Source organism: Psychrobacter sp. UBA3068 (genome assembly GCF_002366815.1).
Taxonomy (GTDB): domain Bacteria; phylum Pseudomonadota; class Gammaproteobacteria; order Pseudomonadales; family Moraxellaceae; genus Psychrobacter; species Psychrobacter namhaensis.
On sequence record NZ_DFBY01000019.1, the window covers coordinates 1 to 57,671 of the forward strand.

At 46.0% G+C, this 57,671-nt stretch carries 48 protein-coding genes (1 of these 48 running past the window's edge); 30 read left to right on the forward strand and 18 right to left on the reverse strand.

Going from position 1 to position 57,671, the window contains the following annotated elements; all coding sequences use genetic code 11:
- The 9 genes from B2P60_RS04215 to B2P60_RS04255 form a co-directional block, all read left to right on the forward strand.
- Positions 1-3,069 (forward strand): hypothetical protein (locus tag B2P60_RS04215; protein ID WP_286739615.1); only part of this gene is annotated, 3,069 nt, incomplete at its 5' end.
- A gap of 927 nt (positions 3,070-3,996) precedes the next feature.
- Positions 3,997-4,611 (forward strand): hypothetical protein, encoded by a 615-nt coding sequence (locus B2P60_RS04220; RefSeq protein WP_286739616.1) that lies wholly within the window; start codon positions 3,997-3,999, stop codon positions 4,609-4,611.
- Positions 4,612-5,240: 629 nt separating this feature from the next.
- On the forward strand, positions 5,241-5,564 hold the full coding sequence (locus tag B2P60_RS04225) for an H-NS family nucleoid-associated regulatory protein (protein WP_193004717.1): 324 nt from the start codon (positions 5,241-5,243) through the stop codon (positions 5,562-5,564).
- 240 nt (positions 5,565-5,804) lie between these two features.
- Positions 5,805-6,629 (forward strand): type II secretion system protein N, encoded by an 825-nt coding sequence (gspN, locus tag B2P60_RS04230; RefSeq protein ID WP_286739618.1) that lies wholly within the window; start codon positions 5,805-5,807, stop codon positions 6,627-6,629.
- Positions 6,630-7,526 carry a type II secretion system protein N gene (locus B2P60_RS04235; protein WP_286739620.1) on the forward strand — a complete coding sequence of 299 codons (897 nt, stop codon included), beginning with the start codon at positions 6,630-6,632 and terminating at the stop codon, positions 7,524-7,526.
- A 141-nt stretch (positions 7,527-7,667) separates the two neighbouring features.
- Complete coding sequence (gene gspD, locus B2P60_RS04240; protein ID WP_286739621.1) at positions 7,668-9,911, forward strand: type II secretion system secretin GspD; 2,244 nt, start codon at positions 7,668-7,670, stop codon at positions 9,909-9,911.
- 516 nt (positions 9,912-10,427) lie between these two features.
- Entirely contained in the window at positions 10,428-11,414 is a 987-nt protein-coding gene (locus B2P60_RS04245; RefSeq protein ID WP_286739623.1) for a TatD family hydrolase, read from the forward strand.
- A gap of 217 nt (positions 11,415-11,631) precedes the next feature.
- Positions 11,632-12,438, forward strand: coding sequence for a tRNA threonylcarbamoyladenosine dehydratase (locus B2P60_RS04250; protein WP_286739717.1), 807 nt, complete (start codon positions 11,632-11,634; stop codon positions 12,436-12,438).
- Positions 12,439-12,479: 41 nt separating this feature from the next.
- Positions 12,480-14,279, forward strand: a complete 1,800-nt coding sequence (locus tag B2P60_RS04255; RefSeq protein ID WP_286739625.1) for a GAF domain-containing hybrid sensor histidine kinase/response regulator — start codon at positions 12,480-12,482, stop codon at positions 14,277-14,279.
- Between the two features lie 145 nt (positions 14,280-14,424).
- Here the strand turns inward: B2P60_RS04255 and efp are convergent, their stop codons facing one another.
- Positions 14,425-14,997: an elongation factor P gene (efp, locus tag B2P60_RS04260; protein ID WP_193005443.1), complete on the reverse strand. Its 573-nt coding sequence runs from the start codon at positions 14,995-14,997 to the stop codon at positions 14,425-14,427.
- 157 nt (positions 14,998-15,154) lie between these two features.
- Between efp and epmB the strand changes: the two genes are divergently transcribed.
- The 9 genes from epmB to B2P60_RS04305 all read left to right on the forward strand — a co-directional run bounded on the left by epmB (position 15,155) and on the right by B2P60_RS04305 (position 26,487).
- On the forward strand, positions 15,155-16,162 hold the full coding sequence (epmB, locus tag B2P60_RS04265; protein ID WP_193005442.1) for an EF-P beta-lysylation protein EpmB: 1,008 nt from the start codon (positions 15,155-15,157) through the stop codon (positions 16,160-16,162).
- A 193-nt stretch (positions 16,163-16,355) separates the two neighbouring features.
- The gene (locus tag B2P60_RS04270) at positions 16,356-18,182 is read left to right on the forward strand and encodes a hypothetical protein (protein ID WP_286739627.1); all 1,827 of its coding nucleotides are present in this window, start codon (positions 16,356-16,358) and stop codon (positions 18,180-18,182) included.
- Between the two features lie 320 nt (positions 18,183-18,502).
- Positions 18,503-20,590, forward strand: coding sequence for an EAL domain-containing protein (locus B2P60_RS04275; RefSeq protein ID WP_286739629.1), 2,088 nt, complete (start codon positions 18,503-18,505; stop codon positions 20,588-20,590).
- A gap of 223 nt (positions 20,591-20,813) precedes the next feature.
- Entirely contained in the window at positions 20,814-21,272 is a 459-nt protein-coding gene (locus B2P60_RS04280) for a c-type cytochrome (RefSeq protein WP_193005439.1), read from the forward strand.
- 51 nt (positions 21,273-21,323) lie between these two features.
- Positions 21,324-22,283: an AAA family ATPase gene (locus tag B2P60_RS04285; protein WP_286739718.1), complete on the forward strand. Its 960-nt coding sequence runs from the start codon at positions 21,324-21,326 to the stop codon at positions 22,281-22,283.
- An 86-nt stretch (positions 22,284-22,369) separates the two neighbouring features.
- Positions 22,370-23,407 (forward strand): DUF58 domain-containing protein, encoded by a 1,038-nt coding sequence (locus tag B2P60_RS04290; protein WP_286739631.1) that lies wholly within the window; start codon positions 22,370-22,372, stop codon positions 23,405-23,407.
- 23 nt (positions 23,408-23,430) lie between these two features.
- Positions 23,431-25,668 carry a DUF3488 and transglutaminase-like domain-containing protein gene (locus B2P60_RS04295; RefSeq protein ID WP_286739632.1) on the forward strand — a complete coding sequence of 746 codons (2,238 nt, stop codon included), beginning with the start codon at positions 23,431-23,433 and terminating at the stop codon, positions 25,666-25,668.
- Between the two features lie 90 nt (positions 25,669-25,758).
- Positions 25,759-26,178 carry a PACE efflux transporter gene (locus B2P60_RS04300; RefSeq protein ID WP_230710712.1) on the forward strand — a complete coding sequence of 140 codons (420 nt, stop codon included), beginning with the start codon at positions 25,759-25,761 and terminating at the stop codon, positions 26,176-26,178.
- Between the two features lie 45 nt (positions 26,179-26,223).
- On the forward strand, positions 26,224-26,487 hold the full coding sequence (locus B2P60_RS04305; protein WP_286739634.1) for a DUF4031 domain-containing protein: 264 nt from the start codon (positions 26,224-26,226) through the stop codon (positions 26,485-26,487).
- Positions 26,488-26,611: 124 nt separating this feature from the next.
- Here B2P60_RS04305 and B2P60_RS04310 read toward each other — a convergent pair whose 3' ends face one another.
- Complete coding sequence (locus B2P60_RS04310) at positions 26,612-27,502, reverse strand: LysR family transcriptional regulator (protein WP_286739636.1); 891 nt, start codon at positions 27,500-27,502, stop codon at positions 26,612-26,614.
- 249 nt (positions 27,503-27,751) lie between these two features.
- On the opposite strand from B2P60_RS04310, the gene B2P60_RS04315 reads away from it, so the two are divergent.
- Positions 27,752-28,882 carry an S-(hydroxymethyl)glutathione dehydrogenase/class III alcohol dehydrogenase gene (locus B2P60_RS04315; protein ID WP_226949422.1) on the forward strand — a complete coding sequence of 377 codons (1,131 nt, stop codon included), beginning with the start codon at positions 27,752-27,754 and terminating at the stop codon, positions 28,880-28,882.
- Between the two features lie 155 nt (positions 28,883-29,037).
- Here the strand turns inward: B2P60_RS04315 and B2P60_RS04320 are convergent, their stop codons facing one another.
- Both B2P60_RS04320 and B2P60_RS04325 read right to left on the reverse strand, forming a co-directional pair.
- A complete protein-coding gene (locus B2P60_RS04320; protein ID WP_198333937.1) occupies positions 29,038-29,748 on the reverse strand; it encodes a haloacid dehalogenase type II in 711 nt (236 codons plus the stop codon).
- 29 nt (positions 29,749-29,777) lie between these two features.
- On the reverse strand, positions 29,778-30,431 hold the full coding sequence (locus tag B2P60_RS04325; RefSeq protein ID WP_286739637.1) for a DsbA family oxidoreductase: 654 nt from the start codon (positions 30,429-30,431) through the stop codon (positions 29,778-29,780).
- A gap of 438 nt (positions 30,432-30,869) precedes the next feature.
- Here B2P60_RS04325 and B2P60_RS04330 point away from each other — a divergent pair, with 438 nt between their 5' ends.
- The 6 genes from B2P60_RS04330 (at position 30,870) to B2P60_RS04355 (ending at position 37,699) form a co-directional block, all read left to right on the forward strand.
- Positions 30,870-31,523, forward strand: a complete 654-nt coding sequence (locus B2P60_RS04330) for a 2Fe-2S iron-sulfur cluster-binding protein (RefSeq protein ID WP_286739639.1) — start codon at positions 30,870-30,872, stop codon at positions 31,521-31,523.
- A complete protein-coding gene (locus B2P60_RS04335; RefSeq protein ID WP_286739641.1) occupies positions 31,520-32,512 on the forward strand; it encodes an FAD binding domain-containing protein in 993 nt (330 codons plus the stop codon). The genes B2P60_RS04330 and B2P60_RS04335 overlap by 4 nt, the downstream gene beginning before the upstream one ends.
- Positions 32,513-32,514: 2 nt before the next feature.
- On the forward strand, positions 32,515-34,935 hold the full coding sequence (locus B2P60_RS04340; protein ID WP_286739643.1) for a xanthine dehydrogenase family protein molybdopterin-binding subunit: 2,421 nt from the start codon (positions 32,515-32,517) through the stop codon (positions 34,933-34,935).
- Positions 34,936-35,027: 92 nt separating this feature from the next.
- Positions 35,028-36,386 (forward strand): XdhC family protein, encoded by a 1,359-nt coding sequence (locus B2P60_RS04345; protein ID WP_286739645.1) that lies wholly within the window; start codon positions 35,028-35,030, stop codon positions 36,384-36,386.
- A complete protein-coding gene (locus B2P60_RS04350) occupies positions 36,383-37,120 on the forward strand; it encodes a nucleotidyltransferase family protein (RefSeq protein WP_286739646.1) in 738 nt (245 codons plus the stop codon). The genes B2P60_RS04345 and B2P60_RS04350 overlap by 4 nt, the downstream gene beginning before the upstream one ends.
- A 9-nt stretch (positions 37,121-37,129) precedes the next feature.
- On the forward strand, positions 37,130-37,699 hold the full coding sequence (locus B2P60_RS04355) for a GNAT family N-acetyltransferase (RefSeq protein ID WP_286739647.1): 570 nt from the start codon (positions 37,130-37,132) through the stop codon (positions 37,697-37,699).
- A gap of 28 nt (positions 37,700-37,727) precedes the next feature.
- Here B2P60_RS04355 and B2P60_RS04360 read toward each other — a convergent pair whose 3' ends face one another.
- From B2P60_RS04360 to B2P60_RS04385, 6 genes are all read right to left on the reverse strand, one after another.
- Positions 37,728-38,399, reverse strand: a complete 672-nt coding sequence (locus tag B2P60_RS04360; protein WP_198333945.1) for a class I SAM-dependent methyltransferase — start codon at positions 38,397-38,399, stop codon at positions 37,728-37,730.
- 353 nt (positions 38,400-38,752) lie between these two features.
- Complete coding sequence (locus B2P60_RS04365; RefSeq protein ID WP_193005424.1) at positions 38,753-39,367, reverse strand: hypothetical protein; 615 nt, start codon at positions 39,365-39,367, stop codon at positions 38,753-38,755.
- Between the two features lie 41 nt (positions 39,368-39,408).
- Entirely contained in the window at positions 39,409-40,026 is a 618-nt protein-coding gene (locus tag B2P60_RS04370) for a hypothetical protein (protein ID WP_230710696.1), read from the reverse strand.
- 115 nt (positions 40,027-40,141) lie between these two features.
- Positions 40,142-40,891: a PhnD/SsuA/transferrin family substrate-binding protein gene (locus B2P60_RS04375; protein WP_230710695.1), complete on the reverse strand. Its 750-nt coding sequence runs from the start codon at positions 40,889-40,891 to the stop codon at positions 40,142-40,144.
- A gap of 3 nt (positions 40,892-40,894) precedes the next feature.
- Positions 40,895-41,389: a PAS domain-containing protein gene (locus B2P60_RS04380; protein ID WP_286739648.1), complete on the reverse strand. Its 495-nt coding sequence runs from the start codon at positions 41,387-41,389 to the stop codon at positions 40,895-40,897.
- 272 nt (positions 41,390-41,661) lie between these two features.
- Positions 41,662-42,024, reverse strand: coding sequence for a roadblock/LC7 domain-containing protein (locus tag B2P60_RS04385; protein ID WP_179797756.1), 363 nt, complete (start codon positions 42,022-42,024; stop codon positions 41,662-41,664).
- Positions 42,025-42,494: 470 nt separating this feature from the next.
- Here B2P60_RS04385 and gdhA point away from each other — a divergent pair, with 470 nt between their 5' ends.
- Complete coding sequence (gene gdhA / locus B2P60_RS04390) at positions 42,495-43,841, forward strand: NADP-specific glutamate dehydrogenase (RefSeq protein ID WP_286739649.1); 1,347 nt, start codon at positions 42,495-42,497, stop codon at positions 43,839-43,841.
- A 326-nt stretch (positions 43,842-44,167) separates the two neighbouring features.
- On the opposite strand, the gene hutI is transcribed toward gdhA, so the two are convergent.
- From hutI to hutU, 5 genes are all read right to left on the reverse strand, one after another.
- On the reverse strand, positions 44,168-45,490 hold the full coding sequence (hutI, locus tag B2P60_RS04395; RefSeq protein ID WP_414706624.1) for an imidazolonepropionase: 1,323 nt from the start codon (positions 45,488-45,490) through the stop codon (positions 44,168-44,170).
- A gap of 51 nt (positions 45,491-45,541) precedes the next feature.
- Positions 45,542-46,600: a formimidoylglutamase gene (gene hutG, locus B2P60_RS04400; RefSeq protein ID WP_286739650.1), complete on the reverse strand. Its 1,059-nt coding sequence runs from the start codon at positions 46,598-46,600 to the stop codon at positions 45,542-45,544.
- Between the two features lie 33 nt (positions 46,601-46,633).
- Positions 46,634-48,196, reverse strand: a complete 1,563-nt coding sequence (gene hutH, locus B2P60_RS04405) for a histidine ammonia-lyase (RefSeq protein WP_286739652.1) — start codon at positions 48,194-48,196, stop codon at positions 46,634-46,636.
- A 97-nt stretch (positions 48,197-48,293) separates the two neighbouring features.
- Complete coding sequence (locus B2P60_RS04410) at positions 48,294-49,658, reverse strand: YjiH family protein (RefSeq protein WP_286739653.1); 1,365 nt, start codon at positions 49,656-49,658, stop codon at positions 48,294-48,296.
- Between the two features lie 32 nt (positions 49,659-49,690).
- A complete protein-coding gene (gene hutU / locus B2P60_RS04415) occupies positions 49,691-51,391 on the reverse strand; it encodes a urocanate hydratase (RefSeq protein ID WP_286739721.1) in 1,701 nt (566 codons plus the stop codon).
- Between the two features lie 276 nt (positions 51,392-51,667).
- On the opposite strand from hutU, the gene B2P60_RS04420 reads away from it, so the two are divergent.
- From B2P60_RS04420 to B2P60_RS04435, 4 genes are all read left to right on the forward strand, one after another.
- Positions 51,668-52,405, forward strand: coding sequence for a UTRA domain-containing protein (locus tag B2P60_RS04420; RefSeq protein WP_286739654.1), 738 nt, complete (start codon positions 51,668-51,670; stop codon positions 52,403-52,405).
- 372 nt (positions 52,406-52,777) lie between these two features.
- The gene (locus tag B2P60_RS04425) at positions 52,778-53,611 is read left to right on the forward strand and encodes an amino acid ABC transporter substrate-binding protein (protein ID WP_286739655.1); all 834 of its coding nucleotides are present in this window, start codon (positions 52,778-52,780) and stop codon (positions 53,609-53,611) included.
- A 74-nt stretch (positions 53,612-53,685) separates the two neighbouring features.
- The gene (locus B2P60_RS04430) at positions 53,686-54,369 is read left to right on the forward strand and encodes an amino acid ABC transporter permease (RefSeq protein WP_230710734.1); all 684 of its coding nucleotides are present in this window, start codon (positions 53,686-53,688) and stop codon (positions 54,367-54,369) included.
- Between the two features lie 70 nt (positions 54,370-54,439).
- A complete protein-coding gene (locus tag B2P60_RS04435) occupies positions 54,440-55,183 on the forward strand; it encodes an amino acid ABC transporter ATP-binding protein (RefSeq protein WP_198333953.1) in 744 nt (247 codons plus the stop codon).
- 160 nt (positions 55,184-55,343) lie between these two features.
- Here B2P60_RS04435 and B2P60_RS04440 read toward each other — a convergent pair whose 3' ends face one another.
- The 3 genes from B2P60_RS04440 to B2P60_RS04450 form a co-directional block, all read right to left on the reverse strand.
- Positions 55,344-56,291, reverse strand: coding sequence for a DMT family transporter (locus B2P60_RS04440; RefSeq protein ID WP_286739659.1), 948 nt, complete (start codon positions 56,289-56,291; stop codon positions 55,344-55,346).
- 274 nt (positions 56,292-56,565) lie between these two features.
- Positions 56,566-57,213, reverse strand: a complete 648-nt coding sequence (locus B2P60_RS04445; protein WP_286739661.1) for an anthranilate synthase component II — start codon at positions 57,211-57,213, stop codon at positions 56,566-56,568.
- Positions 57,214-57,246: 33 nt separating this feature from the next.
- On the reverse strand, positions 57,247-57,671 hold the final stretch of the coding sequence (locus B2P60_RS04450) for an anthranilate synthase component I family protein (protein WP_286739663.1). It continues 994 nt past the right edge of the window; the window shows 425 of its 1,419 coding nt (coding positions 995-1,419); the start codon falls outside the window, past its right edge; its stop codon occupies positions 57,247-57,249.

The following is a 57,671-nucleotide window of genomic DNA, read 5'->3' on the forward strand; positions in this document are numbered from 1 at the left end:
GGATTTGACGGCAGGGGTCAAACTTGTCAAAGGCCAAATCCATATCCTCGTTTTGCTGGACTGATTAAGCAAGTTGATAAGCATGACATGCTAACTTCTTTATTTCTGACTCCTTATGGTCAAGGGTGGGAAGCACTTTTTGATTTTATTTATTCAGTGAGAAATGACTTAAGTAAAGCAACTCGTAAGCATATTACGGAAGTAATCAAAGAATGGTGCGGTATTATTAATATGTTTGATGACTTACCTGAAGCTGCAAAAACAGTTGGGTTATTAGCTATGTGGTTGCTAGAACCTTTAAAAAATAGTTATCGAGATAAAGAGCAACGCAAAGAGATAATTAGCGCATTATTGAAAGTTGTACCAGCAATTCAAACAGAATTTAATGAGCTAATTTTGCAAGACGTTCTTGTTGTCAAGAATAATCCCATAAGATTGCCATATGTTGATGAATTAGTAGGTTTAGCTCTTAATGGATTGAATACTCCCATTCTATGTAAGTACTGTCCTGACCTTGTGATCAAGTTAGCCATGCATGAGTGGTTATTAGAGGAGGTGGAGGAACAAGACCTTTCAATATTTGGATTATCTAGAAATATTGATGTGGAAGAGTCTTTTGGAATTGATGAGATGAGGGAGCTATCACCTGCAAGTGGTGCAAAAGGGCCATTCAAGTATTTATTTCAAAACCATCCTATGAAAGCACTAGCTTTCTTAATCGAGCTATGTAACATCACAGCGCAGAAATATGCTGAATCTGATCTATCGTCATCTTCTATTAATAGTCAGGAAGAAAGCTTTATTAGTGATTTCTTCAGTACAGAACTTACAGTAAAAGAGGTAGAATTAATTCTAAATGATGGGTCTGTGGTGAAGCAATACGCTTCTCCTCATCTTTGGAAAGGATATCGAGGGCATTCAACATTACCTGACGTACTTCAATGTGCTCTCATGGCTTTAGAGAACTGGTTAATAGGTTACCTAGAGGTGTGTAGTGATGATAATCAGATAGAGTTTATTTATGATTATTTATTGCGGAATAGTAATTCTATAATGCCTACTTCCGTTCTGTCATCAGTAGCAACAGGATTTCTTAAAAAAGTAGGTAAATCTTCGTTACCTTTATTAAGAACTGCTGATTTATATGGTTTAGATTTGAACCGGAAGTGTCAAGAAGGAGGAGCTAACGAGTTACATTTCTTTATGTCGCAAGAGCCTATGACGAAATTATATATTGCGGAACGAAGAGACGCAGCACTCAAACCGTGGAGGCAGAAAAGTTTAGAGACACTTTTATTTGAAATGCAGTTTGATAATGATTTGAGAGATGATGCCATAGAAGTTGTTGAAAAATTAACAAATGAAGCAGTGAGCCGAGAGGAAAAGTCTCTTCGATATATGATTCGTCGTGTTGATACACGTATGATGCAAGCCGTTCAAGATAAAGAAAATAATATAATTAGGTTTCAAAATACTACTGAGCTTCCATTAGAAATGAGACAAGAGCAAAGGGAGCTTAGCGATCGTTTAGATAAAAGTAATAAAATTAGTGCGTTACAATTATGGTCAGATAGTTTATTTAAAGAAGATGTTTTTAAAGAAAAATATTACTCTACATATCAAGAGGCGTTGATAGAAGCAAAGTTACTGCTTGAGTCTTTTCAAAATCGTGAGGTTTATGGTTTAGAAAGAATAGCTATTGAAGCAATAGCAACGACTGCCGCAGTTTGTGTTCGTGATAATTTAGACTCGTTGCATGATGAAGACAAAGAGTGGTGTACTAATATTATTATTGATTCAATATCTATCAATGCAGATGATATAGGAAATAGTAGTAACGTCGTTTCACTCGGCGCAGGGGCTTGTGCATACTCTCTATCAAAGCTATTTACTTTAGACCTCGTTGATAGTCAGAGAGAGAAGATAGAATTAGCTTTAGCAAAAATGTTGACTCATATAAATTCTGGAGTTAAAAGTTATGCAGCTAAAGGAGTTCGAGATTTCTTGTGGTCAATAGATCCGAAGCTAGCTGCTAACTGCTTAGCTGGAGTCGTTGAGTATGCAAAGTTTTATAAAGAAACTATTTCTTTACGAAGACTCCATCACTTAAGAGAGCCTGAAAGAATAGCTGCACTTAGCAGTTGGAAAGATTTAATTGAAGAATTTCGAGTTAAGTTAATCAGTGGTAGATTCGAGATTAATGTTGATAACATTAATCTAACTACCCATAGTTCTTCACTCATATATCTTCCAATGCTTATGATTCCCTTAAAAGATGATAATCCTAATTATATAAAGTTAATAAACAAGATTGTTGGCTTTGCATTTGAATCAGAACATAATCGTGAAAGTCTACCTAAGGATCAAATAATAAATCAAAAAGAAGAGATACGTAAGTGCTTAACTGAACACCTTATTTCTTCAAGAGCGGATGGTTTTGAAAATTTCAAAGACTTGTTGATCGCAGGATGTACTAAAGCACCAAGCTTTATGTACTTTGTGAAGCTATTATTTGAAGCAGAAATGGACAAGCAAGAAGATTTTGTTTCAATATGGGTGTTTTGGTCTATATTGGCTCAAGGCGTCCATGATATAGCGTTAAATGATATAGATGATCCTTACATAGGGCATCAAAATGACCTAAATAACTTGCTACGTAGTATGGTGTTTCTTGGATATACGTGGAACGGAGTTGAGAAAGATATAAGTTTCATGAAAGTTGGTGCTAAAAATCTACTGGAATTTGCGAGTAAATATAATAATAACAGTAATGTATTTAAAGGTTTGTCGGCCTTAATTTATGATTTTTATGACGTTTTCTTCAGTGAAGGTATCTATATACTAGCTGAGAATCTCTCTAATAGTCCTCAACTCATCAATAGGCAAGGAGATACAGCCTTCTACTTAGAAATGATATTAGGACGATACCTTCAATTTGAGGAAAGAGGTGTGTTGAGTCGTAAAATGTATGATGTTTGCTTGTTTCTACTTACTAGTCTCGTTGAGACTGGATCTGCAAGAGCATATTACCTTCGTGAGAATTTGGTTAGATCAAGAAAAGTTAGGTAGGTTAAATAAGTTTACTTTCCAATGAATATAGTAAGCTATTACACTTTACATTTTTTGTCAGAAACTAAGTGATACTACTACCAAAATAGTGGTTATATAAAAGGAAAGTTTACAAAATTTGCGACATGATGTTCTAATGATATACGTAGTATGGGGTATGCATATTTTTATAAGAACTACCTTTTTGAGGAATACGTAATCCAATAGTGTTGATTAAGCTAGATAGGGCCTATGTGAATAGGCTCTTTTTTTATATCTAAAGATCAGGTCTTAAAATAAACGTAAAAGGTAAACCAGGAGCGTCACGTTGAGAAAAGCAATTGTATTTAATTAATAGAGTGTCTTATCAATAAAAATAAAACCTTTGTTTATTTTTAATTTAACGATCTTTTATTTATTATCAATAATTTGTCATAAATTTATTCTTAAACAGTTTAGTCAGTATAAAAAACTAGTAAACATTAATTCGAAAAATCACAGCTATCACACGTCTATTGATACTATCTGGTCAAGTTGAATAGAAAATCTATAGTCATTACAGTGAGTTATTGACCTAGATTTTCTGTGTATGCTTTACAACTGTGACCCATCAGAGACTGTGTAGATCCTGTCCCCGCAGCCCTATATTTTTTTATGTTAGTTAGCATTTTTTATATTGAAATTTATAAAAACTACCACTCATATCCTATATCAACCGTTCATTCTATTGGTAATGATTAATGCTAACAGTCCCTTAAAAGAGATTGATATACTCCCTTCAAATTAATGGCTCAAACAATATTAAAGGTTGAACTGCCAGTTAAAACCACTTTCTATTACGAATAGAAAGTCAGATTTTGACCATCAAACGGCTTAAAACATAAAAAATATTTGGTCGGCAGCTGACGATAAAGGTGCCTACTTTACGGTTAGGGTTGGGTATAAAGCATGAATGACAGTGATGTGTTTCGAAAAACGGATCTAGGTAGAAAGGAAGTGAAATCTCAAAGTCTAGGGATACTACCGCGAGACGCCAGAACATTACTCATTATGATTGATGGCAAACGGAGTTATCGCAGTTACCTTGATACGCTTGATAGCAGCAAGATGTTTGCGAGCTTTGGGGGCGTGACGCCAATTTTTGAGCTGCTTTTAGAGCTTGAGTACATTGAAGTTGCTGGCGCTGATAGTGCTGCTACCCAAATGCCGATAGCCTCTCAGTCTCAATTATCGCCACAACCTACTACTACAGACGTTGACACGGAGATTGATCACACTTTCCGGAGTAAAGCTGCAAGCAAAATGTCAGCGATAGGCAGAAAATCAATTGGTAGCCTCTTCAAAAATAAGATGCCGTATGCCAGTTATGAGACGATAAAGTCAGATTTGGCTGCCTATATCGAAAGACATGCGCCTCCTGTAGAGGCGTGGGGTTATTTACTTATGTTAGAGCAGTGCGAGGGTAGCCGGCAATTATTGGTTTTGGTACAAGAGATACAGAGTACCAGTAGTGGAGAGCTGGCGCACGGTATGAATGAGTTTACCCAAAGAATTCAGTATTAATGGTGAGACGATCATAAGTAAACAGGTGTGACTCATTAAAGGGATTTTTCTCTTGATAAGTGGTGCGATCGGTTTAGGAGCTTTTCTAGAGTGGCCACTTTTTATTAAATGCAGTAAAAAACGATTATAAGTAATGCAATGGCTGATCTATAAACGTTACATTTCTGGACTGTTTTTTAGTTTGATGGAAGCGTCATTGGTCTTTGTTTTAACAGAGTAAGGCTCGCTAACAGAGTTATAATTTTTAACCTTTCATGGATTTATGTTTATTTATAGATAAGTCGTACTGATTTAAGCGTCACTCCAAAAACAATGTTTTTTGAATTTAAAACTATCAGTACGTTTTTATAAAAAGTCTTAAATAAAAAACGGCTTCTTACTTAAGTTTACTTTCTACTAATAGTCAGTGTAAAACTATAATAATTTACTATTGTTTTAATATCTGTTTTTGTTTATATTGTCTGCGCTTACGAATAATGGGATTGATCCTATTTTCACCCACAAAAAAGACATTCATTCACAAAATCTATAATACTGTTTAATGAATGATGAATGAGCAATTCTTAGTTCTTAATAGTTAACAATATGCCTATTAAGGTTATCTCTCTTATTTTACAGTTGGATTCACTATGAGCAAAAATAACGCAATTGATTTAGACAGTCTAAACGTTGATGAGCTACGCGCCATCACCGAAAATGCCCAGCAGCTTATCGCTCAAAAACAACATCAGCGCTTGTATGATGCTTACATGCAGTTTGAACAAATTGCCGAAGACAGCAATGCGACTATCGAAGAGATTTTAAAAGCTGGTGAAAAGCTAGAGAAAAAACGCAGTATTAAATATCGTAATACCAGTAATAACGAAGAGACGTGGACTGGCCGTGGTCGCAAGCCAACGTGGTTGGTTGACGCTCTAGCAGCCGGTCGTGATCTTGAAGATTTTGCTGTCTAACACGTCTTATTTAGACATGCCAAATTGCACATGCTGCGTTGTTTTTTAGGCTGATATCTAGGGATTTATTTAAAAGTATTAAGCGGTATTGTAATCAGCCCCAGCGCTTATCAGTAGACAGAAGCCAGTATCTTTATTACCAGTATTTTGGTAAAAAGATACTGGCTTTTTTGCTGTCATCTATAGGCCATTGTTTGTTATGATAATGACGTTTTTGTCTTATATAAGAGTTGTGCCATCGTGCCTCAAATATCTGCGTCGTCTCATAAGCGCCCTCGTAAGCTTTGGTGGCTAGTCGGGTTTGTATTGTTTGCGCTGTTTGTCGTGTTGCAGATGCCAGCGGTGTGGCTCCTTGAGAAGTATGCGCCAAATACGCCTTATGTACAGCACGTGTCTGGTAATGTGTGGCAAGGCTCAGTCATTTGGCAGCTCCCTTTATCAGCGACAGCGCTTACAGGTACGGCTGAGTGGTCGTGGCAGCCATGGCAGCTGTTATTAGGTAAGCTGGGGGCAAAGGTCGATATCCACTCAGGACAAACCCGCCTCAATGGCCAAGTAAAAATAGGGTTTAATTCGTGGCAAGTAGATGACATGAGCGGGAAAATTGCCCCTGAGACGTTAGCCCGTGTGGTCGATTGGCAATTGCCGAATACGCCGATTCAGGTCAATAACGTTGTGCTAAAACGCCAGACAGGCTCAAATGCAGCAAACAACGACTCAGACAAAAAAATCGCTGGATTTAGTCAAGCGGATGGTCAGTTGACATGGGTTGGCGGTGAAATGGGGTATCCTAGCGGTAATAAGGTCTTTTATATCACGATGCCTACGATGCGTGCTGAGCTGAGTGTGGAACAAAAGAACCATAAAAACCTGTTGCACATCAATCTGTTAAACAACCAAGATAAGCGCTTAGGGGACTTATATATCGATGGCGACAATATGCTAGATGTCAGTTTGACGCAGCGTTTGTTAGAAAATATGCCTGAGTATAAAGGACAAGCGCCGCAAGATACGCCAGTCGTTAGTGTCCGGCAGCCGCTACTAAGTGGGTTGGGGACACGCTAGATGAGGAATGTTGCCACCAGTGTAAAACCCCTGATTAATATCCTTAACCGCTGCTCAGGCTGGTTGCTGTTATTAGCCATTGCTTGGTTATGCTGGACCGCCGCGCGATTGTTATGGTTATTGTTGGCCGCGCCATTAGCCCCCGCATTGCCATTAGCGCCTTTACAAAACAGCTCTGCCTCTGACAAAGACTACAGTGGCTTGTTCGCTATTTTTTCTGATCCCGATCCTGTCACGGCGGCCGTGCAGCCGCCGCCTAACGTGGGTTTAAAAGGGGTGTTATTGGCCATACCAGAGAGTCTGTCTTCAGCATTATTAGACGTCAATGGTGAGGTAAAAAATTATCGCATCGGTGATGGCTTAAAAGACAGTCACTATACGCTTGTCGCTGTCGATTGGAATTCGGTTATTATCGCTGATGCGAACGATAAGCAAACCGTCATTAGCATGCCAGAAGCCATGCCACTAGACCAAAGTGCGATGCTAGCAGGCGCAGTGAGTAACCAGCGTTTGCCCGATACCAGTATGCTACCGACCGCTCCTCAGCCCGCGCAAGATATTGGCGCTGAATCGACCGAGAGAGGTAGTGAAAGCAATCCGCAATCGGCCATTGAAGAGGCGGTCACGGCATTGCAAGAAAATCCAGCCAGTTATCTGAGTAGAATGGGGGTGATGGCTGCAGGGGAAAGTTATCAAGTCACGGCGGCCATGCCCTCTAAACTGCGTAACCGCCTAGGGCTTGAGCCCGGTGATAAGGTACTAACCGTAAATGGGCAGAGTGTGGGTAACAACCCTGCACAGGATGCTGGGGTACTACAACAGGTACAGCAAGCAGGTGAAGCGCAAATAGAAGTGCAACGTGGCGAGCAAGTTATTACCATTCGTCAGCAGTTTTAGACCCCATAAACTGCAGACAGCTCTTATGTTAAATAAATAAACAGTGGTTTCGTGCTGCGGCAAGCGGGCGAGCGCTTAGTCATTTCAGCACACAATAAACTCAGTACATACGAAGCATCATCACGGTAGGTAATCATCCATATGGTCAGTTTTCATAATTTTTCAGTCACGCCTTTGCACCATGTTTTGCAGCGTCTGATGCGGCTGTGTCGTCCTCTTTGCCTAGCCGTGCCATTATGGGCCGCCAGTATAGGGCTTGCGAGTGCTGAGAGTTGGAAGGTGAACTTACAAGACGCTGATATCAAAGCCTTTATCAATGAGGTGGCCACCATTACTGACCAAAACTTTGTCCTTGATCCACGTATCAATGGCAATGTCACGGTGATCTCTAATAAAGCCTTGTCCCGTGATGAGATTTACCAGCTGTTTTTGAGTGTGATGCAAGTGAACGGGGTGGCCGCAATCGAGTCGGGAACCACCATTAAACTGGTACCAGACAATATTGCTAAGCAATCAGGCGTCGCTGTAGATTTGCGCGGTGACAGTGTCGGGGAGGCTCTGGCAACCCGCGTTATTTATTTGACCAATACCCAAGCCGCTGAAGTGTTGGGTGTTATCAGGCCACTGATGCCGCAGTCCGCTCATGCCGCTGCGGTGCCGGGAGTCAATGCACTGGTATTATCCGATCGTGCAGACAGTCTTAATCAGCTGACGGCACTTATTCGGGATCTAGACAGTAATGTTAATGATAGCTTGCGTGTGATACCACTGCGTCATGTCGATGCTGAGCGTATGATGGATCTGATCAGCTCACTGGTAGCAAGTGCTGCTGGTGGTCAGGCACAAGGCGGTAATCAGCTAAAGGTGATTGCTGATACGGCCAGTGATAGGCTGTTGGTTAAAGGCAGTCCTGAGATGATTGCTAAAGTCCAAGAAATGGTCAACCAGTTAGATACCACGCCCACAAGACGGTTAAGTGGTCTGCGCGTCTTTCGATTAAAATATGCCAGTGCCGGTCATATTGCAGAAATGCTACGTGGATTGCTTGCCAATCAGTCAATTAATAGCAAGGGTGCCACCTCTTCGTTAGAGTCGGCGTCACTGAACGATGCGAGTAGTACAGGAGCGGCTTTAGCTAATGATGCTAGTACCCTTAATAGTAGTGCTACGACCTCAGCGACATCCAGCACAAGCGCAAATAGTACGGGTACAGGGGTGGGTGGCCGTCCCTTTAGTATTATCGCTGATGAAACGCAAAACGCCATCATCGTCAATGCGGCACCTGAGCTGATGTTTGAGATTGAAGAGGCGGTCAATCAGTTAGACAATCGCCGAGCGCAAGTATTGATTCAAGCCGCTATCGTCGAAGTCTCAGGTGATGATGCCACCCAGCTTGGCGTGCAATGGGCGCTAGGCAATGCCAATAGTGGCTATGGGGTGATAAACTTTAACAATGTGGGGGCAAGTGCCGCCTCCCTTGCCGCCGCTGCCTTATCAGGTGGAGGTACAGCCGGCATCAGCGCAGCAGCAGGCTCGATAGCTGGGGCGTTAATTGGTATCGGTGATAGCAGCAAAGACAGCCAAGGGAATACCCAGTTTTATGGGGCTATCTTGCAGGCGCTTGATTCTTCTACCAGTGCAAACCTGTTGTCTATGCCATCGATTTTGACGTTGGACAACGAAAAAGCCAGTATTTTGGTTGGGCAAAACGTGCCTTTTGTTACTGGCTCTTTTACCACCAGTGGCAACAATTCAAATAACCCGTTTCAGACCATTGACCGTCAAGACATTGGTATTAACCTAAATGTCATACCGCACATTGGTGACAATGGCACAGTTCGTTTGGAGGTCTCGCAAGAAGTCTCGTCGGTTGTCCCAGGCAGTACGGGTAACGCGAGTGGTTTGATCACCAATAAAAGCCTTATTAACACAACGATTTTAGCCGATGATCAGCAGACCATTGCGCTCGGGGGGTTGATGCGTGACAACACCACCACACGTCAACAAAAAGTTCCGGGCTTGGGTAATGTACCCCTCATTGGTCGCCTGTTTCGCTCTGACAATGATACGACGCAAAAAAGCAACTTAATCATCTTTTTACAGCCAACCATCCTTCGTGATGGCGGGGCGGTCGCTAGTGTCACTGAGCGCAAGTTCAATCAGATGCGCGTACTGCAGTTGGTCATTGATAAAAACGGTACGATCAAACAACTGCCATTGAGTGGTACAGAAGGCTGGGATGGTAAGGTCAGTGCGGATTATGAATTGATGCCGCTTAACCCGCTTATTCCTAAGCGCGATCAGACACCAAAAGCCGCCCCTCAGGGCTTCACGAAAGTGGATAGCCCGAGTAGTGGCATAACCACTTATCCTTTGAATCGTTAATACCTCAACAAATGGCTGTTTCATGCTACCTTAATTAAATGACCGTCTCTTCTTGCCACCACCTTTGAAAGTACGGAGTAATGTGACAAGGCGCCTTGAACGTAAGTGATATCGCGTCTTGATTTGCGTATTGATAACACAGATAAACACAGTACTTTTTATTTCCCCGTATACTAGCTACTAGTTAGGCATTGATGATGAACACTTGCTGATAAATCCTATAGATAATGATATAAAGGTAGAGGTGAAGACGTTGACAAGCCATCCTAATACAAAAAAGTGGTTGATTTTAGGGGTGATTGCCACAGGTTTATTGGTGATTCCTCGGCGTAGCAGCCAAAAAGCTGATATCAACTTATCTGACAAAAACACTGTAAAAACCAAAAGTAACATCATTAATAGTGAGCAAAGAACAGCTAAATAGCGGCGTAGAAAAAACGCCTTTAGTGACCGTGACGGTTTTGTGGTTCACATAACGCCTCACCTTGTGAAAAAATATTAATTTGGAGTCTAACCATGACCCCTAACGACTTATCTACCGTGTCTACACAGACGCCGCCTGATATTTATCCTCTCATCGACACCCATACTCATTTTGATATCCCAGTGTTTAACGATGATAGAGAGCAACTCATACAGCAGGCCTATAAGCAGGGTGTGCGACACCTTGTATTGGTCGGTTATTTATACCGGCATTTTGAGCGTATGTACGATACGAAGCAATTACTGAATAAGCGCTTGCCATCTTCTACACTAGAAGCTAACGGACAAGATCAGACCCATACCAACATTCATATTGCGCTAGGTTTACATCCTTTTTATATTGAACAGCATCGCGAAAACCATTTAAAAGAGATGGCAAAAATGATTGCTGAACAGCGGCCGCTCGCAATTGGTGAGATTGGTTTAGACACCTTTACTGATGTTATGAAAACGCCGGAGGTGCTTGCCAAGCAAGAGCGTTTTTTTAAGGCGCAATTGGATATGGCAGTGACTTATCAGCTACCAGTGATGTTGCACATTCGTAAGGCCCACGCAGAAGCATTGGCCATACTAAAAGCACATGACTATGATGCCCATAAGCTGGGCGGGATCGCTCACAGTTTTAGTGGCGGCGAGCAAGAAGCAAAGGCGTTTGTGAAGTTGGGATTTAAGCTTGGGGTTACTGGTCAAGTCACCAACCCAAACGCTAAGAAACTGCGTCGCGCTATTCAAGCAGCCGTTGACAGTTATGGTATCGAGTGCTTGGTGATAGAAACCGACTGTCCGGATATGACGCCTATCATGTGTCAGACAAAAGAGGAGGATTCATCAGCGCTTGGCAGCAGTCCGGCCAATGAGGAGCGAGCTACGCCAGTACATAATAGAAATGTACCAGCCAATCTAGCGTGGGTGGTGCTGAGCCTAAGTGAATTACTTGATGTACCACCGTCTACTCTGGCTGAACAATTATGGCACAACAGTTGCAACGCTTTGCAAACGACATGGGCTTATTCTCCCTAGGCGTTGCCATCACTACCAATAGCGGACACTACCAAACGTGATGTATTAGGAGCCATTTATTGGGAGTTACTGAAACGCGAATGAAGTAGTAACGAAAGCCCGCACAACCAGAACCAGAGTAATCAACACAATCTAAAAGAGCCTATAATCTGTGATGAGTGAAACCCAACCATTTGACCAACCAATGACAGAACCTGTCGACACTGACGCTTCTGTCATGCAAGATACCAATACAACTGCAGAAAATGAGCAGTATGAACGCCGTTTCCAAGGAACACGGACACTCTACGGCGCGTCTACAGTGGATACTTTTGCCGCCGCCCATGTCTATGTTATTGGCATAGGGGGCGTTGGCTCTTGGGCAGCTGAAGCGCTGGCTCGAACGGCAGTCGGTACGGTTACGTTGATTGATTTGGACGTGTTGGTGGCCTCTAACGTCAATCGGCAGCTACCAGCGCTAGACAGTACCTTTGGTCAAAGCAAAATTGCGGCGATGGCAACGCGTATGCGTGAGATTAACCCAAAGGTAACCCTAAACTTAATTGATGATTTTTTGACGGTAGACAATGTAGAGAGACTACTGCCCAGTCGCCATGAAGCAAAATCCGCTGCAGCAGCAGGCAGACCTATTGTGGTGCTAGATTGTGTCGATGATATGAATGCTAAGCTCGCCATTGCTCTGCATTGCCGTTTTAATAAACTAAAGCTGGTCTGCGCCGGCGGGGCTGGTGGTAAAACAGACCCGACTCAGATCAGGGTCAGCGACTTACGCGAGAGTTACCAAGATCCACTGCTTGCCAAACTACGGAATAAGCTACGCCATGAAAAAGGCATCAATAGCACGCTAAAGGAAAAGTTCGGTATCAAATGTGTGTATTCTGTAGAGCCGCCGCGCGTAGATAAACACTGCCAAACAGGTGGCCTGCACTGTGGCGGTTATGGCTCAGCAGTCGTTGTTACCTCCGTGGTAGCGATGATGATGGTGAGTGAAGCGTTACAGTTGCTGATAAAACAGACGGTGTGAGGCTGCGCGCCTGATATTATTTAATGGAGTCTATCTTGTCTATGTTTAACTCACCTACACACAGTTACCCAGTAGCGGTAGATGAAGAAGAACGCATTAATAAGCTGAGGAAGTATCGGGTACTCAATAACAATGATGAGCCTGCATTTGAGCGCCTTATTGCGCTGGCAAAGCTGTTTTTTGACATGCCAGTCGTTGCCATCTCCTTCATGGATGAAGATACCCAATATTTAAAATCTGCCCTTGGACTTGATGGGGTGTGCCAAACGACGCGTGAAATCGCTATTTGCAATTATACGGTACTCTCTAACGAGGTTTTTATAGTACCAGACTTAGCAAAAGACAGTCGGTTTAGCCAAAATCCGTTAGTGACAGGGTCTCCTTATTTGCGGTTTTATGCGGGCGCGCCCATCATTTTGCATGAGAACAATAAAAGCTACCGTTTAGGCTCTTTATGTGTGATGGATATGAAGCCGAACCATCACTTTAATGACCAACAAGCGCAGGTGTTGGCTCAATTTGCGATGATGGCAGCCGATGCCTTGCAATTACAGGATAAGCAGCGCGAAGCTAAACATGCCAATGAGATGAAGTCAGATTTTTTGGCCAATATGAGTCATGAAATCCGCACCCCAATGAACGGTATTATTGGTATGGTAGAGATGCTAGGGGAGACTACACTTAGCAGTGAACAACAAGAGTACGTGGATAATATCAAAGTGTCTAATGAGCATTTGATGGCCATTATCAATGGGATTTTAGACTTATCGAAAGTAGAGTCGGGAAAAATGACCATTGATTCTGTGCCAGTTAATTTGTCTGCATTGTGCAATGAGGTGGTCAGCCTCTTTGCGGTCAAAGCCCGTCAGCGCGGTTTGATTTTAGACTACCACTATACTGAGTCGTTATCGACTTATGTGCAAGGAGACCCAGTACGCCTCAAACAAATCCTAGCAAATCTCGTCAATAATGCCATTAAGTTTACTCGTGAAGGTGGGCGAGTGAGTATCGATGTCAAACACGTGCCCAACTGCCATTGTAACGATCATGATGACCAACGTTCTAAAGAGTATGAATTTACGAGCGCTCAAAAAAGCAGTTCGGGTAAAGTTACCACTACCAGTGTGCCTAATGAAGCCATGACCTTATGTATCGAAGTCACAGATACGGGGGTGGGTATCAAAGCCGAATCATTGGAGGCGATATTTGATGCCTATGATCAGGCAAATAAATTCACCCACCGGCTCTATGGCGGTACTGGTCTTGGGCTGTCTGTGTGTAAATCGTTGGTTGATTTGATGGGGGGCTATATCGATGTAGATAGCAAAGTTGGGGTCGGTACGACTTTTAGTGTTTTATTGCCGCTACCTTCTATCGATGAGCATCAATATGAGGCGTGGCAGGGCTTAAACGATTTGTCCATCATTGCGCCCACCCATGAGCGTGCGGGGCATATATTATTGGTTGAAGATGATACGGTCAATGCGATTATCGCTAAAAAAGCGCTAAACAACAGTGGTCATACCGTCACTCATGTCACGGATGGACAACAAGCCATTGAGATTTTTGCTTTGTCGCCTGAGCGCTATGACGTTATTTTGATGGACCATCACATGCCAATTTTGGATGGTGTACAGGCCACAATCAAACTGCATGAACTCTACGATCCCCAGACACTACCGCCCATTATTGCTTTGACTGCCAATGCGATGGATGGCGAGCGCAAAAAATATCTAAACGTTGGCATGCAGGATTATTGCACTAAGCCTTTTAAACAAGAACAGTTGAATGCGTTGGTTCAATACTGGCTGATCCAAAAACAATCCTCAGCAGAAGAATAGCGGCAAAGTGCTCTATTAAGGGGCATCCATAGTGACCGCCCCACGTAAAAAAAGCGGAGCCACTTATCACGTGGTTCCGCTTTTTTATTGAGAACTAGAGAACAGCCATTTATTGTTTAAAGGCGATGCTATAGTTTACAGGTGATTAGTTGACGCGAGTTTGGTAGTCACCAGTGCGAGTGTCGACACGTACAATTTCGCCTTGTTGTACAAACAAAGGTACACGTACTACCGCACCGGTTTCTAGCTTAGCAGGCTTACCACCACCGCCAGAGGTATCACCGCGCACGCCAGGATCCGTTTCCGTGATTTGTAATTCAACAAAGTTAGGCGGGGTGACTGATAAAGGCGTGCCGTTGAATAAGGTAATAACGCATAGGGCATTGCTATTTTCTTTTAGCCATTGAGGCGCATCACCCATCGCATTTTTGTCCGCTTGGATTTGCTCAAAGCTCTCTGGATGCATAAAATGCCAAAACTCACCATCGTTATATAGATAGTTCATTTCAGTGTCCATCACGTCAGCAGCCTCTAAGCTGTCGCCTGATTTAAACGTTTGTTCCAATACTTTACCACTACGAAGATTACGCAACTTGACGCGGTTAAAGGCTTGGCCTTTACCAGGTTTGACAAACTCGTTTTCAAGGATGGCGCAAGGATTGCCATCGAGCATAACTTTTAGACCAGCTTTAAATTCATTCGTAGAAAAACTTGCCACAAGAGACTCCTAGGGGTTGTAAGTATGATGATAGGTCGTGCTTACTGTACAAAATGCTGTGGTTACGCCAAGTGCTTAGAAGGTAACGGCTATACTTTGATAGGGTACACCGTAAGGGCGTATAATAACGCCTTTTAGGCACAGATAGTAGGCTGTCATGATAAACCATTTAATCACACAAAAAAACTGGCAAACGCAATTATCCGAAGCCATTACCTCCGTTGATGAGCTGCTAAGCATCCTACAGCTCGAATCCCTACGCGCAGAGGTCTATGTGCCTAAGCATTTTGAGCTGCGAGTACCGCGCGCTTTTGTGGCAAAAATGACCATTGGTGATCGTAATGATCCTTTATTAAAACAGGTTTTGCCAGACCAACGTGAGCAGATCAAGGTGACGGGCTATGTGGCGGATCCCCTAAGCGAGAACACGCAAAATCCAGTAAAAGGGATGCTTCATAAGTACCAGTCGAGAGTGTTATTGACCATTACGGGCGCTTGCGCGATTCACTGTCGCTACTGCTTTCGTCAGCACTTTGACTATAGTGCCAATATGCCAACGGCGGATGCGAAAGAGAATATCATTAACTACATTACCGCCCATCCTGAGATTAATGAAGTGATTTTAAGTGGCGGCGATCCGTTAAATGTGACAAACAGGCGTTTATTTGCATGGTTAGATACGCTAGAGGCCATACCGCAGCTCACCACAGTTCGGCTACACACTCGTCTGCCTCTGGTCATTCCAGCGCGTTTAGACGAGGCCCTATTGGAGCGCCTGTCTCAAAGCCGCTGTCATATCGTGATGGTGATTCACTGTAACCATGCCAATGAAATCGATGTCATGACGGCACAGTACCTACAGCGCGCTCGGGCAGCTGGCGTTACTCTGCTCAATCAAGCGGTTTTATTAAAAGGGGTTAATGACAGCGTTGAGGCTCAAACACAATTGAGCCAGCGTTTGTTTGCCTCTGGGGTGCTGCCTTATTATTTGCATGTCTTAGACAAAGTGGCGGGTGCGGCTCACTTTGATCACGAGGTGCGCTCGGCAGTTGCGCTCTATTGGTCATTGCTTGCGGCACTGCCCGGCTATCTAGTACCTAAGCTGGTAAGAGAGCTGCCCAATAGACCTTTTAAGGTGCCGATTGATATTTACAGTGACACTTAATAAGAGCGCTGTGTTATATTGGAAAATTAGTAAACAAAGAGTGGTTATTAGAAAGTAGGTAGATCAGTTTGGTTGTAAGGCGCGCGGGTTCAACAGTCGTATTCTCTACGAGTAGCCAAACCTTATGTTATGACTAAAATTTGTCTCATTTGTAGGTTAAAATGAGGTCACGCCCTAGTTACTAGGAATACTGATGATCACTTTATCGACGTTGCAAGCGTATCTATCTGCTCCAGAATCCCTATCCCCTTCCACGAATCAGTCGGTCAATGGCCAAGCGCATTATTTGCTCAAGTTGTTGACCACCTTACCTTCACAAACACAAGCGAGACAAGCTGAGCACTTAGAAAAAGTACTCACGATATTACGCGGGACCAATATAGACGAGCAGCAACGTCTTAAACTCACAGCGGCTGTGATCGCAGCCTCAGACCAACTGATTGCCACGCTACGGCAGTACTATATTTACGAAACAGGAGCGCTCAGTGATGCTCAGTTAGCGTATGTGGCTCAGACAAAGTCATTGTACTATCTCACTATTATGGTCTATGACACAGTGATACGCCATAAAACAGCACGGCTAAAATCTCAGCACAAACCCTCCAAAAACAAAGGCTGGCAGCGCTACTTTAAGACCGATAAGCCGGCATCAATGACGCTTGCTGTTGCTATTTACCAAACACTGCTAATGTACCAAAAACTACTGGGTGAAGATGCGATTTGCTATCAAGCCGCCTCACCTTACTTATGGTCAAAAATCAATCAGCTGTACCATCTTGCTTATCAGTACCATCTAGCTGACACTGATTTGAGAGCAACTGGGATCATAGTCACCCACGCTGCTAACACGATACATCAGTTATACTGCCAAATTTGTTTGCACAGCTTGTTAAATATGTGTGCCATGCGTCGTCCGCATATCCTACTCGCACAACGTTTGTTACCTGACTGGGCCAAGCACCTCGTCGCAACGATAGAGCCAAAAACTGAGACGCGGGTATTTGTAGACTTGCAAGGTAATCATCCGCCCACCTATTTGACGGCTAGTTCCGATATCAATCCATACGACGATTGCTGCCATTGTTTATTTATAGACTTGGTACCGATGGTTGAGTATTTTGAATCCCGTATAAAGGCCTTATGTAGTGAGAACAGCGAAGGGGTTGAGTGTTATTTGTTAAATAAAGTGTCAATGACGATCGCTTATCGATATTTACAGCGACCATTCACGCAAGCGGCTAAGACTCAGGCCAAACGAGCGGCCACTTTGGTTGCAGGCTTTAACAACATTCATTATCGTGTGGGTTGTTCGCCCAGCTTTGCAAGCTTGATTGCTACGGAGCAGCTGCCGGAAGAACAGCGACCTCGTTATGATACCGTTAGTCAGAAACAAGACAGTATTGACGTAGTCATCAGCGAAGCTGTTGATGATCACGGTGATAACTCCGTGTTTCGTACCCTACAATTACCAGAAACATCAGACAGGGGGTTGGCTGTTAAAAAAGGGATATTACAGACAATATCAAGTTGTGCTGATGTCGTAGTGGGTGACACAGGTGTGCTGAATAAAGAGCCGCGCCGCAACGAAAAGGTTAATGCTGTGGTTGTTGATAATGATGTGGCTACGACGGCACCGCCATCACTATACATGATGAGTCTGTTTTTAGTTTGCCGATCTGACCCGATCACACCACCTGATTGGACACTGGGGGTCGTGCGCTGGCTGAATCTTGATACTAAGCGTCCAATGATTGAGTGGCAAGTGCTGGGACACAAGCTAGTGGCTTGTGGAGTGCGTTTAGAAGGTAGAAAAACGCGTGGTCGTCATTTTGTCCCAGCGTTTATTGTTGGTAAGAGCGAGCAGCTACAAACTACGGGTACCCTGATAGTGCCGACCTCCTACTTTCAGACGGATGATAGAGTCATCATGCGCGTTAACACGAAACAAACCCCGCTGCGTTTGGGGCCCAGATTGTTTATCACAGATGAATTTAGCCAGTATGAGGTGGTCAGGCTATAGACTGTTTATTGTTTTATTAAAAACAGCCCCGTAGCGATATAAAGAAGTGACTCCTTAGATTTTCTTTTATACTCTCCCACTAGATAATGATGATAAGTTAACCTGCAACCCGTTGGATTATTGTCTATAATGACTGGTAGTATTACGCCAGTCTATGTGTTGCCTTTGGCTGACCAGCATGGCATCCTAATCTCAACAAGCATGCCCGTATGATAAAAGTCGCTTAGCCTAATTCCCATAGTGCTTGCTTGATTTTTGCCAGAGGTATCCGGTTTTAACAGTCAGACATAAAAAAGATCACAAGATTCAAAAGGCTTCTTATGCGCACTCAGTCCGTCTTAAATCTATTAGTCATCGATGACGATCAGCTCTACGCTGAGCGCCTTGTGCACTTGTTAGATGGTTATTATGACACCATAAACTTGGGGTTTTTGGACGATAAAGAGGAGTTGTTAAAGCTGCTGCGGCAACCTTGGGATGTATTGGTATTTGGCAACGCCTATGATATGAGCTTTACGGATGTCGTGGGCATCGTACAAGAGCAGGGTGTTGATCTGCCGATGATCTGCCTGATGAATGAAGAGATGGCAGCGAGTGCTAATGATGACGAAGGGTTCCCTGATATTATTAGTGGTACGATGGTCAAGGCTCTTAAAGTAGAGCAAGAAATGGCCGTGGTGATGTCTATTTGTTTGCAGCACGACAACTTACGTAGTCGCCGCGAGCTCAAAATGTTACGGCGTGTACTCTCTGAAGCAGAGCAGCGTGCGAATGTCTTGATTAAAAACTCTAAAAGTGCGGTTGCCTATATAGACCAAGGTATCCATATCTTTGCCAACGATCCTTATCTGCAGCTTTTTGGTTTTGAGTCGATGAATGATGTCATCGGCGTGCCTATTATTGATCTGATTGCTGGTGGCGACAACGTTAAGGGTTTCAAAAAATTCTTACGTCAATTCGATAAAGGCAGCCGTCAAGAAGTCGAGTTTGAGTTTGAAAGCGTGCGGACGGATGGTAGTACCTTCGAGGCGAAATTACAGCTGGCCGCTGCGACCTTAGATGGCGAGCCGGTGACTCAGGTCATTATTCAACAGAATAACACTAACAGTGCTGAGGTTGCTAAGCGGTTGGCAGAGGCTGAGCGTAAAGACAGCTTGACTGGCATTGACAATCGCCGCGGCTTTGAAGAGGAGATGGCAAGAGTACACCAGCAAGCGCGGCAAGGTCTGCTGACGGCGGCACTATTATATATACAGCTCGATAATATCGGTAAGATTAGCAGTAGCTTGGGTTTGCAAGGAATAGATGCGACCGTAAAGCAGGTCGCCTACACGTTAGATGAATTGATAACAGACGGACATGTGAGCCGTTTTAGCGACACTGGCTTTACTGTATTGGTAGAAGATAAGACAGCCGCAGAGCTTAAAAAACTGGCTGAGGTTATTGGTTCGCGTATCCGCGACATGCTTATCGAAGTGGATAAGCGTACGATCAGTACCACTGTTAGTATTGGTATTGTCAAAATTGAACAAAATACAGCAGAGCCTAGTGTGGTGCTTGAGCGTGCTATGGATGCTATTCATCAGGTCATGGTGGAAACCTCTAATCATGGCGGCACTTATCATATGTATGACCCAAGCGAACATGCCAATAGTGATGATCACGCGCTTGCTGAGTCTTTGATTGATGCCATTGCCAATAATCGCTTTGAGCTTTCATTTCAACCAATATATGACATTAATAATGATCGTAGTGATTTCTTTGAAGTGTATCTAAAATTGCCGCTGGCAGATGCTGACAACACAGTCTTGACCCCTGATCAGTTTATGGGTGTTGCCAAGACCCATAACTTGCTCGAAAAGATAGATCGCTGGGTGTTGATTAATGCGTGTAAAAAAGTCAATGAGGTACGTAAGAACCATCCTGAAGCCCGTCTGTTGGTGCAATTGACCAGCGCCTCATTAATCGATAAAAAGCTTCCCAATATAGTCAGTCAGCTGATAAAAGCAGTGGGCGGTGCCGCTGGGACGCTAACCCTTCAGTTTAACGAAAAAGCTATCTCGGATCATTTAACTGTCGCGAAAACGCAGTTTTCCGCACTGAGTCAAGTTGGCTGTCAGATGGGTGTTAATAACTTTGGTTCTTCGGCCAAATCTATAGAAATCGCCAGCTTTGTACAGCCAGACATGGTGCGTTTGGCCCGCAGTTATACAGAAGGTCTTGAGTCAGCGGATAATTTGGAAGCGGTTAAGTCCCTTATCGTGCGTACCAACGACATCAATGTCGATGTGTTGATGCCTTATATTGAAGATGCCGCGACCATGTCCATTTCATGGAGCGTGGGCGCGCGTTATCTGCAAGGGTATTACTTAGAAGAGCCTAGCAGCACCATAAAGGTTGTAAATTAAACTAAATATTGCCTAATAGTTTGGTGATCAGGTACAGCCAACCATTATTACTGCTATCGTTTAAGCGTTATTTGTTGGTGTAAACACTGATAAATAACGCTGTATTTTTATAAAAAGTTGTGGATAAGTGACAAATGATTTTGCTTTTTGCGTGCTTGCTCATGGCATCATGATTTATGTCGCTCACTCATGACTGACACTCCTCAACCAAAGATTGCCAAAAATGTTTAAGATCAGTAATTGTCAAGTAAGCGCTCTTTTTGCCGCTGTTTTATTACTCACTGCTTGTGAGCGTGTGCCCCCTGATCACCGTGCTCCTGTGACATTGCCTCTATATACTGAGGGTGATGTTGATAATGGGGCGATCATCTATCAAGACGCCTGTGGACAGTGTCATCAGCTCAATGCGGGTCTCAATAAAAAAGGGCCACAGCTGATGAACATATACGGAGCGCCAGCCGCTGACTTAGAGGATTTCACCTATAGTCAAAGCTTAGAGCAATCAGGTTGGGTCTGGGACGCAAAAACCCTTGATCCTTACATTGCCGATGCCCAAAAAGTCATGCCAGACTCAAAAATGCTGTCAAACCCTATGCCTGATGCCAAAGAGCGTGCCGATGTGATCGCTTATCTGTCCTCGCTTCGTGCTGCGCCGCCGATCGTAGAAGACAGTACCAAGTAACCTCTGATTGACCCTCCTGATTCCCATAAATAAATGAGCCAGTAATTGACTATGACCCATGCAGCGACCGACTACCACCACAATCAGCAAAAAATCGCACAGCTAATGGCACAGTTAAATCAAATTGTGTTGGATAAGCCGCAGGCGGTTAAGTTGGCGCTCAGTGGCATACTGGCAGGGGGGCATCTGTTACTGCAAGATTTGCCAGGGATGGGTAAGACGACTTTAGCGCAAGGACTGGCACAGTTGCTGGGCTTGAGTTTTAGCCGCGTTCAGTTTACCAATGATATGTTGCCTGCCGACATCTTAGGCATGAGTATCTATGACCAAAGTCAGTTAAAATTTGAGTTTCGTCCTGGGCCTATTTTTACGCAGCTGCTGCTTGCTGATGAGATTAACCGCTCTAGTCCTAAGACGCAAAGTGCGTTGCTAGAAGCCATGGAGGAGCGGCAAGTGACACAAGACGGACAAACCTATCGTTTGCCGCAGCCATTCTTTGTGATAGCGACGCAAAACCCGTTGCAGCAAGCGGGTGTCTATCCACTCCCTGAATCGCAACTTGATCGTTTTTTACTGTGCCTATCCTTAGGTTATCCGTCACCTGCGGCGGAGCGCGAACTGTTAAAAGGCCAAGATCGCCGTGAACTGTTAAAAGAGTTGGACACTGTGCTTGATACAGAGGCTGTTTTGTTAGCCCAGCAAGGGGTCAAGCAAGTGTACGTTGCGGATGTGGTATTGGACTATCTACAAAGGCTGGTTGCCAAAACGCGTACCAGCCAAGAGTATCATGGCTTATCACCGCGTGGTGTGTTGTCCCTGCAGCGTGCCGCCCAGGCATATGCCTATGTATCGGGACATATGGAGATGACGCCTGAAGATATTCAAGCGGTATTCGCAGCGGTCACTGACCATCGTTTGGGACAGCGTTTTGTCCCTGCGCATGTAACGGGTGGACAAGCACCGCAGACCATCGCGCAACGTATCTTGGCAGAAGTGCCCGTTATTGTTTAAAAGCTTGTTATCTAAAAGCTTGTTGTCTAAAAACTGTGGCCAAATATCATCATTATCGTCAATTCTAGGGTAAGGGTAGGGTCGTCATGAACTTTTTACCAAAAGCCTTAACCGTCCCCATTTCCTCAGCATTAAGTCGTTGGTTTGCCTCGCGTGCGCCCAAAAAGGACAGTGCGACGCTCAATTTGCGTAATGTCTATATATTTTTTAGCCGTGAAGGTATGCTGTTTGCGGTGTTATTGGTCATCACCTTTATTGCAGGTATCAATTATGGCAATAATTTGGTGCTGGGTTTGTGTTTTTATCTTGTCAGTGTTTGGCTCATCAGCTTTCATGTGACCTTTGCGCATATCTCAGGCGTGCAAGTACGCTTGTTAGAAGTAACGATGGCTGAAGCAGGTGCGTCTATCTGGGTCACTTTGCAAATACGTAGCGATAGCCGGCAGCCTAGACGACAGTTGTTGTTCAGTTTCGAGCAGTCCCATCATAAGACTGATAAAAGGGTTAAGAAAAAGACTAAGAATAATGAGGATAGTCAGCATTCTGTCTTGGTGACACAGCTACAAGGTGAGCAAGTGATTCGTTTGTCTGTGCCGACTCATAGTCGGGGGCAGCTTGAATTACCACGGTTAACCATAAAAACGGTTTATCCTTTAGGTATCATGCGTGCGTGGTCCTATGTGTATTTTGCGCGTACCGCTTGGGTCTACCCAAAGCCAGAAGCCTTTGATTGGCAAACGCCGCACACCGTGGCACACTTAGAGGATTTGCCAACTGGCGGACAGTATCGGCAAGGGCAAGATGATTTTGAGCGTCTAGACAATTATGTCGAAGGGGAGTCGTTGGCTCGTGTTTCCTGGGGGCATGTGGCGCGCGGTCAGGGCATGTTCACCAAGCATTTTGCTGGTCCTATCGGTCATGAGCAAACCTTAGATTATGTTGATATGCCCGCAGCGCACCATGAGCAAAAACTGTCACAACTGGCCTATGGCGTGATAACACTAGGACAGCTAGGCGTCCCATTTACAGTGCGTTTACCGAATGACGGACCCTCTGCTGTACCGATGGGTGAAGGCGACGGCTTTGCGCAAGCTTGTTTGCTACGATTGGCGAAAGTACCATGACGGACTCTCAACGTTTCATAAATATGCCTGCTACAAACGCATCTAGAGAAGTCTTGGCTGTCAGCACGGCGGGTTTTGAGCGTTTGGCACTGGGTCAAAGCCCTGTTGAGCGAAGCAACCTTGCTAGCGAAGACAAATGGTATCGCAAACTATTGGCGTTGCCTGCCTATTATTGGGTGCTAATTACTCAAGTTATGGTTATTTTACCTCATGCTGCTCACTTGCCATTATGGCTAATGGGGTTTGCGGTCGTCAGTATCGTTGCTCAGTTGCCACAAGCGAAGGCACGGTTTAGAGAAATACGCCACTTAAAACGTGTGTATCAAGGCATGCAAATGCTTGGATTTTTATTGGGCTTGGTAGGCTTATGGTTGACCTACAACACGGCATTTGGGCTGGACATGGGTGTGGCGTTTTTGGTGCTATGTCTTATCAGTAAGCTTTGGGAGCTCTATAAGCGCCGTGATGCCTATGTCATATTGAATTTATCGCTGTTTGTGCTTGCTGCGCTGTTTTTGATGGATCAAGGTCTGGTGACTACGCTAGAAGTGGTTGTCGGTGTGGTTATTGTGTTGTTAGCATTCATTGCGCTAAACGACGATGGCAATACTCGCGGCGAGGGTCGCTTGCGTACTTTAGGCGTATTGGGTATCGGGGCAATGCCATTGTTGGTCGTGCTGTTTTTGTTCTTCCCGCGCTTGCCACCGCTATGGTCAGTACAATTATCAGGACAGCAAGCGACCACGGGTGTGTCCGATAGCATGTCGCCTGGTGACTTTGCCAGCTTAGGTCAATCAACGGAGCTGGCGTTTCGCGTAGCGTTTGCAGATGACCGTCCACCGCAGCAGCAGCTTTATTGGCGAGGGTTGGTATTTAGTGATTTCGATGGCGTCACATGGCGCCCAAGCTCGCAGCCACGACAGTGGCAACCTTCACGGCCAGCGCCTACTTGGATTGAGAGTGCATTGACGACCGTCCCTGACGAGGTAAAAGCCGCCCCTACCCGTTACGAGGTTATTTTAGAGCCCACACAGCAAAGCTGGCTATTTGGACTCGACTATCCTTTTACTCAGAGGCAGGACGTCAGTATCACGTCAAACTTTACCTTACTCAAAGATCAACCCGTCACCCAGCAGCTTCGCTATGATGTCTTACAGTTTGCGCCAATGCGCATCGATCCCATTCTAGATAGCGAGTCGCGGCAGCTAAATCTTGCACTGCCAGCCGATGGCAATCCACAAGCAAGAGCACTGGCTAAGCAGCTTTTTGCCCAGTCAGGGTCAGATCCAGTTCGCTATATGAGTGCTATTGAGCGCTGGATTCATCAAACGGATTTTCGCTACACGCTATCACCGCCCCGACTAAATACCAACCGTATCGATGAGTTTTTGTTTGAGACCAAAGCGGGGTTTTGTGAGCATTATTCTTCCAGCTTTACCTTTATGTTGCGGGCAGCGGGTGTCCCAGCACGAGTAGTCGCGGGCTATCAAGGTGGTGAGCTGAGCCGCGGCGGCAATGTCTGGGAAGTGCGACAGAAGGATGCGCATGCTTGGACGGAGGTCTGGCTTGAGGGGCAAGGCTGGACGCGGGTAGATCCGACGGCTTTCGTTGCGCCTGAGCGCGTGGAGCAGGGTATGGATGCGGTGACTCAGTCACAAGGAGCCGCCATGTTTGGGGATGGCGCTGGGGCCCAAATCAGTTACCAGCAGTATCAAATGCTCCAATCCTTGCGGCGTTTATCGGATCAGGCCAGCTATTATTGGCAAAAAGACGTGGTCGGCTATGATCAGGATAGGCAGGCAGATTCGCTGTTAAAGTGGTTCAATATCCGCTCAATTATGCAGCAAGTTGTCTGGTTGGCTGCTAGCGCGATTATCGTCATGGTGGTTTTGATATCCATCATTTGGCAACGTCGACGCAAACGTTGGCATCCAGCAGACCAGCCGCTCGTGCAGCTCTCTAAACGTCTGAGTAAGCGTGATACTTTGCTGGCGCGAGAGGATAACGAAGGGCAATTGGCTTGGCTTGAGCGCTTGATAGCAACGATTGATAACCGCGACAGTCATGCGAATACTAGAAATGATGCCGTTAATAAGTCAGAAAAACGGGCTAATCCACAAGACAGGCAAGCAAAAATTGCGCGCATTCAACAAGATTATCGACAGTTACGCTATGGGCGTCTAAGCACGCTTGAAATCAGTCACAGTGACTACCAAAAAGCGCTAAAGCAGCTAAAGAAAAATGTACGCGACTTACGCTAAGCGCTTTGTTTTACGTTAGATCATAAACAGCTGCTGCTGATGACTGTGTTTAATCAATAATGTGAGCCAATAAACCCATTAGGAAGTTTTATGCGTACCACTAAAGACCGAATTCGACATGCCTTAGGGTTCGAAATTATAGGTCTGCTGATCTTTGCCCCATTAGCAAGCTTGGTGTTTGGCTTTGAGTTACATCTAATGGGAATGATGGCCTTGGTGGGTTCTATTGTCGCTACTATTTGGAATTATTTTTATAATATTTTGTTTGACCGCGCCATGCTCAAACTGTGCGGTACGCTACAGAAGACGGTTCTAATTAGAGTGCTGCATGCGATACTGTTTGAAGGTGGTTTACTACTGTTATTTTTACCCGTCATCGCTTGGTATTTAAATATTAGCCTCTGGGAGGCATTTAAGATGGATATCGCAATGGCGACCTTTTACCTAGTATATGCCTTCGTCTATAACTGGGTTTATGACCAGATATTTGCTATCCCGAAACACAGTTGAAGGGTGTTTTTGACGTTAAATAAGATGTATATGAGGGGCTGTGTTATGGCGATATATGTGGATTTTGTCCGTATAGAGTTTAGAGGGTTTAAGTGGTGTCATATGCTGGCCGATACGTTACAAGAACTGCATGACTTTGCGGCATGGATTGACGTCGATAAGCGTTTGTTTCATCGCAATGCCAGTTATCCACATTATGATATTACGGTACAAATGCGCGAAATAGCGATTGCGCACGGTGCTATCCCAGCCGATAGAAAAAAGATCATCGAGTGTGCCAAGAAGCTAAAGGTAGAATTAAAGGGTTAAACAGGGCTATCCGAGCTTTCTGAGGGCAGCTATTCTGCGAGACATCGGTAATACGGCTTCGCTTAAATTGGCAATCAGCTTTAACGGTTGTCTAATCATTGTCTAAAGATTTTCCTAAAAATGTCTAATCTAAATGTTCTGCTAAATAGTCAACGAGTACTCTAATCTTTGGCGATAGATGACGGTTGTGCGGATAAACGGCCCAAATACTTTCCTCGGGCTCCCTATAGCGATCCAACACACTCACCAGCTCGCCGGATGCGATATACTTTTGCACATAGTAATCAGGTAGTTGCACAATCCCCAAACCTTTTAGAGCCGCATCAACCAGACTATGACCGCTGTTATATTGCACGGTTCCAGTCACCCGTAGATTTCTTTCTTTATCTGTTTTTTGACTGGCACCTTTAGCTGTGTCGATAAAATGCCAATAGTCACGAGTACCCAACAAACAGTTATGCTGATTCAGTGCGCTTAGCGTATGCGGAATACCGTGTTTTTCAAGGTACGCGGGCGCTGCACAGACAAAGTTGGTGCGATGACTGAGCTTTTTGGCCATCAGGGTTGAATCGCTTAATTTGCCGATGCGAACCGCTAAATCGTAGCCGCCCTCAACCAAATCAATCTTTTGATTGCTTAAAAAAGCCGTCACTTCGATATCGTGATATTGCCTCATGAAGTCATTTATCAGCGGCAGTAATTGCTGCTCACCATACGTCACAGGCGCAGTCAGTTTAATCCTACCTTGAGGTTTTGATTGTAAGTGACCGACGGCTTGCTCGGCCGCGTCTAAGCCATCGAGCACCCCGCGGCAGTGTTGATAAAACACGCGGCCCTCTTCTGTGAGTGAGACTTTGCGCGTTGTTCGATAGAGTAATTTGATGGCAAGTCGCTTCTCTAACGCACTTATCTGCCGACTGACTTGCGCTGTAGACAACCCCAACTCTTTTGCCGCGCGGGTAAAGCTTTCGTACTCCGCGACATAAACGAACTCGCTAATACCATCCCAGCGCATGATTATTACCATTATGTAAAAGATATTTGCAAATATAGCATATTGTTATCCTCAGAGAAAAAACTATAATGGTCACTATTAAAGCAAAGCACAAAACGCTACTGCCTGGCAGCTTGCCTACACTTGCCTGTGCTTGGTAAGCAAGATAAGCTAGCATTATTATCAATTGAGCCAGTCGCTTTGTAGCCCTTTTAAAGTGACACGACTATATCCCATAAAAACAATCCATTAAAAAAAGAGAGCATTGATATGTCAGATAAATTTATTAAATCCAAAGCCGCTATTGCATGGGGCCCAAAGCAACCACTATCGATCGAAGAAGTGGATGTCATGCTGCCCAAAAAAGGCGAAGTATTGGTAAAAATCGTAGCCAGTGGCGTTTGTCACACGGATGCCTTTACCTTATCTGGCGAAGATCCAGAAGGCGTATTCCCAGCGATCTTGGGTCATGAAGGCGGCGGTATCGTTGAGCAAATCGGCGAAGGCGTGACCAGCGTTGAAGTTGGCGATCATGTCATTCCTTTGTACACAGCTGAATGCGGCGTCTGCAAAATGTGCCGCTCAGGTAAAACCAACCTGTGCTCTGCGGTACGTGAGACGCAAGGTAAAGGACTCATGCCAGATGGCACCACGCGTTTTTATAAAGACGGTGAGCCAATCTATCACTACATGGGTTGCTCAACTTTCTCAGAGTACACCGTTTTACCAGAGATTTCTTTGGCTAAAGTCAACAAAGAAGCACCGTTAGAAGAAGTGTGCTTGCTAGGGTGCGGGGTCACCACAGGCATGGGCGCGGTCATGAATACAGCGAAAGTTGAAGAGGGTGCAACGGTTGCCATCTTCGGTCTAGGCGGTATTGGACTGTCAGCAGTGATTGGTTCTGCGATGGCAAAAGCGCGCCGTATTATTGCGATTGACATTAACGAAAGCAAATTTGAGCTGGCCAAAAAGTTGGGCGCCACTGATTGCATCAATCCTAAAGACTATGACAAGCCGATTCAAGAAGTCATCGTGGATCTAACCGATGGCGGTGTTGATTATTCATTTGAATGTATCGGTAACGTCGATGTCATGCGCTCAGCGCTTGAGTGCTGTCATAAAGGCTGGGGCGAGTCGATCATCATCGGGGTCGCAGGTGCGGGGCAAGAAATCTCTACTCGTCCATTCCAGCTGGTCACAGGTCGCGTCTGGAAAGGTTCAGCATTTGGCGGTGTCAAAGGTCGCACCGAATTACCGGGCTATGTTGAGCGTTATTTAGCGGGTGAAATCCCACTTCAAGATTTTATTACGCACACCATGCCATTAGAAGACATCAACGAAGCGTTTGACTTGATGCACAAAGGTGAGAGTATTCGCTCTGTGGTTCATTTTACAGAGTAAGCGATCACTACAGCATCAACGCCATAAAATAAAAATGCTACGCCTATTATTGGGGTAGCATTTTTTTGTTTTAGGAGAACGTTGTTGTGTTGTTGTGAGAGTACAGCGGCGCGTTTTACAGACGTTTTTAGTCAGTCTCTAACGCTGGCTGATATTTAACTTTGTTTTTGAGCAATGATCTCATCGGCAAGTGCGGTCAAAGTTGCTGCCGTAAAGTCAGGCACTGGCACATTGGTTGCCGGAAGCATGGCGTTATGCGGCCGCGTCAGAAAAGCGGCAGAGCAGCCAGCCGCTTGTGCGCCGATGGTGTCCCACAGATGACAGGCCACAAGACACAAATCGGACATGTCAACAGACAACGCTTTGGCGACCAGTTGGTACGTGTCAGCTGCAGGCTTAAACTTACTGACCGTCTCAACGCTAAAAGACTGCTCGAAAAACTCACTCAGTCCCGCTTTTTCCAGAGGCGTTGGGGAGGGACTGCTTGCTGAGTTGGTCAAAGTGACCAAGCGAAACCCCGCTTCACGCAAGCGAGTCAATGCTGGTATTACGTCGGGATGAGCGGGCATACTGCTCATGCGCTCTTTTAGCTCAGCAATGTCGTCCTCTGTCAGCGTCGTCTGATGAATATCAGCGGTCATGCGTAATGCGCCGACGCCAAGCTCACCAAAAGGGGTATAAAGACCGGATAAGGTCATGGTTTGTGAATAAAGCACCATCTGCGCAAACCATTCTCTGAGAACAGTCTGAGTACCAAAAACACGTGTAAATAAAGGCGCAAGCGTATTGATATCAAGTAGCGTTTCATTAACATCGAACACAATAATCGATGGGGCGTGAATAGAGGGAGAGTGGTCAGAGGCCATAAAAAATCCTTTTTATCATAAATGATGTTTTAGTCAGACATATTGGCCAGTTGCTCTAAAATATTAACGTAATTATCGACCCCTTGCGCCCCGCTGACCAAATGGCGCTCATTAAAAATGATTGCTGGTACGCTTTGAATGCCTTGCTGTTGCCAATGCTGCTCCGCCGCTCGTACTTCCTTAGCAAAAAACTGACCTTCTAACACTGCCAGCGCTTCACTACGATCAAGGCCGTTCTCTGCTGCAATATCGGCAAGCACGTTGATGTCGGAGATATCTCTATTATTGGTAAAATGCGCCGCAAATAACGCTTGTTTCAAATCATGCATGCGTCCTTGCTGATCAGCGAAATGTAGAAGCTGATGCAAATTAAAGGTGTTGTGCATACGCGTGTCGTCAGTGAAGTTGAACTCAAAACCAACCTCTTGACCGGCTTCAGTCATTCTCTCTCGGCTGGCGTCTGATTCTTGCTTGGTTGAACCATACTTCTCAATGATGTGTTCACGCAGATTTTGACCCTCGCTTGGCATATTAGGATTTAATTCAAACGGATGCCAATGAATGGTATGAGCCGTATTGGTTTGCTCAAGTGCTTTTGCCAGTTGACGATAACCAATGACGCACCATGGGCAAACGACATCTGAGACAATGTCTATGCGGAGTGGCTTTTCTGACTGTTTCATAATTCCTCGCAGGTGTTGTTATTTGTTTTTTGTCTAGTACTTCTGTCTAAAGTGATCTCTATTTAAAGTGTTATTAAGCCATCCTAAGAGAATGTGCAGACTATTACAATGCCCTCTAAGTTACGACTTAAGTAGTGCAAATGTAACCAGTAAAGAGACGCTGATAAGCCGCGTCTCCAAAGTTTTTATTTGTGAAAATAGCGATGCTTTAAGCCGCCATTAATAGGCGTACTCACTCATTGAAAGTCTGCCTAATAATAAATCAGCGGACAAAAAGTCTCCTGTTTTAGGGACGTTTTAGATTAAAAACTACACCTTAAGGACTACAAAGTAAAAACAAAACCCCCTTTTTGTTCAGTCATAATAAATGGATCAGCGCATCTGTTGAGGTGCGTTTATCACCATTCTTTTATGTTTATCTGCCAGCGAGAAGCCAGCATGTCTACTTTGACGTTAACCATTAATAAGCAAGATTATCAGCTCGATAATCTCGACACGCGCACGACACTGCTCGATGTCTGTCGTCAGCGCCTACAAATCACTGGACCCAAAAAAGGGTGTGACCACGGCCAATGTGGGGCCTGTACCATTCTCATCAATGGACGACGGGTCAATTCGTGTTTGACACTCGCGGTCATGCATGAGGGCGATGAGATTACGACCATTGAAGGTATTGGTATGCCGGAGTCGTTATCGGAGTTGCAGCAAGCCTTTAAAGATCATGATGCTTTCCAATGTGGTTACTGTACGCCTGGGCAAATTTGTTCAGCGACCGCGTTGATAGAAGAGGTCAAGCAAAACTGGCCAAGCTATGTGACCACTGATCTACAAAATCCTAATGGGTTGCTGGTACAAGAAATCGCTGAGCGTATGAGTGGCAATATTTGTCGCTGCTCCGCTTATCCCAATATCATCAAGGCCATCTCACAAGTGCTTGAAAACCAAGTCAACGATCAGTCTCCAAGCTCTGAGACTCGCTCAACGCAAGGGTCAGAAGTCACGGGCATTTGGTCACCGCCGCCTAGTGAAGCGCAGCTCAGCAGTTCATCGCAGAATACCGCCCACACGAAGGTAGCAGGAGGCCGCTCATGAAACGCTTTGAATACAGCCGTGCCGACACACCAAAACAAGCCGCCACTTCAGCGAGTCCAAAGGATGCCGCATTTATTGCTGGTGGTACCAATCTGTTAGATTTAATGAAGTATGAGATTGAGACGCCTATCAAGCTGGTGGATGTGACACGCTTAGAACTAGAGCAGATAGAGCCTACTGCTGACGGTGGTCTGCGTATCGGTACGCTGGTGACCAACAGTGATTTGGCGGCCCACCCTGATATTGTGGCCAACTATCCGGTGTTATCAAGAGCGATTTTGGCTGGTGCCACAGGGCAGCTGCGTAATAAAGCGACTACCGGTGGTAACTTTTTACAGCGCACCCGTTGCTATTATTTTTATCAGACAGACAGTCCCTGTAACAAACGAGAACCAGGGACAGGGTGCCCCGCAATCAACGGCGAGAACCGAACTCTGGCTATTTTAGGTACGAGTGAGGCGTGTATCGCCCAGCACCCCTCTGATATGGCTGTCGCCATGCGGTTACTCGATGCGAAGATTGAGACTGTTAAAACAGATGGCAGCACTCGCACCATTCCTATTAAAGACTTTTATTGTCTACCAAAAGACACCCCGCATATCGAAAACGTCCTGGAGAGTGGCGAGCTTATTACTCATGTGGTACTCCCAGCGCCTATCAAAGGGATACACACTTATGACAAAGTCCGAGACCGCGCGTCTTATGCCTTTGCGCTAGTGTCTTGTGCTGCCGTAATAGACGTGGATGACAGTGGCAAGCTAACCACCATCCGTTTGGCGTTTGGCGGCATTGGTACGGAGCCGTGGCGTAATGAAAAGGTTGAGGCGCTACTAACGGATACAGATGGCAACAGTGATGTTATTAGACAGGCAGCAGATTTGCTATTAAAAGAGGCCAAAGGTAATGGCCAAAATGATTTTAAAATACCACTGACGCGACGTTTATTAAAGCAAGTCATTCAGCGCGCATTAGCCGGCGAAGGAGCATAATCATGTCATTATTGGACTCAGTACTTCCATCAGAACCTACCAAAAAAATGATGATGAATGAGCCTGTTGGCTCCTTGTTTAGCGAGACGGCAAGCAATTTGGTTGGCAAACCCATTAATCGTGTGGACGGCTCCCTAAAGGTCAGTGGTCAAGCGCCTTATTCAGCAGAGATTCATCGAGACAATCAAGTTTATGGCGTCTTGGTGAGTGCCAAGATTGCCAAAGGGCAAGTTGAAAATATCGATAGCAGTGCTTTAGAGGATATTCCTGGCATCATAAAAGTTGTGACGGATCCCAAACAGTTTTTGCGTAACCCCCAGCAGGGCGGCGAAACCAAAGCGCCAACGCAAGGTGTCAGCGAGATTTTTTATCATGGTCAGCCGATTGCCGTGGTCATCGCGGAGACTTTTGAGGCGGCAACAGAGGGGGCGCACGCTCTCAAGGTCAGCTATAAAGACGAGACGGAGCAAGCAGCATTAAACTTTACCAAAGAGCTGCCTAATGCGCATGAGGTCAATGAAAAAAAAGGCTCGGATAAAAACGCCGTAAATGGTGATCCAGAGCAAGGGCTGGCAGATTCTGAGGTGACGCTCGATCGCTTCTATCATACCCCAAGCCAGAGCAACTCTCCTATGGAGCCGCATGCGACCTTAGCCTACTGGGAAGAAGACAAGCTCATCATGTATACGTCCAATCAAATGATTGCTTCTTGTAAGCAACAAGTCATGGACGCTTTAGACTTAAATAAAGATCAGGTGCAACTGATATCGTATTATGTTGGTGGCGGCTTTGGCAGTAAACTGGGCATTGCGCCTGAATCGATTGCAGCGGCTATTGCTGCGAAAGAGCTGGACCGTCCTGTACTGATTTGTATGGCTCGCTCGCAAGTCATGGAAGCAACCGTCAGACGTTCAAACACTCGTCAGCGTATCGCGATTGGCTGTGATAAAGACGGTATTATCAACACTATGATTCACGATACTGTTAGCAGCAACTTGCCAGGGGAGGCTTTTTTTGAACCCACTGCCTTATCGACTAAGTATTTATACCGCGGTGAAAATCGCCGAGTAAACTACAAACAAGTTGATGTCAACCAAGTGCTATCAGGCTCTATGCGCGCCCCCGGTGAAGCGGTGGGTATGATTGCGGTTGAGTGTGCGATGGATGAATTGGCCTCACAGTTGAATATCGACCCCATTGAGCTGCGCCGCCGTAACGAGCCTGAAAAAGACCCAACTCAAGATATTCCTTTTTCGACCCGGCAGCTTATTGCCTGTATGGAGCAAGGGGCCAAGCAGTTTGGTTGGGAGAAACGCAATACTAAGCCCGCCAGTCAGCTAGAGGGCGATTGGTGGATAGGGACAGGGATGGCAGCATCTGCGCGCGGTAACCAACTAAAACCTTCAGAGGCGCGAGCAACTTTACAAGTCGATGAAACAAAAGCGCTGGGCGTCAAAGCCGTTATTGAAACGGACATGACTGATATTGGTACCGGCTCTTATACCGTCTTTTCTCAGGTAGCGGCTGAGATATTGGGCCTACCGATAGACCATATCGAGATGAAACTGGGTGATAGTAGTTTTCCTCCTGCTTCAGGCTCGGGCGGTAGTGTGGGCGCTGCCAGTGCAGGTAGTGGGGTTTATCTTGCGTGTGAGCAGCTGCGTGACATGCTGGCAGAAAAAGTCGGTCTTTACCCTGATACCATTCAGCTTGATAAAGGCCAGATTAAACGATCAGGTGAGCACCATCTGAGTAACACAGAAGCGGCTGTTGAGGCGGTTAAAGATAAGACAGAAGGGTTAAAGCAGAAGGTCAATAAAAAAACGGGCATCGCGTTACCAGAGCCTGCCACAAGAGTATACGACTTTAGCAATTTTCAATCCTATGCCTTAGCAGATATCGTCGCTGAATATGATGAGCAAAAGCTCAGTGCTAAAGGACAAATCAAACCGGGCAAAAATGGCAAGAGCCATCGCCAATCGTCTTTTGGTGCCAACTTTGCTGAAGTTGCGGTACACAAAGTCACTGGTGAAATACGTATTAAACGTATGACAGGTGCCTTTGCAGCAGGACGTATTCTCAATCACAAAACAGCGACCTCGCAGTGCTACGGTGGTATGGTGTTTGGGATTGGTTCAGCCCTGATGGAGGAGATCATTCATGACAAGCGCGATGGCCGCATATGTAACCATGATCTTGCTGAATATCATGTCCCAGTCAATGCCGATGTACCACAACTAGAAGTGATCTTAGTAGAAGAAGACGATCCTTATACCAACCCAATGCATATTAAGGGCATTGGGGAGACGGCGATTTCGGGTGCTGCCGCTGCTATTGCGAATGCAGTCTACAATGCTGTGGGTGTTCGGGTCTATGACTTTCCTATTACCCTCGACAAGCTGCTTTACGAGATGCCAGAGTGATTTTCGATACGAGTTATTTTACAAAAACCCGCTTACTTGGCGGGTTTTTATAGCCTGAATATTTGTCACCCATCATTAAAATGAGAGGCGTTATGAACCAAATAGCTGACATTCTTAAGCTGGCAAGTGAAGCGCAGCAACAAAACGTTGAGGCGGTACTGGCGACTGTCGTGCGTACGGACGGGTCAGCGTATCGTCGTGCTGGTGCCATGATGCTTATCTGTGAAGATGGCCGCTCAATTGGGATGATTAGTGGGGGATGCTTGGAGCCACATATCATTAAGCGTGCTTTTTGGCTCGCTCGTCATGGCGCTAATGTACAAGTCTATCAAACAGGTGAAGATACTGAATACACGGAAAATGGCGACCCAAAAGAAGCTACTCAGGACAATGAAAAACATAAAAATGAGCATGAAGAGACAGAGTTACATGATGGCTTAGGGGATAACAGGGATAGCGAGTTAGACGAGTTGAATTTTGGGCTAGGCTGTAATGGACGGGTGCATGTATTATTCGAGCGGTTGGCGACTGCACAGCCATTGCTGGATACCATCACCCAAGTTCGTCAAACGCAGCAGCCAGTCACAATAGCCACTTTAATTCGTTCTAATGGTAGTCAAGATCAGACTTCTGAGTTAGAAGTTGGCACGCGTATCAATCTAGACGACTATCGTCATTCAGGAAAGATAGCGGCGTTTACTTCTGACAATGCTCTCACTCCAGCGGAGTCTGATACTCCCACCAATCTGAATAATGTGGGGGCAAAACTGCTGGAATGTGAGCTGTTTGATAACAACGCTGAGTATGTTGTCTTAAGCGACGCGGCTGTATCTACCGAGTGGCTAATACAACGACTGCGCCCACAACCCCGCTTGTTGGTTTGCGGTGCTGGCAATGACGTAGTACCACTCGTCACCATGGCAAGGCTGCAAGACTGGCACGTGACGGTAGTAGATAGTCGCATACAATACGCGACGCGCGCGCGTTTTCCGCAAGCAGATAGGGTGATACATCTACCGCTGCCGAGTACGGAACAACTACTTAAACTGAGTCGTAATGCTGCCGTCGCTTTGATGTCGCACAGTCTGAGTCAAGACCGTGCTCGTCTCGCCGTACTGCTAGAGCATCCTGAGCATTATAGATATATGGGACAATTGGGCCCCCGCTATCGCACGGAACGCTTGATTAATGAGATCAGCGCGAGCAAAGCCGATCCGACCACTTTGGCTGAGGGTATTAATAAACTGCATTATCCTATAGGCTATAAGTTAGGTGGAGACGGGCCTGAAGCCCTGGCACTTGGCATCATGGCACAGATAAACGCAGTCATGTATCAGCAGACGGCACCCGCAGAGTTTTTAGACACTGACCCTATCAGTGAAAAGGTCGCAAATGCAACCACTGCAAGTATGGCAGCTACTAACAGTGATACGGCAACAAGTCTCGCATGATTAGTAACCCTTCTATGCAGATAGCTGACAAACAACCGGCATCAAATCACGCTGTTATTGTTTTGGCGAGTGGTCTTAGCCAGCGTCTCGGTCAACCTAAACAACTCCTCTACAAAGATGGTGAGCCATTAATTCGTTATATGACCAAACTGGCAGTGACGACAAATCCGCAAGGAGTCTTTGTCGTCATTCCTGATAACCATCCCGCTATTACTCATGCCATTGCTGACTTGGTGTTTCAGCATCCAGCAAGTCAAATATTGGTAAATAAAATGCCCCAAACTGGCATGGCACACAGTTTGTCTCTGGGTATTGCGGCGATAATGGACACAAGCTCAGCTATTGATCGAGTATTAATCATGGGTATCGATCAAATATTGCTCGATGCGCACCATCTAATGAAGTTGCTGGCAGGTAAGACATCTGTGGTGGCGAGCGGTTATCACAATTGGCCTCATGCAGATGAGGCAGGTGTTAGCGACATACTTAAAAAAGCCATCATCGGATTGCCTTTAGTAATTGATAATGAGCTACTAAAAAAATGGCAGCCAGCACTGATAGGAGATAAGGGTTTGCGTCATTTGATTAGAAGCTTGCCGCCCAGTCAAATAAATACAGTGACCAATGCGCAGCTGAGCTATGATATTGATACGCCAGCACAGCTTGCTTATGCGCAGCAAAAAGGCTGGCTAGATAAACAGCCCTACCTGTATCAAAGCAATATCAACCCTTAAGGGAAAACAATGCCTGTGATAGAAACCGATCGCCTTTATCTTAGACAATGGCACACAAGCGACTTTGCGATATTCGCTGAGATGAATGCCGACCCTGAGGTGATGCACTACTTTCCTAAGGTACTACCGACTACTGTGAGCAACACCATTGCCAAAAAGTGTCAGCAGCTTATTAAAGACAAGGGCTGGGGATTTTGGGCGGTCAGCTTAAAAGACGGTACAGAGCCACGTGATGCTTTTATTGGTTTTGTGGGCTTGAATGAAACGCATGCGGATATGGCTTTTGCCCCTGCGGTTGAGATCGCTTGGCGACTCCATAAAGCTTATTGGGGACAAGGCTACGCGACCGAAGCGGCACGCGCGGCGTTATGTTTTGCTTTTACCGAGCTGGCACTTGATGAGGTTGTCTCATTTACCGCCGTCATCAATAAGCGTTCACAATTGATTATGCAGCGTATTGGGATGACGAACATACAGGGCAACTTTTACCACCCTCTGCTTGATGCCAAGCATCCGCTTGCTGAGCATGTGTTATATAAAATAACGCGGCAAGAGTGGCAAAACGCTGTCGCAATGTAAACCTACTCACACGTGCCTTTTACGGTATTTAGTTAGTATGATCCCGTGAAAACGTTAAAATGTGCCCCTTAAACGGCAACTCTAGATAAGTCGTATTTTCAGGTTTGACGTGCGCGCTGCTAAAACCAAATTCTATCATCTTACTGGTCAGCTTGTTTTTGCGTCCACGGCCAGGATCTACCACGATGACCTCACAGGTTGGCCGCGCATGACGCGCGATGAATTCGGCCAAGATATCGATATGTTGATCTTCATAGAGCAAGTCGCTGCCGATAATGATATCAAATTGACCAAGGTGGCTATTGTCTTCTGCCCAATCTAGGCGCTCAAAACTGATTTCTTTATTGTTGTTTAGCGTGGTGTTGCGATCGAGAAAGTATTCAACCGTTGGATGATAGTCGGTCGCTGTGATATCAGCATGTCGGTGGTTAAGGAGCAGACTCGATAACGCCATACCGCAGCCCACTTCCAAAATACGTTTGCCTGCAATGTCATAATCAAGCATGTGATTGGCCAGCACCAAGCTTGATGGCCATATGACCCCAAACATCGGCCAAGAAGCCGAGCAAATACCCAGCTTTAATGCCTCATCATCAGGGTCACTAAATTGTTGATTGTCACGCAGGGTACAGAGGTGGATATCAGTGTTGCCAATTTCAATCGTTTGATAACGCACGCGCACAGTGGTCAGCGAAGTCATAAACTGTCCTAAAAAAGAAGCAAGAGTGCAAGGTCTGGCAAGAGTTGCCACTTTCAAGAAGGTGTGTTTCTAAACAAAGTCATGTAACGTTGAAACTTTAATGCAAGGGAAGGGGTGGGTTTTACACGGTCATAACAGTATGACCTAACATGTGATAAGTTGTTGTTAATTCTCAGGGTATTCTTATTGCTATGAGTCAGTCGCCCACTGTATCGGTTTTAAATAGAATGGACGATAGAGCACAGGGTTTTAAAGGAGGGTGATGCGCCTATTTTAAAGTTAGGCGCATTTGCTATGGTGATTGATAAAGGGGGTGAGGTGACATTAAAGCGCGCGTAAAGCCCTCGCTTGGTTTAATTGAGAAATCTTAAGCCAGACGTTTTTAGTGCCCACACCAATTCCACAAAGGCACGACTGTTGGTTAAGGGCTCACCATCGATGATCAATACGTAACCTGAACCGTCAATCCATAAAAACACGAAACTGGTCTCAGGAATGAGCAAATCGACTTGCTGAAAAAACGAAATCGCTTGGCTTTCTACTGCCCAGCCCCGTTGTTTTTGGCGGAGCATAAAGCCTGAAAAATCGGCCGCCGCCACACTTAGCATGTCCGCCTCTTCTTGGCTGTAGCCAATCCGTGCGAGGCAGAACCCTTCATCAGAGCCGATGGCGGCACGGCGCTTACCAGACAGACTGGCCACCACATAAGGCAAAAACTGGTCTAGGGGCAGGTTGGGGGCTGGTAAAAATAAAGACAGCTTTTCAACCCAGCCTTTTTCTATAAAGCTCTGTAGCCATTCGTCAGAATAACGCTCAAGCCAGTTGGCGGCAAGCAGTGTCTGCTCATAGGACAATAGGTCTTGTAAGGACAGCTGTTCATCAGTGGGTTCACTTTGTGAAAATGCCTCAAAAATACCGGCTGGAGTTAGGGTCAGATACGTTTTATCAGCATTTAAGTAAGAGGACATAGCGGCTACCATTGTGATGAAAGTTATAAATAGGCGATAAATTAAGGTTTGACGGTTTGATCAAGGCTTTGTTGACAGTTGTTCCAACGCTCATCGAATTGCCAGTCGCTTTTGCCCAAGCGAAACCATACTAAGGAGAAGGCCAGTCGATCATTACGAGCGATACAGTGAGCAAAGAACTCATTTTCGATATGCTCAATCGTGCCCCAGTCTTTATCATCACGCGCTTGCATCAGCTCGGTGGCGATATCTTTAGAAATTTCTTTGGCATCGTCACTACTGATCCGTAGGCGCTGTTTTTGTTCATTGAGCGAAGGGGATACCAATACACTCCAGCGAGTTGCCAGCATACTGTTGCGCTGGATATACCTTTTTTTAGCAATACAATCGCGAAACCCTTGCTGAACATGAGGAAACAGGCGATCCTTGATACGGGTAAACAGATTGTTTACATCATAAGGAATATCATACCAGCAGCCATAAAAAAAGTCTGCGACAGCCCCTTGCAGTGGCTCTTTCTCTGTTAACAGTAAGGCGGCATTGATACGTTGCTCATGAAAATGACGGTTATTGGGTGCCAAAAACACTTTACGCGAGTACAAACGAAATACTCGGCGCGCTTCCATCTCATTTTCTTTGATGAGGTCCAAATCAGACATAATAGTGTCCTTTAAGTCACAGTGGCTATGCTATCGCTAATATTATATAGCCACTATTGAGCTGCTGTAGGGTATGACCTAACTAAACAAGATGCGGCAAAATGTTAACTGATGGCTAATCAAGTAAGGTCTGCATCAAATCTATCATAAATTCAGCATCTTCTTCCGTCATTGCTTCAAACCCTTGCGGCATACCAAGTTCAGCCAAGGCTTCTTTGCCTTCGTCATCGTTGTGCAAATTAAGAATGGCATCCATAAAAATCTGTGTATCAGAAAACCCATCTTTGATCAAAAGCACGTGGCTGATATCAGCCAAATCACTTTCGATGAGGACGGTTAGCTGGGTTTTGGTGAGACGGGAGAAGCTGTGGAAAATCTCTGCCAAGAAAAAGGCGGCTTGGGCGTCACCTTTGATGACTTTACGGGCGGCGGCTTGATAAGTTTCAGTGACGTCCCACTGCAGGTCGGCTTCTTCTATGTCGACGGCTTCTAACAGTCGCAAACCGATCAGCTTAACATCGCGGTTATCTGCCATCGCTACGGTCGCACCAGCCTGAATATCTTCTAGGCGATTGATCTCGCTGTTTGCCCCCGCTGCAATGACCATCTCATCCGATTTGCCGATGGGGCGTGCAACGGCGCGGTATCCTTGCTCGCGGATTAGGGTTGCGGCATCAAACGGATTGGCATAAATGACCTGAATATCCCCTGCATTAATGACTTGCTCTTGTTCGGCATGTGATGCTGGGATGTTCAGGTGCATATTTAGATTAGCGCGTTTCTGAATCAACGTATTAAACATGTGCCAGCCTGCAAAACGCTCAGGCGAAAAATCTGGGGCGATTAACATATTGTGTGTCGTCATGATTTAGCCTTCCTCATTTTGTTTCATTTGGGCATACTGAGCCATCGCAGCTTCAATTTTACTGCGTGATGGCTTGCGGCGTACAGAGGTATAACCCACTGTTTCGCCGCGACGAATATTTGGTACGACGGTCGCATAGACCCAATAATGGCTACCATCTTTGCACAAGTTTTTGACATAGCCGTGCCATTTTTGTCCAGCGGCGGCAGTGTCCCACAAATCTTTATAAGCGGCTTTGGGCATGTCAGGATGACGCAAGATATAGTGCTGTTGACCGATTAACTCATCAACATGGTAGCCGCTAATCTCGACAAACGCATCGTTGACGTGCGTGATGACACCGTTCAAGTCGGTACGTGACACAATCAGCTTGCCATCAGGGTAGGCGCGTTCAATACCAGTGTCGTAGACAGTCCGTGACGTACCATCATGGTAAGTCAAGATAATCTGTTCAGCTGGCAACTCAGGTTTATGTGCATCAGGGATTGGAGAACCCATCGTAATCTCCTTCATTTATCGTTATATTCACAATGATTAAAAAACCAATCTGGTGTGGTACTCGTCGATAACATCACTTATTGTGAATCGGGTGTTTAGTGACTAGCAGCCCTCAGCACACATTCGCTGTTCATCTGACATAAATAGTGTGCGTTACCTTAAATAGTTTTTATAAGACAGTCACACGGTTTTGATTTAAAGTAGTACGGATTCAGTCAGGTTACATAGCGACTAATAGTAGTGTGCTATCGACAAAAATCTGACGTTACCAATCAGATAAGTTTGGCAAGGGCCTCTGAGGCACGTTTGATGTCCAAAAATATCAAACCAAGCTTCGCATTTGGCTTCGCCATGATAGTGAGCACCGCTTCATCTCCCGATGAGGTCATGATCACATAGCCTTTTTCACCTTGAATCATAATACGATCGATACCACCACGTGCCAGCTCACGACCTGCACGGTCACCCAATGACAGTAAAGCCGCTGACATAGCACCAACGCGATCTTCATCAACGCCGGTCGGTAGTGCTGAGGCAATCATAAGGCCATCGTTAGAAATGAGGGCAGATGCTTCTACATCCGCTGATGAGCTGTTTAGGTCTTCCAAAATTTGCTGGAACGAATCTGTACGCATATCGATTTCTCTATGACGGGTTATTCAGTTGATAAAATAACTGTTAATAAGGGTGGAAATAATGTTGACTAAGTTCGTTATTATAAACCCTTACTATTAATATTGATATAGACTGAGACAGACAAAAAGCTAAGTTTTTGGTTTTTTATACCGTTCGAGTTTGATTATTGACCGTTCGTCCGTTTTTCATGTATAAAGGTAGATGCTATTTATACGTTCCAACAGGCTCAATGATTAAAAAGAGCTCTACAGTACCGTCAGGCTAAATGGATACAAGCCAATCCATCATCGCTTTAGAGTTATAAGACCCAGCACCAATCAGCTTTATCAATCCCATCGTCTCTGTACTAAATAGCGTGTAGAGGCAAATCCAGTCTTATATTGGCGTCCACAATCCTCTCGTTGTCTGTTAGACGAGACGACGTTGATGTAAGTAAACATGTTCACCATTTTTACCCTAAGGAAGATATATGAGTATCAGTCAGGCCATCGAAAAAGTCGAAGCACGTTATGCCCATCAACCTGAGTTTGTGCAAGCGGTAAAAGAAGTTGCCATTACTATAGCGCCGCTATATGACGCACATCCAGAATACGATACTTTTAAAATATTCGAGCGCCTCGTTGAGCCTGACCGTATTATTTGCTTCCGTATTAACTGGGAGAATGATAAAGGCGAAGTTCAAGTCAACCGTGGCTGGCGCGTACAGTTCAGTAATGCCTTAGGCCCTTATAAAGGCGGGGTTAGGTTTCACCCTACCGTCAATCAATCTGTTCTCAAGTTCTTAGGTTTTGAGCAAATATTCAAAAACGCTTTGACTGGCTTGCCAATGGGCGGCGGCAAAGGTGGCTCTGACTTTGATCCAAAAGGCAAAACGGACAGTGAAATCCGCCGTTTTTGTTATGCGTTTATGCGTGAGCTGCATCACTACGTGAATAAAGACATTGATGTGCCCGCAGGTGACATTGGTGTAGGTGGACGTGAAGTCAGCTACATGTTTGCGATGTACAAAAATTTAACACGCGAATACGGCGGTGTGCTAACGGGTAAAGGTGTTGGTTTCGGTGGTAGTTTGATGCGTACGGAAGCGACAGGCTATGGTGCTGTGTATTTCCTAGAGAATATGCTAGCCGTGCAAAACGAAGATATCAAAGGCAAAAGAGTACTAATCTCAGGGGCGGGCAACGTTTCATTACACGCAGCGGAAAAAGCTCACATGCTTGGCGGCATAGTCGTCACTGTTTCAGACTCACAAGGTACCTTGTACGATGAAGCAGGGCTGAATCAAGAGAAAATTGATTGGCTTAAAGCGCAAAAAGCAAAAAGTAAGCCATTGGCTGATTATGTGGATGTCTATGGCGGTGAGTGGCTTGCTAAACAAAAACCGTGGCAAATTAAAGGGGATATTGCCATCCCATCAGCGACGCAAAATGAAGTCAATGAAGGCGACGCTCAGCTCATGGTCAAAAATGGCATCAAATACGTGGTCGAAGGCGCTAATATGCCACTGACTGCTGAAGCGATTGACTACATTCGTTTACACCGCGTTCACTATGCGCCAGGCAAAGCCGCCAATGCAGGCGGAGTGGCTGTATCTGCGCTTGAGATGTCACAAAACTCAGTACGCCAATATAAAACCTTTGAGCAGATAGACTTGCGCCTCAAAAACATTATGAAAAATATTCATGATAGCGCTGCTGACGCCTCAGAACAGTATGGTCAAACTGAGAATGGCTATATCAACTATATGGCGGGTGCAAACATTGTAGGTTTTAAACGCGTGGCCGATGCACTGGTTGCTTATGGTATTTTAAACTAAGCAGCATGTAATCTTGAGCATGATATAACTACCACGACATCATACCGCGTCTACTAAAATGAGTAGGCGCGGTATTTTTAATACTGTCCGATTGAGCGCTGATGGATCAACCCAGATGGTGGTCTAAAAACACGCCATTGGGATGAGGTACGCTTATAGCTACGCAACGTGAGATGCCGCGTACCGCCCGTCAAAAATACGCGGCTTACGTTCCTAATCGCAAACTATGTGCTTAGCGGCGATAAAGTCTTTTATGCTTACCAATAGCAAAGCCCCAATCTTATAATGATTGGGGCTTTTTTGCTTTGCCTATTTTTTTGCTTGGTCTATACGGCCTTACGCCATCGTCCTTGCGACATAATACCTTGAATAGGATTAAGCCCTATCTGATAAGCCAGATCGGCAGGGCGGGTAATATCCCATAGGGCCAAATCCGCATCGCAGCCCACCTCTATTTTACCTTTATTTGACAACCCTAATGCTTGTGCGGCATGTAGCGTTGTCCCCGCCAGTACCTCCTCAGGCGTTAAGTAAAATAACGTACAGCCCATGTTCATCGCCAATAATAACGATGTGAGTGGTGAGGTGCCAGGATTGCAATCGGTTGAAATCGCCATCGGGACTTGGTACTTACGCAAGGCGTCAATCGGTGGCAATTTGGTATCACGTAAGGTATAAAAAGCGCCCGGTAACAGCACCGCGACGGTATTGCTTGCGGCCATTTTTTTGATGTCTGCTTCTGATAAGTGCTCTAGATGGTCACTTGATAGACCTTGGTACTCGGCGACCAAGGCGCTACCGCCTATATCAGACAACTGCTCAGAGTGCAGTTTGACTGGCAAATCCAATAAGCGTGCAACCTCAAACACTCGCTTGATCTGAGCGGTGTTAAAGGCAATGTTTTCACAAAAGCCATCGACCGCATCGACTAAACCTTCTGAATGTAGTATTGGCAGCCACGCGCAGACTTGTTCGATATACTCATCCGCACGGTCCTGCATGTGAGACTGATATTCAGGGGGCAGAGCATGTGCGGCCAGATAGGTGGTGCTCACATGAATCCCGTGTTTGTCACCAAGCTTACGAGCGACCGTGAGCATTTTGCGTTCAGTGTCTAAATCCAAGCCATAACCGGATTTGACTTCGATGCTGGTGACGCCTTCTTGTATGAGCGCGAGCAGACGTTTTTCACTTTGGGCAAACAGTGTCTCGATGCTCGCCTCACGTGTGGCGCTAACGGTTGCCACAATACCGCCGCCTTGTGCAGCAATATCTTGGTAGCTGACCCCTTGCAGACGTGCTTCAAACTCATTGCTGCGGTTGCCGCCATAGACGATGTGAGTGTGACAGTCGATAAGCCCTGGTGTTAGCCATTTACCATTGCCATCTGTGATTTGCTGGTCTTGATATTGAGACAGGTGAGGAGTGATCTGCTCATGTGCGCCAATCCACGCAATCTTGCCGTTTTTGATACCGAGGGCTGCATTCTCTAGCTGGCCGTATGGACTGCTATCAGTGCGATCACTTGCATAAATATCGAAACCATACTGTGCTGAAAAGGTTGCGATATTGGCATTGATAATGATGTGATCAAACGATGCCATACTGATATCGTCGATAGGTGTGTGTTCCATTGTGTGTGGCGTCATTGGGTTTGTCGTATTCGTCATACTATGCTCCTGATTGTTTTGCCAGTGCGTTTAGCTGACAAGTAAGTGCTGTTCTACAATAGTTGCCAATAAACGAGCAGCGACTTTACAGCTGCGGTTATCAACATCAAAGGTAGGGTTAATCTCGGCAATGTCTGCCATTTTTACTTTATTTGATGCCATGATACGTTTGACCATGCGCTCAACGAAACTGAGCTCAATACCATAAGCGGCTGGCGCACTGACACCAGGGACGACGCTGGAGGGGAGACAATCCATATCAATGGTCATATAAAGCACATCCACCTGACTGATAAAAGTATCAATCTGCTTAGCCAAGCTCTCCCAAGGCTGATAATGGCAGTCTTCGTCACTGATGACCTGTACGCCTAATTGCTCGGCGCGATCAAAGAGGGCGGCGGTATTCGAAAACCGACTGACCCCAATGCAGCAATAATGAAACGGCTGATCATGGGTATCAAGGTGCTCAGCAATTTGGCGAAACGGCGTTCCTGAGGTGGCTACATCCGACTGGCGAATATCCAGATGCGCATCAAAATTAATAATCCCGATCGTAGGTGTTGTCCTCGTGACGGTTTTACTATTTATAGCGCTCTCATTAGTATCATCATGCCTCTTCGTTAACGCCTGCCACAACCCCAAAAAACTGCCATAAGCGATGGCGTGACCACCGCCAAGTCCGATGGGTAGGCCGCCTTGTTTAATAATGTGGCTGACCTTATTGGCATACGTGGTTTGGGCCGCCTCAAGGACGCTCGCCGCAAAATCATCATTGTCATGACAGTGGATATCGCCTGCATCACCTAATAAGGTTGGCAATTGACCATCAAAGCGTTGTTGTAACTCTTTGATGACAGGTAGCGCAGCAAATGCCTGACGGATGAGTGGCGGTGCTGCTCTTGCACCCACGCGCCCTTGATTGCGTCTGACACCTTGGTCACAAGCGAAACCAATCAGCCCAACAGGTTGCTGTTCATAAGGCTCGGCAAGTTGATACCAATAGCGGGCGCGAGCAGTTTCAAATGGCTCTGCCCTTCCTGTCCATCGATTCATATCGGCGACAGTGTGGCTAACAGTTGCGATGGTCATTGTCGATCTCCTTAGCATAAGCTCAATGAGCCTTTATTTTGACTCATACCAATTACTGCGCAGTGCTTGCCAGTGCTCAGTCAGCGTGCCATCTAATACCAGCTGTTTGGCTGCTTCGATATCAGGCGCTAGGTAGCGGTCTTTGTCATAAAAAGCCACTTGCGCGCGCAGTTTTTGATGCGCGGTCGTCAACATCTCTGAAGTTTCTAGGCCACGATGAAAGTCGATCCCTTGTCCAGCCGCCAATAGCTCAATACCGATAATGGTGGCGGTGTTTTGCGCCATCTCGTATAGGCGGCGCGCGCAATAGGTCGCCATCGATACATGGTCTTCTTGGTTGGCAGAAGTCGGAATACTATCGACACTGCCGGGATGCGCGATGGATTTATTTTCTGAGGCCAGCGCTGCTGCTGTGACATGGGCAATCATAAAGCCTGAGTTCACCCCAGCATTATCAACCAAGAATGGCGGTAGTCCACCGGATAAAGTCGCATCAATCAGCAAGGCCACACGGCGCTCAGACATAGAACCAATCTCGGCGATTGCCAAGGCTAAAGTATCCGCGGCAAAGGCAACGGGTTCAGCATGAAAGTTACCCCCTGAGATGGCAACAGGGCCGTCTTCATTATTAAAAATGAGTGGGTTATCGGTCACGGCATTGGATTCAATGAGTAAGGTTTTGCCAGCTTGATTGATGATATCAAGGCAAGCGCCCATCACCTGCGGCTGACAACGCAAGCAGTAAGGATCTTGTACTCTATCGTCTTGCTCGCCATCATGCGAGGCGCGAATGGCACTGCCTTTGATGAGCTGACGGTGTGCTTTGGCGATTTCAATTTGACCATGATGGCCACGTACTTCATGAATACGGGCATCAAATGGCGAGTCTGAGCCTTTGGCCGCGTCAATAGACATGGAGCCGACGATGGTCGCTGTTTCAAGCAGGTCACGCGCTAAGAAGTAGCCACGTAGTGCGAGCGCCGTTGAGACTTGTGTACCGTTGATGAGGGCGAGACCTTCTTTGGCCGCTAGAGTGATTGGTTCAAGTCCGTGCTGGGCCAAGGCGTCGGCCGCGAGGACTTTTTTACCATCAACATAAACATGGCCTTCACCCATCATGGCAAGCGTCATATGGGATAGAGGTGCCAAATCACCAGAGGCACCAACTGAGCCTTTGGCAGGGATATTGGGGGTAATTTGGTTATTAATTAAGCCGAGTAAGCTATCGACCACAGCGCGTCGTACGCCAGAGACCCCTTGCGCTAGGCTGGCAACTTTCATCACCATAATGAGGCGAACCACACTGTCTGGCAGCGCCTCGCCCGTACCCACTGAGTGCGACACGATCAGGTTACGCTGTAGCAGCTCAAGCTGGTCATCACTAATACGGGTCTTTGCTAACAGGCCAAAACCAGTATTGATACCATACGCGCTTTTGTCACGCGCAATGATGGTCTGTACATCTGCGTGTGACGCATCTATCGCCTCATAAGCACTATCAGGCAGGGTCAGCACCACAGGCTGCTCATAGATATCGCGTAGCATCTCAAAGCTAAGCTTACGCGGGTGTAGTGTGAATTTTTTGATATCAGTCATGGGGGTAATCCTAATTTTATAAGCGATAGTAGTGATTTGCTATCTATACAGTGGTTGCAGGTATGGTATCTCAGTTTTTTGTCCAATCTGGTGTTTCTTATCCAATCCAATTTAGGTACATGGCCAGCTGTCCAAATGCGGCAGCCAGTAAAATACTGAGAACCACGCGCTCAAACCAAATGATGACCATTTTGCCAACAGAGACTGGGATTTCGGTTGCCAGTACACACGGAATCATGGCAGAAAAAAACAGCACACTGCTAATGGAGATAACGCCTGCCACATAACGTGTCAATATATCGGCCTCACTGAGTAATAAGGCTGGCAAAAACATCTCCGCCAATCCTGCTGACATACCTTTGGCAGCCACCAGCGGCTCGGGTAACCCGCCAAGCCATGTAAAGGGGTAGAGTAGCAAACCTAATGCGTCAAACACTGGCGTGTATTTGGCCAATAGTAGTCCTGTTAAGCCCACAGCGATAATGGAAGGCACAATCGCCGCTGCCATGGTGAGACCGTCACGAAAGTTCGACCATAAAATCTGTTTGAGATCTGTTGCGCGACGCAACGTCGATAAACCCAAATCAAACGCTGCTGCCAGTCGTGTGCCACGTGTATGGTCGAGGTCGGGACGCTCAACCTCATCATCAAAAAGGCTGATCGGCGGAATACGGGCGGTAATGGCAGTGACAATAAAGGTAATCACCAATGTCGACCAAAAGAACACATTCCAAAATTCCATCAGACCGAGCGTTTTTGCCACAATCACCATAAACGCGGCTGAGACGGTCGAAAACCCCGTGGCAATGATAATGGCTTCACGCGCTGAATACTGCTTTTGCAGATACACGCGATTGGTGATCAGTAGACCAATAGAGTAGCTACCCACAAAAGACGCCACCGCATCGATTGCCGATGACCCCGGCGTTTTCCAGATAGGTTTCATAATGGGCTGCATAAGAACGCCAACCATCTCTAACAAGCCGAAACCGACGAGAAAGGCCAAAATTAACGCCCCAAGCGGCACAATCATGCCGACGGGTAAGGCCAGTTTTTCAAATAAAAACGGCAGCATGTCGGTTTCCATCATAACGGCAGGCGCAGTACCGGTAATATACATCACTGCTAGTATGAGACCGATGACTTTGAACACAGTCATAATCATATGGGTGATGTTTTTGCGCCATGAGCCATCTATAAATGGCTTACTAACCCCATAAAGCATCAATAAAAATAGCAAGGTGACAGATAACGTGTGCTGCTGATTCACTAAGTAGGTCGCGCCATGATCGAACAAGATCGTGCTTTTTTCACCAATGGTAAACGGCACGAAAAACATAATTAAGCCAATGGCACTAAACACAACAAGCTGTATCAGCGCCACAGGTTTGGACAGTAGTTTTTCTGGTGGGGGTGGCGCTGCCGCAGCGCCGATCGTGGTAGCCGTATTTTGCTCGATCATGTTATCCTCCTTGATAAACGGTTTTAGATGATCTACTTAATCATCGGCAGGTTTAGACCATACTCTTTAGCGGTTTTGATGGCGAGCTCATAACCTGCGTCTGCATGACGCATAACCCCTGAGCCGCAGTCATTGACCAGTACGCGTGCTAAGCGTTTGGCGGCCGCATCCGTACCATCAGCGACGATGACCATGCCAGAGTGCTGCGAGTAACCCATCCCAACGCCGCCACCATGATGCAATGATACCCAAGTCGCGCCGCCTGCGACATTGAGCATGCCGTTCAATAGCGCCCAGTCAGATACCGCATCTGAGCCATCTTTCATGCTTTCTGTTTCGCGGTTGGGGCTAGCAACCGAGCCTGTGTCTAAATGGTCACGACCGATGACGATAGGGCCTTTTAGCTCACCATTTTTGACCATCTCGTTAAAGGCGAGGCCTGCTTTGTCACGCTCACCTAGACCCAACCAGCAAATACGCGCAGGCAAACCTTGGAATTGAATACGCTCTTTTGCCATGTCAAGCCAACGATGGACATGGGTGTTTTCAGGGAACAGCTCTTTGATTTTTTGATCGGTTTTATAAATGTCTTCTGGATCACCTGATAGCGCCACCCAGCGGAACGGGCCTTTGCCTTGGCAAAACAGCGGGCGAATGTAAGCGGGGACAAAACCGGGGAAATTAAAGGCGTCTTTAACCCCTTCATCAAACGCCACCTGACGGATGTTGTTGCCATAGTCGGTTGCAGGAACCCCCATCGCTTGCAGATCTAAAATCGCCTGTACGTGTGTGGCACAAGAGGCCGCGGCTACTTTGGTGAGGGCTGCGTGTTGCTCAGGGTCTTCTTGAGCGGCTTTCCATTCTTCAACCGTCCAACCACTTGGCAGATAGCCATTGATCAGGTCATGGGCTGAGGTCTGATCGGTGACCAAATCAGGCTTGATTTCACCTGCGTGGGCACGTTTGACCATCTCAGGCAATATATCTGCGGCATTACCAAGTAGCGCGATGGATATGGCTTCACCAGCAGCCGTATGCTGTTTAATCAACTCATAGGCGTGGTCAAGATCGTCCGCTTGCTTATCGACGTAACCGGTGCGCAAACGAAAATCGATACTAGATTGTTGGCATTCGATGTTTAGAGAAGTCGCTCCAGCAAAGGTCGCGGCTAGTGGCTGCGCACCGCCCATGCCACCAAGACCCGCGGTTAAAATCCAACGTCCTTCCCAGCTGCCATCATAGTGCTGACGACCCGCTTCGACAAAGGTTTCATAAGTACCTTGAACGATGCCTTGCGTACCGATATAGATCCAGCTACCAGCAGTCATCTGACCGTACATAAATAAGTCTTTGCGATCGAGCTCATTGAAGTGCTCCCACGTCGCCCAGCGCGGTACAAGGTTGGAGTTGGCAATCAAGACACGCGGCGCGTTTTCATGAGTCTGGAAGACACCAACCGGTTTACCTGACTGTACCAATAATGTCTCGTCGTCTTCTAGCTCTTTGAGAGACGCTAAAATTTGGTCATAGCTTTCCCAGTTACGCGCAGCACGTCCGATACCGCCGTAAACCACCAGACTTTTTGGGTTTTCAGCGACATCAGGATGCAAGTTATTTTGTAGCATGCGATAAGGAGCTTCGGTCAGCCAGCTCTTGCAGTGAAGTGTACTGCCAGTGGGGGCGGCAATATCACGACTCTCATCACGGCGGGTGAATTCAGCGTTGTTACTCATTCCGTTCTTGGTAGTCATGCTCGGTCCTTGTGATTGTTTATAGAGGGGTTGTTTACACAGTTTTTAGAAAGGTTATTTGGTACAATGAATAAGTTGTATATACAAATTATCAAAGATTATTTTTTCATGCAAGGATTTTTTTATTGATGCCCTCATTATTTTTGTGATCGATTTAGCAAATACCGAGCGCTTTGGGGTATTGGCTGAGGCTTGTGGCGCAGTCTCATGATATTATGGCGTTATTCTTACTAGCAGAACTGACGGTTAAAGACGGATATGAAAAAAACGATACCGGCGTATCAACGAATAAAAAACGCCATACTAGACAATATCCACTCTGGTAAATGGCAAGCGGGCAATGCGATTTCTACAGAAATGGCACTGGCTGAGGAGTTTGGAGTGTCGCGGATGACGGTCAACCGCGCCTTAAAAGAGCTAAGCGCGGAGCGGGTGCTGGAGCGTCGGCAAGGGTCGGGGACATTTGTCGCACAGCAACAGTTCAATCACACCTTTGTGGAGGTGCGTAATATCGCGCAAGACTTAAAGTCGGCCAATCGTGACTACGAAGCGAAGGTTGTGAGCAAGCGTGCGGTGACGGCTGATATGCTCGATGAGGAGCTGCGACGTAAATTTGATATAGATAAAGATCATGGCGTAGATAACAGCAGTCATGCGCCCGTGCTATATGAGGTAAAAATCATCCATTTTGCGGATGGTCAGCCCATCCAGTTCGAAGAGCGCTGGGTCGACGCCCATAAAGTCCCAGAATTTATGGCGCAAGATTTTAGCGTGGTCAATACCAGTGAGTATTTAATTGCCAAAAGTCCATTAGAGCGGGGCAGCTATACCATTCGAGCAATAGCAGCACCTGACGAGATCGCCCGTTTTTTACAAATCGCACCGCAGTCGCCGACCCTAGTGTTGCGTCGCCAAACCTACTCGGCAGGTCAAGTGTTGACCTTTGTCAAAATGTGGCATGCTGGTGATCGTTATCAATTCTCAGGCGAACTGTAAGCACCTGACGCACGCTCACGGTTTTTGTACGTTTATTCTCACTTAAGTGCGCTATAGTCGTTTTAAGTGAAGAACAATACCGTGCATCTGAGATGAATGGTTCGCAGCCTCTGTTTGGCCGAGTGTTTAGGACGTTCTAATCCATTGGCGCTAAAGTTAAAAAACTGCCTAAAACTGCCTAAAACGGTCTAAAAGTTCACAATTAATGTAAAAATAGCATTGAAAAATAGGCTGTGTATCCTCAAATCGGGCAGCCAAAGCCAAATATTGTAGGACAAATATGTGTTTTAATATCTGTCTTGGCGGGTTTTATTCTTATTTGCTGGTATTTATACACGCCGATTTACTCATTCACTCTTATAAGGACGTCTTATGAAACGTCGTACTCTTTTAGCCCTAGCCGCCAGTACACTGTTACTTGCTGCTTGTGGCCAGTCTACTAGTGATACCGATAACAATACGACGGATAGTGCTGCGACAGGCGGTTCGGACTTGCTGCAACGTATCAATAATGGTGGCACCATCAACGTTGGTACAGAAGGGACGTATCCACCGTTCACTTATCATGATAAGAGTGGAAAACTCACAGGCTATGATGTCGAAGTCACGCGTGCGGTTGCTGATAAGTTGGGCGTTGATGTTGAGTTTAAAGAAACCCAGTGGGATGCCATGCTGGCAGGTTTGGATTCAAAACGCTTTGATATGGTGGCCAACCAAGTCAGCTTGACCACGCCTGAGCGTAAAGCGAAGTATGACAAAGCCATGGCTTATAGCTGGTCCGGCGCGGTGGTCTTAGCCCCAACTGATGACAATCGTTATGGCTCTTGGGAGGACTTAAAAGGTCTACGCACTGCGCAATCACTCAGCAGTAACTATGGTGAGCTGGCAGAACGCTATGGTGCAGAAATCGTCCCTGTCGATGGTATGGCACAAGCAATCCAATTGGTCAAACAAGACCGTGCTGACTTTACCATGAACGACAACCTTGCTGTGTTGGATTATCTAAAAAAATTCCCAGATGCGGCGCTTGAGATTAAGTTGACAGCGCCTGCGAGTGAGCAGCGTGGTTCAGGTTTGGTGCTCATAAAAGGGGACGATGCCGTTGTAGCAAAACTGGATGAAGCGATGGCAGAGTTGGCGGCTGATGGTACGCTCACCAAACTTAGTGAAGAGTTCTTTGGTGCTGATGTAAGTCAACAAAAATAATGTCAGGGTCTATCATGCCAGCTTCTATTATGTCTGTGTCGTGGTTTGCGGATTTATTGGCATTATTGCCGTTCATGAGCCCTGATCGGGCGCAGATTGTTATCTCGTCTTTTTGGCCCATGCTCAAAGGTGGTATCTATTATTCGATACCACTGGCATTGATCTCGTTTGTCATTGGTATGGTGATTGCGCTGACAGTGGCGCTGATTCGTATCGTTCCGCGGGCAGGCTGGTTTCATGAGATTGTTTACAGACTGGCGCGTATTTATGTGTCCGCCATTCGCGGGACGCCCATGCTGGTTCAACTGTTTATTATCTTTTATGGGCTGCCAAGTGTTGGCGTCAAGCTTGACCCCTTTCCTTCGGCGATTATTGCCTTTTCGCTCAATATTGGCGCTTATGCGTCAGAGACAGTGCGTGCCTCAATTTTGTCTATTCCAAAAGGTCAATGGGAGGCAGGCTCGACCGTTGGTTTGACGTACTTACAGACCTTTCGTCATGTCATTTTGCCACAAGCACTCAGAGTATCGGTGCCGCCTTTATCCAATACGTTTATTAGTCTGGTAAAAGACACCTCATTGGCGTCATTGGTGTTGGTGACTGAACTGTTTAAGCAAGCGCAGATAATCACGGCGCGTAACTACGAGTTTATGCTGGTCTATACCGAAGCGGCGATTATTTACTGGGGTATCTGTCTATTCTTAACCTTTATCCAAGGTAAGCTTGAAACCCGTCTTGATCGTTACGTGGCAAAATAGCGGGATGGCTCACCTTTCAATATTTTAATTATTCCATAGTTTCAGCATCCTTTGTAGCACAGGAACCTTTATGATCAAAGTCACTAATATCCACAAAGCCTTTGGGAGCAATCAAGTGCTCAAAGGCATCGACTTGACGATTCATAAAGGGAAGGTGGTCGTCATATTAGGGCCATCCGGTTCGGGTAAAACCACTTTTTTGCGTTGTCTCAATGCGCTTGAGATCCCGGATCAAGGCGTTATTGCCTTTGATGATGGCAGCTTAACCGTTGATTTTGCCACCAAACCTAAGAAAAAAACCTTACTGGCGCTGCAACGTAAGTCGGGTATGGTTTTTCAGTCTTATAATTTGTTTCCGCACAAAACAGCAATCGAAAACTTAATGCTTGGTCCTACGGTGGTACAAGGGCAGAGTAAAGCGCAAGCCCGTGAGCAGGCATTAGTGCTGCTGGATAAAGTAGGGTTGTCTGATAAAGCGGATCTCTATCCGTTTCAGTTATCTGGTGGTCAGCAGCAGCGTATTGGCATTGCCCGTGCGCTTGCTATCGAACCGTCGTTATTACTGTTTGATGAGCCGACGTCTGCACTTGATCCAGAGCTGGTACAAGATGTTCTTGAAACCATGAAGCAGCTGGCCTCTGAAGGCTGGACGATGGTGGTGGTGACTCACGAAATCAACTTTGCCCGTGACGTGGCGGACCATGTGGTGTTAATCGAAGACGGTCATGTGGTTGAAGAAGGCAGTGCTAAGCAATTGTTTGAGGACTCAAAACACCCAAGAACGCAGGCATTTTTACAGCGTATCGAGCAGTAATCCGCTTAAGCCAAGTCGCATGGTTGAGCAAATCACTGATGCATGGATCCTTGATATGTACGGTCAATCTTGAAAAAAGAAAGCCCCAACTGTGCTGGCACGGTTGGGGCTTTTTGATGAAAGCGGCTATAGAGGCTTTCTAGGTAGTAAGACCGCCTGACTAAGATTTTTGCCGTCTTTTTAGCCACCGTGGTACGCGAGTTGTGCTGCCATTTAGTACCGCATTCAATAACGCGGCTAACAAAATTAACACCACGCCCAAATATTGAATCAACGACAGAGATTGATGGAGTAGTAGGATCGCAAGGGCAATCGCGGTCAACGGCTCAAATATAGTAAACACCGATGCACGAGTGGCAGGGAGCTTTTCTAACGCTTTCATATAGAGTGCAAAGGGCACAACGGTGCCAACCAAAGACAGTCCCAAGGCGTAGCCCCACGTGTGCAATGGTAAAGTCAATAACTGCTCATAAGTGTGATAGGTTTCTGGTAGTAATAACAGCACGCCAGCACTGATGATAATAGAGGTAAAAAACACCAAAGGTGCCGGGTGTGCGTAGTGCATGGCGCGCTTGCCCAGTACCCCGTATAAGGAGTAGCACATACCGGATAGTAGCCCTAATATAATCCCCCAGTTTATCTGCGCCTCATCGCCTAACATCGTCAAGCCGACACCAGAGACTGCCATGAGTGCCAATAATGCTGACTGCCGCGTAATGGTTTCATTGAGTAAAAAGGCTGAAAACAATAAGCTAAAAACTGGGGCCGTATACAGCAAGGCAACGGCAGGGCCAGCGCCGACATAGATCACAGCAAAGAAATAGCATACCGACATACTCAGGACACCTATCAAAGATTGAAGCGCCAGCCCAAGCCATTGTTTTGGTCGGAGTTTGACAAGATGTGGCCACAGCTTGGGTAGCATAACTAAAACAAGCAACGCGGCAGTGACGATGCGTAAGATGGTGATTTGCCAGCCACTAAAGCCGATCTGGTTGAGGTAAGTCGAAAAGATACCTAAAGTACCCCAGCAGATTGCTGCTGTAATGATCTGAATGGTGCCGATCCATGACTGCCGCGCTGCCGTTGCGCTGTGGGAGTTTGCCATATCCTGTCTCTTGTTTTTACTTGAGTGTCGCAATGCTCCACGATGTTATAAACGGTTTCAGTCCTCTAAGACACGACTGAAAACCACACTAAAATAAGAAAAAAGACAACCCGGTTGAGGGCTGCCTTTTACACGTTTTTTCAGTGTCTCATTAAAGCGTTAATCAAGTCTTAACGCAAGTCCGTTTGGTCTAAAATCTGCGTATCATGTTTTGAATGGCAGTCTGCTCTTTATTGGCCTTTAACATCACGTTTTAAAATTTGAATGTCTCGTTTTATACCTGCAATAAAAAATTACTTAGCAAACGCTTAGCGCCTTCGGTGGCAAAAGATTCTGGGTGAAACTGTACGCCTTGAATCGGGTAGTCTTTGTGCGCCAGTCCCATTATTTCATCACCAGCCAATGCCGACTCAGCCAAGCTTAGCTCTGTACGCGCATCATTGGCGACGACGGCAGTGACGGTTAGGCAGTCCGGTAGCGTGTCCGCTTGTACCATTAAAGAATGATAGCGCATGATTTCAACCTCTTGTGGCAATCCTTGATAGATGCCTTCACCATTATGGCGAATCGCTGAAACCTTGCCGTGCATCGGTACACTGGCACGGACCACGTCGCCGCCAAACACATGCGCAATACCTTGCATACCTAAGCAAACGCCCAATATGGGTGTTGTTTTACCCAGTGTTTCAATCACGTCTGCACAAATACCAAAATAGGCGGGATCATCAGGTGCACCAGGGCCAGGTGAGATGATGATACGGTCAAGATTCATCGCCTGCACCTCTGCTAAAGTCACCTCGTTATTGCGTTTAACGATGACGTTGGCAGCTTTACTCCCGTCCATTGTCTGCAAAATCTCACCGATATATTGGTAAAGATTAAAGGTAAACGAGTCGTAATTATCGATAATTAAAACATTCATGGGTTATAAACTCTTTAATAAAATATAGTCAATTTACGGATGCATAAAACTGTCTAACACCACTTTCATCGCCGACAGTTTACGCTGAATCTCTACATATTCATCCGCTGGATTGGAGTCATAAACATTGCCACCGCAGGTTTGCGCGTAAGCTGACTCGCCGCTGATAAATAAGCTGCGGATGGGAATGGCAAAGATACAATCCCCATTAAAATTAAAGGAACCGATTGCCCCGCCATAGGCGCCGCGACCATCCGGTTCTAACTCATTGATGACTTTGATGGCTTCCACCTTGGGCGCGCCTGACAGGGTGCCGGCGGGGAAGTTGCTCGCGAGGGCGCTAAACATATCTTCGTTAGGGTGTAAGATGCCAACGATTTCAGAGGAGATATGCTGTACGTGTGAGAAGCGTTTGATGTCCATTAAGCTACGTACTTTTACGGTGCCAAACTGTGCCA

Excerpts from the sequence above, each read along its gene's own strand:
- B2P60_RS04335 (WP_286739641.1), top strand. The coding sequence starts at position 31,520 with ATGAAACGCTTTGAATACAGCCGTGCCGACACACCAAAACAAGCCGCC.
- B2P60_RS04330 (WP_286739639.1), top strand. The coding sequence starts at position 30,870 with ATGTCTACTTTGACGTTAACCATTAATAAGCAAGATTATCAGCTCGAT.
- B2P60_RS04255 (WP_286739625.1), top strand. The coding sequence starts at position 12,480 with ATGTTTAACTCACCTACACACAGTTACCCAGTAGCGGTAGATGAAGAA.
- B2P60_RS04285 (WP_286739718.1), top strand. The coding sequence starts at position 21,324 with ATGACCCATGCAGCGACCGACTACCACCACAATCAGCAAAAAATCGCA.
- B2P60_RS04425 (WP_286739655.1), top strand. The coding sequence starts at position 52,778 with ATGAAACGTCGTACTCTTTTAGCCCTAGCCGCCAGTACACTGTTACTT.
- B2P60_RS04235 (WP_286739620.1), top strand. The coding sequence starts at position 6,630 with ATGAGGAATGTTGCCACCAGTGTAAAACCCCTGATTAATATCCTTAAC.
- B2P60_RS04435 (WP_198333953.1), top strand. The coding sequence starts at position 54,440 with ATGATCAAAGTCACTAATATCCACAAAGCCTTTGGGAGCAATCAAGTG.
- B2P60_RS04295 (WP_286739632.1), top strand. The coding sequence starts at position 23,431 with ATGCCTGCTACAAACGCATCTAGAGAAGTCTTGGCTGTCAGCACGGCG.
- hutG (WP_286739650.1), bottom strand. The coding sequence starts at position 46,600 with ATGACCATCGCAACTGTTAGCCACACTGTCGCCGATATGAATCGATGG.
- B2P60_RS04310 (WP_286739636.1), bottom strand. The coding sequence starts at position 27,502 with ATGCGCTGGGATGGTATTAGCGAGTTCGTTTATGTCGCGGAGTACGAA.
- gdhA (WP_286739649.1), top strand. The coding sequence starts at position 42,495 with ATGAGTATCAGTCAGGCCATCGAAAAAGTCGAAGCACGTTATGCCCAT.
- B2P60_RS04270 (WP_286739627.1), top strand. The coding sequence starts at position 16,356 with ATGATCACTTTATCGACGTTGCAAGCGTATCTATCTGCTCCAGAATCC.
- epmB (WP_193005442.1), top strand. The coding sequence starts at position 15,155 with ATGATAAACCATTTAATCACACAAAAAAACTGGCAAACGCAATTATCC.
- B2P60_RS04315 (WP_226949422.1), top strand. The coding sequence starts at position 27,752 with ATGTCAGATAAATTTATTAAATCCAAAGCCGCTATTGCATGGGGCCCA.
- B2P60_RS04440 (WP_286739659.1), bottom strand. The coding sequence starts at position 56,291 with ATGGCAAACTCCCACAGCGCAACGGCAGCGCGGCAGTCATGGATCGGC.
- B2P60_RS04245 (WP_286739623.1), top strand. The coding sequence starts at position 10,428 with ATGACCCCTAACGACTTATCTACCGTGTCTACACAGACGCCGCCTGAT.
- gspD (WP_286739621.1), top strand. The coding sequence starts at position 7,668 with ATGGTCAGTTTTCATAATTTTTCAGTCACGCCTTTGCACCATGTTTTG.
- B2P60_RS04225 (WP_193004717.1), top strand. The coding sequence starts at position 5,241 with ATGAGCAAAAATAACGCAATTGATTTAGACAGTCTAAACGTTGATGAG.
- B2P60_RS04380 (WP_286739648.1), bottom strand. The coding sequence starts at position 41,389 with ATGGGTTCTCCAATCCCTGATGCACATAAACCTGAGTTGCCAGCTGAA.
- B2P60_RS04350 (WP_286739646.1), top strand. The coding sequence starts at position 36,383 with ATGATTAGTAACCCTTCTATGCAGATAGCTGACAAACAACCGGCATCA.
- B2P60_RS04280 (WP_193005439.1), top strand. The coding sequence starts at position 20,814 with ATGTTTAAGATCAGTAATTGTCAAGTAAGCGCTCTTTTTGCCGCTGTT.
- hutU (WP_286739721.1), bottom strand. The coding sequence starts at position 51,391 with ATGAGTAACAACGCTGAATTCACCCGCCGTGATGAGAGTCGTGATATT.
- B2P60_RS04370 (WP_230710696.1), bottom strand. The coding sequence starts at position 40,026 with ATGTCTGATTTGGACCTCATCAAAGAAAATGAGATGGAAGCGCGCCGA.
- B2P60_RS04365 (WP_193005424.1), bottom strand. The coding sequence starts at position 39,367 with ATGTCCTCTTACTTAAATGCTGATAAAACGTATCTGACCCTAACTCCA.
- B2P60_RS04375 (WP_230710695.1), bottom strand. The coding sequence starts at position 40,891 with ATGACGACACACAATATGTTAATCGCCCCAGATTTTTCGCCTGAGCGT.
- hutI (WP_414706624.1), bottom strand. The coding sequence starts at position 45,490 with ATGACGCCACACACAATGGAACACACACCTATCGACGATATCAGTATG.
- B2P60_RS04320 (WP_198333937.1), bottom strand. The coding sequence starts at position 29,748 with ATGGCCTCTGACCACTCTCCCTCTATTCACGCCCCATCGATTATTGTG.
- B2P60_RS04355 (WP_286739647.1), top strand. The coding sequence starts at position 37,130 with ATGCCTGTGATAGAAACCGATCGCCTTTATCTTAGACAATGGCACACA.
- B2P60_RS04420 (WP_286739654.1), top strand. The coding sequence starts at position 51,668 with ATGAAAAAAACGATACCGGCGTATCAACGAATAAAAAACGCCATACTA.
- B2P60_RS04340 (WP_286739643.1), top strand. The coding sequence starts at position 32,515 with ATGTCATTATTGGACTCAGTACTTCCATCAGAACCTACCAAAAAAATG.
- B2P60_RS04300 (WP_230710712.1), top strand. The coding sequence starts at position 25,759 with ATGCGTACCACTAAAGACCGAATTCGACATGCCTTAGGGTTCGAAATT.
- B2P60_RS04325 (WP_286739637.1), bottom strand. The coding sequence starts at position 30,431 with ATGAAACAGTCAGAAAAGCCACTCCGCATAGACATTGTCTCAGATGTC.
- B2P60_RS04430 (WP_230710734.1), top strand. The coding sequence starts at position 53,686 with ATGAGCCCTGATCGGGCGCAGATTGTTATCTCGTCTTTTTGGCCCATG.
- B2P60_RS04275 (WP_286739629.1), top strand. The coding sequence starts at position 18,503 with ATGCGCACTCAGTCCGTCTTAAATCTATTAGTCATCGATGACGATCAG.
- B2P60_RS04290 (WP_286739631.1), top strand. The coding sequence starts at position 22,370 with ATGAACTTTTTACCAAAAGCCTTAACCGTCCCCATTTCCTCAGCATTA.
- B2P60_RS04220 (WP_286739616.1), top strand. The coding sequence starts at position 3,997 with ATGAATGACAGTGATGTGTTTCGAAAAACGGATCTAGGTAGAAAGGAA.
- B2P60_RS04385 (WP_179797756.1), bottom strand. The coding sequence starts at position 42,024 with ATGCGTACAGATTCGTTCCAGCAAATTTTGGAAGACCTAAACAGCTCA.
- B2P60_RS04345 (WP_286739645.1), top strand. The coding sequence starts at position 35,028 with ATGAACCAAATAGCTGACATTCTTAAGCTGGCAAGTGAAGCGCAGCAA.
- B2P60_RS04410 (WP_286739653.1), bottom strand. The coding sequence starts at position 49,658 with ATGATCGAGCAAAATACGGCTACCACGATCGGCGCTGCGGCAGCGCCA.
- hutH (WP_286739652.1), bottom strand. The coding sequence starts at position 48,196 with ATGACTGATATCAAAAAATTCACACTACACCCGCGTAAGCTTAGCTTT.
- B2P60_RS04305 (WP_286739634.1), top strand. The coding sequence starts at position 26,224 with ATGGCGATATATGTGGATTTTGTCCGTATAGAGTTTAGAGGGTTTAAG.
- B2P60_RS04250 (WP_286739717.1), top strand. The coding sequence starts at position 11,632 with ATGCAAGATACCAATACAACTGCAGAAAATGAGCAGTATGAACGCCGT.
- B2P60_RS04445 (WP_286739661.1), bottom strand. The coding sequence starts at position 57,213 with ATGAATGTTTTAATTATCGATAATTACGACTCGTTTACCTTTAATCTT.
- B2P60_RS04360 (WP_198333945.1), bottom strand. The coding sequence starts at position 38,399 with ATGACTTCGCTGACCACTGTGCGCGTGCGTTATCAAACGATTGAAATT.